Annotated in this window: 49 protein-coding genes; 22 read left to right on the plus strand and 27 right to left on the minus strand. The window is 61.7% G+C overall.

Features of this window, described 5'->3' with window-relative positions:
* Positions 1–107 precede the first annotated feature (107 nt).
* The 4 genes from ACXR0M_RS19985 (at position 108) to ACXR0M_RS20000 (ending at position 9,501) form a co-directional block, all read left to right on the plus strand.
* A complete protein-coding gene (locus ACXR0M_RS19985; RefSeq protein WP_458833494.1) occupies positions 108–2,420 on the plus strand; it encodes a YgiQ family radical SAM protein in 2,313 nt (770 codons plus the stop codon).
* 340 nt (positions 2,421–2,760) lie between these two features.
* Positions 2,761–6,036, plus strand: a complete 3,276-nt coding sequence (locus tag ACXR0M_RS19990; protein ID WP_458833495.1) for a transglutaminase family protein — start codon at positions 2,761–2,763, stop codon at positions 6,034–6,036.
* Positions 6,037–6,124: 88 nt separating this feature from the next.
* Positions 6,125–8,611: a circularly permuted type 2 ATP-grasp protein gene (locus tag ACXR0M_RS19995; RefSeq protein ID WP_458833496.1), complete on the plus strand. Its 2,487-nt coding sequence runs from the start codon at positions 6,125–6,127 to the stop codon at positions 8,609–8,611.
* Positions 8,611–9,501 carry a transglutaminase family protein gene (locus tag ACXR0M_RS20000; RefSeq protein WP_458833497.1) on the plus strand — a complete coding sequence of 297 codons (891 nt, stop codon included), beginning with the start codon at positions 8,611–8,613 and terminating at the stop codon, positions 9,499–9,501. Before ACXR0M_RS19995 ends, ACXR0M_RS20000 begins: the two co-directional genes overlap by 1 nt.
* 205 nt (positions 9,502–9,706) lie before the next feature.
* Here ACXR0M_RS20000 and ACXR0M_RS20005 read toward each other — a convergent pair whose 3' ends face one another.
* The gene (locus ACXR0M_RS20005) at positions 9,707–9,892 is read right to left on the minus strand and encodes a hypothetical protein (protein ID WP_458833498.1); all 186 of its coding nucleotides are present in this window, start codon (positions 9,890–9,892) and stop codon (positions 9,707–9,709) included.
* A 67-nt stretch (positions 9,893–9,959) separates the two neighbouring features.
* A complete protein-coding gene (locus ACXR0M_RS20010) occupies positions 9,960–10,547 on the minus strand; it encodes an LOG family protein (protein ID WP_458833499.1) in 588 nt (195 codons plus the stop codon).
* 340 nt (positions 10,548–10,887) lie between these two features.
* On the opposite strand from ACXR0M_RS20010, the gene azu reads away from it, so the two are divergent.
* On the plus strand, positions 10,888–11,331 hold the full coding sequence (gene azu / locus ACXR0M_RS20015; RefSeq protein WP_008078296.1) for an azurin: 444 nt from the start codon (positions 10,888–10,890) through the stop codon (positions 11,329–11,331).
* 203 nt (positions 11,332–11,534) lie between these two features.
* Here azu and nadE read toward each other — a convergent pair whose 3' ends face one another.
* The 3 genes from nadE to ACXR0M_RS20030 all read right to left on the minus strand — a co-directional run bounded on the left by nadE (position 11,535) and on the right by ACXR0M_RS20030 (position 14,716).
* A complete protein-coding gene (gene nadE / locus ACXR0M_RS20020) occupies positions 11,535–12,362 on the minus strand; it encodes an ammonia-dependent NAD(+) synthetase (protein ID WP_458833500.1) in 828 nt (275 codons plus the stop codon).
* Positions 12,363–12,366: 4 nt separating this feature from the next.
* The gene (gene pncB, locus ACXR0M_RS20025; protein WP_458833501.1) at positions 12,367–13,590 is read right to left on the minus strand and encodes a nicotinate phosphoribosyltransferase; all 1,224 of its coding nucleotides are present in this window, start codon (positions 13,588–13,590) and stop codon (positions 12,367–12,369) included.
* A 229-nt stretch (positions 13,591–13,819) separates the two neighbouring features.
* Positions 13,820–14,716 carry a LysR family transcriptional regulator gene (locus tag ACXR0M_RS20030; protein WP_458833502.1) on the minus strand — a complete coding sequence of 299 codons (897 nt, stop codon included), beginning with the start codon at positions 14,714–14,716 and terminating at the stop codon, positions 13,820–13,822.
* A gap of 163 nt (positions 14,717–14,879) precedes the next feature.
* Between ACXR0M_RS20030 and amaB the strand changes: the two genes are divergently transcribed.
* The 9 genes from amaB (at position 14,880) to ACXR0M_RS20075 (ending at position 26,079) form a co-directional block, all read left to right on the plus strand.
* A complete protein-coding gene (amaB, locus tag ACXR0M_RS20035; protein ID WP_458833503.1) occupies positions 14,880–16,370 on the plus strand; it encodes an L-piperidine-6-carboxylate dehydrogenase in 1,491 nt (496 codons plus the stop codon).
* A 158-nt stretch (positions 16,371–16,528) separates the two neighbouring features.
* Complete coding sequence (gene amaA / locus ACXR0M_RS20040) at positions 16,529–17,812, plus strand: L-pipecolate oxidase (protein WP_458833504.1); 1,284 nt, start codon at positions 16,529–16,531, stop codon at positions 17,810–17,812.
* 367 nt (positions 17,813–18,179) lie between these two features.
* Complete coding sequence (locus tag ACXR0M_RS20045) at positions 18,180–19,313, plus strand: branched-chain amino acid ABC transporter substrate-binding protein (protein WP_458833505.1); 1,134 nt, start codon at positions 18,180–18,182, stop codon at positions 19,311–19,313.
* 238 nt (positions 19,314–19,551) lie between these two features.
* Complete coding sequence (locus ACXR0M_RS20050; RefSeq protein ID WP_458833506.1) at positions 19,552–20,466, plus strand: ABC transporter permease subunit; 915 nt, start codon at positions 19,552–19,554, stop codon at positions 20,464–20,466.
* A 3-nt stretch (positions 20,467–20,469) separates the two neighbouring features.
* A complete protein-coding gene (livM, locus tag ACXR0M_RS20055) occupies positions 20,470–21,771 on the plus strand; it encodes a high-affinity branched-chain amino acid ABC transporter permease LivM (RefSeq protein WP_458833507.1) in 1,302 nt (433 codons plus the stop codon).
* Entirely contained in the window at positions 21,768–22,640 is an 873-nt protein-coding gene (locus tag ACXR0M_RS20060) for an ABC transporter ATP-binding protein (protein ID WP_103485078.1), read from the plus strand. Before livM ends, ACXR0M_RS20060 begins: the two co-directional genes overlap by 4 nt.
* On the plus strand, positions 22,637–23,353 hold the full coding sequence (locus ACXR0M_RS20065) for an ABC transporter ATP-binding protein (protein ID WP_047600666.1): 717 nt from the start codon (positions 22,637–22,639) through the stop codon (positions 23,351–23,353). Before ACXR0M_RS20060 ends, ACXR0M_RS20065 begins: the two co-directional genes overlap by 4 nt.
* 854 nt (positions 23,354–24,207) lie before the next feature.
* Positions 24,208–24,972 (plus strand): SDR family oxidoreductase, encoded by a 765-nt coding sequence (locus tag ACXR0M_RS20070; RefSeq protein WP_458833509.1) that lies wholly within the window; start codon positions 24,208–24,210, stop codon positions 24,970–24,972.
* Positions 24,973–25,173: 201 nt separating this feature from the next.
* Entirely contained in the window at positions 25,174–26,079 is a 906-nt protein-coding gene (locus tag ACXR0M_RS20075; RefSeq protein ID WP_458833510.1) for a cation diffusion facilitator family transporter, read from the plus strand.
* Between the two features lie 123 nt (positions 26,080–26,202).
* Here ACXR0M_RS20075 and ACXR0M_RS20080 read toward each other — a convergent pair whose 3' ends face one another.
* From ACXR0M_RS20080 to ACXR0M_RS20110, 7 genes are all read right to left on the minus strand, one after another.
* Entirely contained in the window at positions 26,203–27,336 is a 1,134-nt protein-coding gene (locus tag ACXR0M_RS20080) for an AGE family epimerase/isomerase (protein ID WP_458833511.1), read from the minus strand.
* Positions 27,337–27,517: 181 nt separating this feature from the next.
* Positions 27,518–28,090 (minus strand): HupE/UreJ family protein, encoded by a 573-nt coding sequence (locus ACXR0M_RS20085; RefSeq protein WP_458833512.1) that lies wholly within the window; start codon positions 28,088–28,090, stop codon positions 27,518–27,520.
* Positions 28,091–28,117: 27 nt separating this feature from the next.
* Positions 28,118–28,732, minus strand: coding sequence for an urease accessory protein UreG (gene ureG / locus ACXR0M_RS20090; RefSeq protein ID WP_458833513.1), 615 nt, complete (start codon positions 28,730–28,732; stop codon positions 28,118–28,120).
* An 11-nt stretch (positions 28,733–28,743) separates the two neighbouring features.
* On the minus strand, positions 28,744–29,418 hold the full coding sequence (locus tag ACXR0M_RS20095) for an urease accessory protein UreF (RefSeq protein ID WP_458833514.1): 675 nt from the start codon (positions 29,416–29,418) through the stop codon (positions 28,744–28,746).
* Entirely contained in the window at positions 29,415–29,915 is a 501-nt protein-coding gene (ureE, locus tag ACXR0M_RS20100; protein ID WP_458833515.1) for an urease accessory protein UreE, read from the minus strand. Before ureE ends, ACXR0M_RS20095 begins: the two co-directional genes overlap by 4 nt.
* A 298-nt stretch (positions 29,916–30,213) precedes the next feature.
* A complete protein-coding gene (locus tag ACXR0M_RS20105) occupies positions 30,214–30,846 on the minus strand; it encodes a TetR family transcriptional regulator (protein WP_458833626.1) in 633 nt (210 codons plus the stop codon).
* 170 nt (positions 30,847–31,016) lie between these two features.
* Entirely contained in the window at positions 31,017–31,523 is a 507-nt protein-coding gene (locus ACXR0M_RS20110) for a hypothetical protein (protein WP_458833516.1), read from the minus strand.
* Between the two features lie 385 nt (positions 31,524–31,908).
* Between ACXR0M_RS20110 and ACXR0M_RS20115 the strand changes: the two genes are divergently transcribed.
* Positions 31,909–33,984 (plus strand): AsmA family protein, encoded by a 2,076-nt coding sequence (locus ACXR0M_RS20115; protein ID WP_458833517.1) that lies wholly within the window; start codon positions 31,909–31,911, stop codon positions 33,982–33,984.
* 94 nt (positions 33,985–34,078) lie between these two features.
* On the opposite strand, the gene ACXR0M_RS20120 is transcribed toward ACXR0M_RS20115, so the two are convergent.
* On the minus strand, positions 34,079–34,612 hold the full coding sequence (locus ACXR0M_RS20120; RefSeq protein WP_458833518.1) for a ferritin-like domain-containing protein: 534 nt from the start codon (positions 34,610–34,612) through the stop codon (positions 34,079–34,081).
* 190 nt (positions 34,613–34,802) lie between these two features.
* Here ACXR0M_RS20120 and ACXR0M_RS20125 point away from each other — a divergent pair, with 190 nt between their 5' ends.
* A complete protein-coding gene (locus ACXR0M_RS20125; protein WP_458833519.1) occupies positions 34,803–35,693 on the plus strand; it encodes an alpha/beta fold hydrolase in 891 nt (296 codons plus the stop codon).
* A gap of 100 nt (positions 35,694–35,793) precedes the next feature.
* Here the strand turns inward: ACXR0M_RS20125 and ACXR0M_RS20130 are convergent, their stop codons facing one another.
* The gene (locus ACXR0M_RS20130) at positions 35,794–36,681 is read right to left on the minus strand and encodes a DMT family transporter (RefSeq protein ID WP_458833520.1); all 888 of its coding nucleotides are present in this window, start codon (positions 36,679–36,681) and stop codon (positions 35,794–35,796) included.
* 97 nt (positions 36,682–36,778) lie between these two features.
* Between ACXR0M_RS20130 and ACXR0M_RS20135 the strand changes: the two genes are divergently transcribed.
* The 3 genes from ACXR0M_RS20135 (at position 36,779) to ACXR0M_RS20145 (ending at position 39,159) form a co-directional block, all read left to right on the plus strand.
* Positions 36,779–37,573, plus strand: a complete 795-nt coding sequence (locus tag ACXR0M_RS20135) for an AraC family transcriptional regulator (protein ID WP_458833521.1) — start codon at positions 36,779–36,781, stop codon at positions 37,571–37,573.
* Positions 37,574–37,636: 63 nt separating this feature from the next.
* Complete coding sequence (locus tag ACXR0M_RS20140; RefSeq protein ID WP_458833522.1) at positions 37,637–37,942, plus strand: PsiF family protein; 306 nt, start codon at positions 37,637–37,639, stop codon at positions 37,940–37,942.
* A 203-nt stretch (positions 37,943–38,145) separates the two neighbouring features.
* Positions 38,146–39,159 carry an AI-2E family transporter gene (locus ACXR0M_RS20145; RefSeq protein ID WP_458833523.1) on the plus strand — a complete coding sequence of 338 codons (1,014 nt, stop codon included), beginning with the start codon at positions 38,146–38,148 and terminating at the stop codon, positions 39,157–39,159.
* Positions 39,160–39,271: 112 nt separating this feature from the next.
* On the opposite strand, the gene ACXR0M_RS20150 is transcribed toward ACXR0M_RS20145, so the two are convergent.
* A complete protein-coding gene (locus tag ACXR0M_RS20150) occupies positions 39,272–40,540 on the minus strand; it encodes an Hsp70 family protein (protein ID WP_458833524.1) in 1,269 nt (422 codons plus the stop codon).
* A gap of 290 nt (positions 40,541–40,830) precedes the next feature.
* Here ACXR0M_RS20150 and ACXR0M_RS20155 point away from each other — a divergent pair, with 290 nt between their 5' ends.
* Positions 40,831–41,781: a DnaJ C-terminal domain-containing protein gene (locus ACXR0M_RS20155; RefSeq protein ID WP_458833525.1), complete on the plus strand. Its 951-nt coding sequence runs from the start codon at positions 40,831–40,833 to the stop codon at positions 41,779–41,781.
* Between the two features lie 23 nt (positions 41,782–41,804).
* Positions 41,805–42,110, plus strand: a complete 306-nt coding sequence (locus ACXR0M_RS20160; RefSeq protein ID WP_458833526.1) for a chaperone modulator CbpM — start codon at positions 41,805–41,807, stop codon at positions 42,108–42,110.
* 115 nt (positions 42,111–42,225) lie between these two features.
* Here ACXR0M_RS20160 and ACXR0M_RS20165 read toward each other — a convergent pair whose 3' ends face one another.
* The 12 genes from ACXR0M_RS20165 to urtA form a co-directional block, all read right to left on the minus strand.
* Positions 42,226–43,362 carry a sensor histidine kinase gene (locus ACXR0M_RS20165; protein WP_458833527.1) on the minus strand — a complete coding sequence of 379 codons (1,137 nt, stop codon included), beginning with the start codon at positions 43,360–43,362 and terminating at the stop codon, positions 42,226–42,228.
* Between the two features lie 157 nt (positions 43,363–43,519).
* Positions 43,520–45,220, minus strand: coding sequence for an urease subunit alpha (gene ureC / locus ACXR0M_RS20170; RefSeq protein ID WP_458833528.1), 1,701 nt, complete (start codon positions 45,218–45,220; stop codon positions 43,520–43,522).
* A 161-nt stretch (positions 45,221–45,381) separates the two neighbouring features.
* Positions 45,382–45,690 (minus strand): urease subunit beta, encoded by a 309-nt coding sequence (locus ACXR0M_RS20175; RefSeq protein ID WP_458833529.1) that lies wholly within the window; start codon positions 45,688–45,690, stop codon positions 45,382–45,384.
* Positions 45,687–46,223 carry a GNAT family N-acetyltransferase gene (locus ACXR0M_RS20180; RefSeq protein WP_458833530.1) on the minus strand — a complete coding sequence of 179 codons (537 nt, stop codon included), beginning with the start codon at positions 46,221–46,223 and terminating at the stop codon, positions 45,687–45,689. The genes ACXR0M_RS20175 and ACXR0M_RS20180 overlap by 4 nt, the downstream gene beginning before the upstream one ends.
* Before the next feature lie 6 nt (positions 46,224–46,229).
* Entirely contained in the window at positions 46,230–46,763 is a 534-nt protein-coding gene (locus ACXR0M_RS20185; RefSeq protein WP_458833531.1) for an N-acetyltransferase family protein, read from the minus strand.
* Between the two features lie 9 nt (positions 46,764–46,772).
* Positions 46,773–47,075, minus strand: coding sequence for an urease subunit gamma (ureA, locus tag ACXR0M_RS20190; RefSeq protein ID WP_458833532.1), 303 nt, complete (start codon positions 47,073–47,075; stop codon positions 46,773–46,775).
* A 154-nt stretch (positions 47,076–47,229) separates the two neighbouring features.
* Positions 47,230–48,069, minus strand: a complete 840-nt coding sequence (locus ACXR0M_RS20195) for an urease accessory protein UreD (protein ID WP_458833533.1) — start codon at positions 48,067–48,069, stop codon at positions 47,230–47,232.
* A 30-nt stretch (positions 48,070–48,099) separates the two neighbouring features.
* Positions 48,100–48,798, minus strand: coding sequence for an urea ABC transporter ATP-binding subunit UrtE (gene urtE, locus ACXR0M_RS20200; protein WP_458833534.1), 699 nt, complete (start codon positions 48,796–48,798; stop codon positions 48,100–48,102).
* Positions 48,799–48,932: 134 nt separating this feature from the next.
* Positions 48,933–49,802, minus strand: a complete 870-nt coding sequence (gene urtD, locus ACXR0M_RS20205; RefSeq protein ID WP_458833535.1) for an urea ABC transporter ATP-binding protein UrtD — start codon at positions 49,800–49,802, stop codon at positions 48,933–48,935.
* Positions 49,799–50,878, minus strand: coding sequence for an urea ABC transporter permease subunit UrtC (gene urtC / locus ACXR0M_RS20210; RefSeq protein ID WP_458833536.1), 1,080 nt, complete (start codon positions 50,876–50,878; stop codon positions 49,799–49,801). The genes urtD and urtC overlap by 4 nt, the downstream gene beginning before the upstream one ends.
* Positions 50,878–52,380, minus strand: a complete 1,503-nt coding sequence (urtB, locus tag ACXR0M_RS20215) for an urea ABC transporter permease subunit UrtB (protein ID WP_458833537.1) — start codon at positions 52,378–52,380, stop codon at positions 50,878–50,880. Before urtB ends, urtC begins: the two co-directional genes overlap by 1 nt.
* Positions 52,381–52,544: 164 nt before the next feature.
* On the minus strand, positions 52,545–53,810 hold the full coding sequence (gene urtA, locus ACXR0M_RS20220) for an urea ABC transporter substrate-binding protein (protein ID WP_458833538.1): 1,266 nt from the start codon (positions 53,808–53,810) through the stop codon (positions 52,545–52,547).
* A 276-nt stretch (positions 53,811–54,086) separates the two neighbouring features.
* On the opposite strand from urtA, the gene ACXR0M_RS20225 reads away from it, so the two are divergent.
* Positions 54,087–57,449: a hypothetical protein gene (locus ACXR0M_RS20225; RefSeq protein ID WP_458833539.1), complete on the plus strand. Its 3,363-nt coding sequence runs from the start codon at positions 54,087–54,089 to the stop codon at positions 57,447–57,449.
* Positions 57,450–57,671: the final 222 nt, after the last annotated feature.

Here is a 57,671-nt window from a genome sequence, read left to right on the forward strand (position 1 = left end):
CCCACAGGGGAATGCGCAATTTCCGACCACAGCCGTCGGAATTGATCAAAATTTGTGCTATATTCCGCGCCCGCGAAATTCAATGAAAGCCAACACCGGTTATCGACATGCAAGCAGCCAAGCCGTTATTTGACTATCCAAAATACTGGGCCGAATGTTTCGGGCCAGCGCCGTTCCTGCCGATGAGCAGGGAGGAGATGGATCAGCTCGGCTGGGATTCCTGCGACATCATCATCGTCACCGGTGATGCGTACGTCGATCACCCGTCGTTCGGCATGGCGATCATCGGCCGGCTGCTGGAGTCGCAAGGCTTCCGCGTCGGGATCATTGCCCAACCGAACTGGCAGTCCAAAGACGACTTCATGAAGCTCGGCGAGCCGAACCTGTTCTTCGGCGTCGCGGCCGGCAACATGGATTCGATGATCAACCGCTACACCGCCGACAAGAAAATCCGCTCCGACGACGCCTACACCCCGGGTGGCATGGCCGGCAAGCGTCCGGATCGCGCAAGCCTGGTCTATAGCCAGCGCTGCAAGGAAGCCTACAAGCACGTGCCGATCGTGCTCGGCGGCATCGAAGCCTCGCTGCGTCGCATCGCCCACTATGACTACTGGCAGGATCGCGTGCGCAATTCGATCCTGATCGACGCCAGCGCCGACATCTTGCTGTACGGCAACGCCGAGCGCGCGATTGTCGAAGTCGCCCAGCGTCTGTCCTACGGGCACAAGATCGAAGACATCACCGATGTGCGCGGCACCGCGTTCATCCGTCGTGACACGCCTGCGGGCTGGTACGAAGTCGACTCAACGCGCATCGACCGTCCGGGCAAGATCGACAAGATCATCAACCCGTACGTCAACACCCAGGACACCCAGGCCTGCGCCATCGAGCAGGAGAAGGGGCCGGTCGAGGATCCGCAGGAAGCCAAGGTCGTGCAGATCCTGGCCAGCCCGAAGATGACCCGCGACAAGACCGTGATCCGCCTGCCGTCGATGGAAAAGGTGCGTAACGACCCGGTTCTGTACGCTCACGCCAACCGCGTGCTGCACCTGGAAACCAATCCGGGCAACGCCCGCGCGCTGGTGCAAAAGCACGGCGAAATCGACGTCTGGTTCAACCCGCCGCCGATTCCGATGACCACTGAAGAAATGGACTACGTGTTCGGCATGCCTTACGCACGGGTTCCGCACCCGGCGTACGGCAAGGAGAAGATCCCGGCCTACGACATGATCCGTTTCTCGGTGAACATCATGCGTGGCTGCTTCGGCGGCTGCACCTTCTGCTCAATCACCGAGCACGAAGGCCGGATCATCCAGAACCGTTCCGAAGAGTCGATCATTCGCGAAATCGAAGAGATCCGCGACAAGGTTCCGGGTTTCACCGGGGTCATTTCCGACCTCGGCGGCCCGACCGCGAACATGTACCGCATCGCCTGCAAGACGCCGGAAATCGAATCGGCGTGCCGCAAGCCTTCGTGCGTGTTCCCCGGCATCTGCCCGAACCTGAACACCGACCACTCGTCGCTGATTCAGCTGTATCGCAGCGCCCGTGCCTTGCCGGGCGTGAAGAAGATCCTGATCGCCTCCGGCCTGCGTTACGACCTCGCGGTCGAGTCGCCGGAGTACGTCAAGGAACTGGTGACCCACCACGTCGGTGGCTACCTGAAGATCGCCCCGGAACACACCGAGGAAGGTCCGCTCAACCAGATGATGAAGCCGGGGATCGGCACCTACGATCGCTTCAAGCGCATGTTCGAAAAGTACACCAAGGAAGCAGGGAAAGAGCAGTACCTGATTCCGTACTTTATCGCCGCGCACCCGGGCACCACCGACGAAGACATGATGAACCTTGCGCTATGGCTCAAAGGCAACGGTTTCCGTGCCGACCAGGTGCAGGCGTTCTACCCGTCGCCGATGGCCACCGCCACCGCGATGTACCACTCGGGCAAGAACCCGCTGCGCAAGGTCACCTACAAGAGCGACGGCGTGACCATCGTCAAGAGCGAGGAGCAGCGCCGTCTGCATAAAGCGTTCCTGCGTTATCACGACCCGAAAGGCTGGCCGATGCTGCGTGAAGCGCTGATCCGCATGGGCCGCGCCGACCTGATCGGGCCGGGCAAGCACCAGTTGATCCCGCAGCACCAGCCGGCCACTGACAGCTACCAGAGCGCCCGTCGCAAGAACTCGACGCCGGCCGGCAGCCACAAGGTCGCGAAAGAGGGCAAGGAGAAAACCACCAAGATCCTCACCCAGCACAACGGCTTGCCGCCGCGCGCCAGTGACGGTGGCAATCCCTGGGACAAGCGTGAGCAAGCCAAGGCCGCGGCGTTCGCCCGCAACCAGCAGGCCGCCAAAGAGCGCAAGGATGCCGCCAAAGGCAAAGGGCCGAAGCCGGCTCGCAAGCCGGTGGTACCGCGCTAAGTTGCTTTTTAGTTGAACAGAACGCCAACCTTCGGGTTGGCGTTTTGCATTTCAGGGTTCAGGAGGTGCGCTGAATCGACTGGCCCCTTCGCGAGCAAGCCCGCTCCCACATTTGGAATGCGGTCTCCTGTGGGAGCGGGCTTGCTCGCGAAATCGCCGGATCAGGCGCCCCCGGAAACAACCGTCCGCCACATTTAGGCGCAACTTGCCTCAGCCATTTCTCCGCATCGCCCGATTTTGGTGCTGTACTGCCCTGAGCATTCCGGGAAAACGCGCAAGCCTGTGCATGGCATAAGTCTTGCGCGCTTTCGAATACGCTTAGGCTCGCAGGAGGCACGCCGTGTCGATTCATGTCGCATTGCATCACGTCACGCATTACCGCTACGACCGCGCGGTCGAACTCGGCCCGCAGATCGTTCGCCTGCGCCCGGCTGCCCACAGCCGCACGCGGATTCTGTCGTATGCGCTGAAAGTCTCGCCGCAGCAGCATTTCATCAACTGGCAGCAGGACCCGCAGGGCAACTATCTGGCGCGGCTGGTGTTCCCGGAGAAAACCGACGAGCTGCGCATCGAAGTCGATCTGCTGGCCGAGATGGCGGTGTTTAATCCGTTCGACTTTTTCCTCGAACCCTACGCCGAGAAAATCCCCTTCACCTATGCCGCCGACGAGCGCAAGGAGCTGGCGCCGTACCTCGAAACCCTGCCGCTGACCCCGGCCTTCAAAGCCTATCTCGATGCCATCGACCGCACGCCGCTGCCTGCGGTGGATTTCCTGGTGATGCTCAATCAGCGCCTCAGTGAAGACATCCGCTACCTGATCCGCATGGAGCCAGGGGTGCAAACCCCGGAACATACCCTTGAACACGCCTCCGGCTCGTGCCGCGATTCGGCGTGGCTGCTGGTGCAGTTGCTGCGCAATCTCGGGTTGGCGGCGCGGTTTGTTTCCGGTTACCTGATTCAACTTACCGCTGATGTGAAAAGCCTCGACGGTCCGTCCGGCACCGATGTCGACTTCACCGATCTGCACGCCTGGTGCGAGGTGTACCTGCCGGGCGCTGGCTGGATCGGTCTGGATGCCACTTCCGGACTGTTCGCCGGTGAAGGGCATATCCCGTTGGCCTGCAGTCCCGATCCGTCCTCGGCGGCACCGATCAGTGGTCTGGTCGAACCTTGCGAGTGCCAGTTCAGCCACGAGATGTCGGTCGAGCGGATCTGGGAAGCGCCGCGGGTCACCAAGCCCTACACCGACGAACAGTGGCTGGCGATTCAGGCGCTGGGCCGGCAGATCGACACCGATCTGCTGGAGGGCGATGTGCGCCTGACCATGGGTGGCGAACCGACCTTCGTGTCCATCGACGACCCGGACGGCGCCGAATGGAACACCGCCGCGCTAGGCCCGGACAAGCGCCGACTGTCCGCCGAACTGTTCCAGCGCATGCGCAAGCACTACGCGCCTAATGGTCTGGTGCATTTTGGGCAGGGCAAGTGGTACCCAGGCGAGCAACTGCCGCGCTGGTCGCTCAACTGTTATTGGCGCCGCGACGGCGTGCCGATCTGGCACAACAACGCGCTGATCGCCGACGAGCAGCAGGACTACGGCGCCGACGGCGAACTGGCCGGGCGCTTTCTGGCGAGTGTCGCCGAGCGTCTGAAACTGCCCGCACGTTTTGTGTTTCCGGCCTACGAAGACAACTTCTACTACCTCTGGCGTGAGGGCGCGCTGCCGAGCAATGTCAGCGCGGAAGACTCGCGGCTGGAAGAGCCACTGGAGCGCGCGCGTCTGCGCAAAGTCTTCAGTCAGGGCCTGGATAAAGTGATCGGCCAGGTGTTGCCGCTGGCGCGCACCGCCAAGGGCGATCAATGGCAGAGCGGGCGCTGGTACCTGCGCGACGAGCATTGCCGGCTGGTCCCGGGGGATTCGCCGCTGGGTTATCGCTTGCCGCTCGGGTCGCAGCCGTGGGTGAAGGCGGCGGAGTATCCGTTCATTCACCCCAACGATCCGAATCAGGATTTCCCGCCGCTACCGGATGCCGCGCAGCTCAACAGCCATGGCCAGCCTGCCGCGGCCGATGAGCGCGCGCCTGCAATTGACGAGTCCGCCGACTGGCTGACCCGCACTGCGTTCTGCGCCGAGGCGCGCGAGGGGCGGTTGTATCTGTTCATGCCGCCGCTGGAGCGGGTCGAGGATTATCTGGAGCTGGTGGCCGCCATCGAAGCCACTGCCGAAGAGCTGCATTGCCCTGTGCTGCTGGAAGGGTATGAGCCGCCGAGTGATCCGCGCCTGAGCAACTTCCGCATCACCCCGGACCCAGGTGTGATCGAGGTCAACGTACAGCCGTCCGCGACTTGGGACGAACTGGTCGAGCGCACCGAGTTTCTCTATGAAGAGGCGCGGCAAACCCGCCTCGCCACGGAAAAATTCATGATCGACGGGCGCCACACCGGCACTGGCGGTGGCAACCACTTTGTCCTCGGCGGCGCGACCCCGGCGGATTCGCCGTTCCTGCGCCGTCCCGATCTGCTGCGCAGTCTGATCAGCTACTGGCACAACCACCCGTCGTTGTCCTACCTGTTTTCCGGCCTGTTCATCGGCCCGACTTCCCAGGCGCCCCGGGTTGACGAGGCGCGCAACGACGCCTTGTACGAGCTGGAAATCGCCTTTGCGCAGATGCCGCAAGTGGGCGAAGAATGTCCGCCGTGGCTGGTGGATCGCTTGCTGCGCAACTTGCTGATCGACGTCACCGGCAACACTCACCGCGCCGAATTCTGCATCGACAAACTGTATTCACCGGACGGCGCCACCGGGCGCCTCGGTCTGCTTGAACTGCGTGCGTTTGAAATGCCACCGCATGCGCGCATGAGTCTGGCCCAGCAGTTGCTGCTGCGCGCACTGGTTGCGCGGTTCTGGCGCGAGCCGTATGCGCCGCCGAAACTGGCGCGCTGGGGCACTGAACTGCACGATCGTTTCATGCTGCCGCACTTTATCGAGCAGGATTTTGCCGACGTCATCGTCGAACTCAACAACGCCGGTTATCCGTTGCGTGCCGAGTGGTTCGCCGCGCATCTGGAGTTTCGTTTCCCCAAGGTCGGCGATTACGCGGTCAATGGCATCGAACTGGAGCTGCGTCAGGCGCTGGAGCCCTGGCATGTATTGGGCGAGGAGGGCACAGCGGGGGGCACGGTGCGCTATGTCGATTCGTCGCTGGAGCGTTTGCAGATCAAACTCAACGGGCTGCCGCCGCAGCGTTACCTGCTGACTTGCAACGGCGTCCCGGTGCCGCTGCAGCCGACCGGACGTGTCGGCGAGTTCGTTGCTGGCGTGCGCTTTCGCGCCTGGCAGCCGGCCAATTGTCTGCAACCGACCATCCCGGTGCACGCGCCGCTGGTATTTGATGTGCTCGACACCTGGATGCAACGCTCGCTGGGCGGCTGTCAGTACCACGTGGCGCATCCGGGCGGGCGCAACTACGAGACGCTGCCGGTCAACGCCAACGAAGCGGAGAGCCGGCGCATGGCGCGGTTTTTCCGCATCGGACACACGCCGGGGAAACTTCCGATACCCGACCTGGCCATCTCCGACGAGTTGCCGATGACTCTCGATTTGCGACGTTTCTAAAGCCTACGCGACACGCGGATTTTTCGTCTATCCGCGCGTCATCTGCCTGCGTTAGTCTGACCGTTCCTTGCTGTCCGCCGAGCTTTCCATGCCTGACCTGCTAGACCGCTACCCGCGCACCGCGGGCACTTATCACGAACTGCTGGATGACAGCGGGGACGTGCGCGCGCACTGGCGGCGGCTGTTCGACCAGTTGCAGCGCAGCAGCCCGGCGCAACTGGTGCAGCGTCAGGCCTTGCTGGCGCGGCAGATTCAGGAAAACGGCGTTACCTATAACGTCTATGCCGACCCCAAGGGCGCCGACCGGCCGTGGGAGCTGGATCTGCTGCCGCACGTGATCGCCGCTGATGAGTGGCAGCACCTGTCAGCCGGGATTGCCCAGCGCGCGCGTCTGCTCAATGCAGTGCTGGCCGATCTGTATGGCCCGCAGCACTTGATCCGCGAAGGATTGTTGCCGGCGGAACTGGTGTTCGGGCACAACAATTTTCTCTGGCCGTGTCAGGGCATTGCGCCGCCGGAACAGGCTTTTCTGCATCTATACGCGGTGGATCTGGCGCGCACGCCGGATGGCCGCTGGTGGGTGACGGCGGATCGTACTCAGGCGCCCTCCGGCGCCGGTTATGCGCTGGAAAACCGCACCATCGTCTCCCGCGCCTTTCCCGAGCTGTACCGGGATCTGAAAGTGCAGCATCTGGCCGGCTTCTTCCGCACCCTGCAGGAAACCCTTGCGCGCCAGGCTCCGTGTGACGACGACGCGCCGCTGGTGGTGTTGCTCACGCCGGGGCGCTTCAACGAAAGCTATTTCGAACACCTGTATCTGGCGCGCCAGCTCGGTTATCCACTGGTGGAGGGCGGCGATCTGACCGTGCGCGACGCCACGGTGTATCTGAAAACCCTCAGTGGCCTGCGCCGGGTGCACGCGATCATGCGTCGGCTCGACGATGACTTCTGCGATCCGCTGGAGCTGCGTACCGACTCGGCACTTGGTGTGCCGGGCCTGCTGGAGGCGGTGCGCCAGGGCCGGGTGCTGGTGGCCAATGCCTTGGGCAGCGGCGTGCTGGAATCGCCCGGGTTGCTCGGGTTTCTGCCGAAGATCAACCAATACCTGTTCGGCGAAGAACTGCTTCTGCCATCCATCGCCACCTGGTGGTGCGGCGAGGCGCCGGTGCTGGCGCAGGCGCTGGAGAAACTTCCGGAGCTGCTGATCAAACCGGCGTTCCCTTCACAGAGTTTTGCCCCGGTGTTTGGCCGGGATCTGAATGAGCAGCAGCGTCAGGCGCTCGCCGAACGCATGCAGGCGCGGCCTTATGCCTACGTGGCGCAGGAACTGGCGCAGCTGTCCCAGGCGCCGATCTGGCAAGCCGAGGACGGCCAGCTGCAACCTCGGGCCATCGGCATGCGCATGTACGCCGTGGCCAGTCGCGAGGGCTATCGGGTGCTCCCCGGCGGCCTGACCCGGGTCGCCGCCGAGGCTGATGCAGAAGTGGTGTCGATGCAGCGTGGCGGGGCGAGCAAGGACACCTGGGTGCTGGGTGAGCGCCCGCCGAGCGGCGAACAGTGGAAAACCCAGCGCAATCTGGGTGTGCACGATCTGGTGCGCCGCGACCCGTACCTGCCGTCGCGGGTGGTGGAGAACCTGTTCTGGTTCGGCCGCTATTGCGAGCGTTGCGATGACAGTGCGCGATTGCTGCGGATCATGCTCGCGCGTTATGTCGACGGTGACGACCCGCAAGCGCTGCAAGCGGCGGTCGAGCTGGGCGAACGGCTGATGCTGCTGCCGGAGGAGGGCGAACTGCCGGAGCGTCTGCTGGCGGCGTTGCTCGGCGAGGACTGGTCGTTCAGTCTGCGCTCCAACCTGCAGCGCTTGCAGTGGGCGGCCTCGCAGGTGCGCGGCAAGCTCTCGCGGGAGAACTGGCAGGCCCTGGTGGAGTTGCAACGCGAAGCTATGGAGCTGGACACCGACGAACCGGACTTCGGCGAACTGCTGGATTTCCTCAACCGTCTGGTGATGTCGCTGGCGGCGCTGTCCGGGTTTGCCCTGGACGACATGACCCGCGACGAAGGCTGGCGTTTCCTGATGATTGGCCGGCGCATCGAGCGTCTGCAGTTTCTCAGCAGCAGTCTCGCGGCGTTCCTGCGTGGTAGCGCCGCGTTCGACCAGGCGGGGCTGGAGTGGCTGCTGGAGCTGGGCAACAGCAGCATCACCTACCGTTCGCGCTATCTGGCGGTGGCGCAGTTGATCCCGGTGCTCGACTTGTTGCTGCTCGACGAGCAGAACCCGCATGCGGTGTTGTTCCAGTTGAAACTGGTGACCCGCACGCTGAAGCGTTTGAACGATGATTTCGCGGTGCCCCGTGAGGCGGCATTGCCACAACTGGTCGAGCGTCTGGCGCACTTTGATCTGGGCTGCCTGGAGAATTCGCTGTTCGGCGAGTCCAGCGTGCGCGCCGCACTCGATGGTCTGGCAGACCTGCTGCAAGAGATCGCCGAGGCCAGCGGGCACGTCTCGGATCGCCTGGCCCTGCGCCACTTTGCCCATGTCGATGATGTCAGCCAGCGCACGGTGTCCGTCTGATGAACGCGCATTACCAGATCTTCCACGACACTTGTTATCACTACGACAGCCCGGTGTCGCTGGCGCAGCAATTGGCGCACCTGTGGCCCCGTGAGTGCTCCTGGCAGCGCTGCACCGAACAGCAATTGCTGATCAGTCCGGAGCCGACCAGTCGGCGTGACGAGCTCGATGTATTCGGCAATCCGCTGACCCGGCTGGCCTTCGAGCGACCGCACGACGAGTTGCAGGTCAACGCCCGGCTCAGCGTTGAAGTACTGGCGCGACCGCTGGCGGACTTCAGTCTGTCGCCGGCGTGGGAGCAGACGCGAAATGCGCTGAGCTACAGCAGCCAGCCGTTGTCGGCCGAGATGCTTGAAGCCTGTCGATATCGCTTCCAGTCACCCTACGTGTACCTGAAGCGCAGCTTCGTCGAGTTCTCCGAAAGCTGCTTCCCGCCGGGACGTCCCTTGATGCTCGGCGTGCAGGCCTTGATGCAGAAGATTTTCAGCGAGTTCACCTTCGATGCCGAAGCCACGCAAGTGGCGACGCCGCTGGTGGAAGTGCTGGAGCGCCGGCGCGGCGTGTGTCAGGACTTCGCGCATTTGATGCTCGCGTGTGTGCGTTCGAGAGGGCTGGCGGCGCGGTACATTAGCGGTTATCTGCTGACCCAGCCGCCACCGGGCCAGCCACGGCTGATCGGCGCCGACGCGTCACACGCCTGGGTCTCGGTGTTCTGTCCGGTGTCGGGCTGGGTGGATTTCGATCCGACCAACAATGTGCAACCGGCGCTGGAGCACATTACTTTGGCGTGGGGGCGGGACTTCTCCGATGTGTCGCCGTTGCGCGGGGTGATCCTCGGCGGCGGCAATCATGACCCGGAAGTGCGCGTCACCGTAATGCCACTGGAGTAACGCACCGGCCATGTGGGAGCGAGCTTGCTCGCGAAAGCATTCTGTCAGTAACAGATTCATCGCTGACACGCCGCTTTCGCGAGCAAGCTCGCTCCCACAAGGGAAATTGGGTATCCGGAAAACGGGAGTTGGAGGGCCGGCAGTAAAACCGCCAGCCCCGTCACAAATCCGCAGGGTCTGATTCGATGATCAAACCCGGTGGGGCTCAGGCGTCGGGCGCCTGATCTTTCGGTGCATCAACATCAACATCGTCGTCAGTCGCCACTTCACCGTCAGGGTTCAGTGCCGCGTCTTCAGCCATCTGTTTCTTGCGCTGAAGCTTTTCCTCTTTCTTCTGCTCCTTTGCCAGGTCTCGTTGACGTTTGGCGAAGGAGTAATTGGGTTTGGCCATGGGCGTTCCTCTTGGTCGAAGGTGAGGTTGAGCGGCGCGTATTCTGCCCTGTATCGGTGCCCGGTGGTTAGCCGGGATTTTGCCCGACCCACTTGGGGGTGACGGTCGGCTGCCACTGATCGAGGGCATCAAGCAGGGTTTGTGGCGATTCGCTTACTTGCAGCATGTCACGGTGTGGCGCGCGAACGAAGCCTTCGCCGACGATATGGTCAAGAAAAGCCGTGAGCTTGCTGTAGAAACCATTCACTTCCAGCAGCCCGAGCGGCTTGCCGTGGTAGCCGAGCTGGCCCCAGGTCCAGACTTCGAACAGCTCTTCCAGCGTGCCGAGGCCGCCGGGCAACGCGATGAACGCATCGCTGAGTTCGGCCATACGCGCCTTGCGTGCGTGCATGCCGTCGACCACTTCGAGGCGGGTCAGGCTTTTGTGGCCGATTTCCTTGTCCATCAGGCTCTGCGGAATGATCCCGATCACTTCACCGCCAGCGGCCAGTGCGGCGTCGGCGACCAGCCCCATCAGCCCCACCGCGCCGCCGCCATACACCAGCGTCAGCTGACGCTCGGCCAGCGCCCGGCCAAGGGCCTGAGCGGCCTCGGTGTAAGCGGGGTTGGTGCCGGCGTTGGCACCGCAAAATACACAAACGGATTTGAGAGACATGCCTTCCTCCTGGGTCAATCGGTCACAGGGTAATGGCTGGCACGCCTCGATCCAAGGGCTAGACTTCGCGTTCCGGCGATTCAAAGGTACCGCTGGCGCCACAGGCGTAGGCGGCGAGCAAACTGCACAACAGACCGTTAAAGAACATGACAGACACTCCGTCTCAGTAGATGCGCCGATCATAGGGCTGGGCGGAGAATCTGGCCGTTAGATTGTTTCGATGAGTGTCATAGCCTGAAAGTTGTATACAATTTTTGACTCAAGTCATAGGAACTTGCGAAGATTTCAGGCAGTCTTCCAACCACTCGTGTTTTTGTTAACCCTGCCTTGGAGATTCACCATGTTTTCCAAAGTTGTTGCGGTATCCCTGCTGGCACTGGCCAGCAGCCAATTGATGGCCGCCGAATGCAAAACCACCGTTGACTCCACCGACCAGATGTCCTTCAACACCAAGGAAATCGTGATCGACAAGAGCTGCAAGACCTTCACCGTCGAACTGACCCACTCCGGCAGCCTGCCGAAGAATGTCATGGGGCATAACCTGGTGATCAGCAAAGAAGCTGACATGCAGCCAATCGCTACCGCTGGCCTGGCCGCCGGTATCGACAAGAACTACCTGCCGGAAGGTGACGCGCGGATCATCGCTCACACCAAGATCATCGGCGCCAAGGAAACTGACTCGCTGACCTTCGACGTGGCAAAGATTGCAGACGGCGGCTACGGCTTCTTCTGCTCGTTCCCGGGCCACATCTCGATGATGAAAGGCACTATTACTGTCAAGTAAGCCGGGCCACCGCGTCATCGTTCTTCGCGGGCAAGCCACGCTCCCACAGGTTTTGTGTCGGTCACCTATTACGTGAACAACCGGGACACTGTGGGAGCGGGCTTGCCCGCGAAGAGGCCCGCAGCATCGGTAAAGTTGCAAGCCAAAGAAAAGCCCGCTGAGGATCACTCCTCAGCGGGCTTTTTCATTCCATCACCGGTCGATCAAGGCGCAAACGGCATGACGCGCTTGTGATGGGTCTTGTTGTAGGTGTTGACGATGATGTCGAACGCTTCCTGGCGCACCGGCTCGCCGTGCAGGAAGGCGTCGATCTCGGCGTAGGTCACACCGTGGGAGGCTTCATCCGGTTTGCCCGGCGACAGGTCTTCCAGATCCGCCGTCGGCACTTTCTCCACCAGCGACTCCGGCGCACCGAAGCTGCGGGCGATTGCCCGAACCTGGTTTTTCACCAGACCGCTGAGCGGGGCGAGGTCGCAGGCGCCATCACCGAACTTGGTGAAGAAACCCATGACCGCTTCCGCCGCGTGGTCGGTGCCGATCACCAGACCGTGAGCGGCGCCGGCGATGGTGTACTGGGCGACCATGCGCATCCGCGCCTTGGTGTTGCCGAGCACGAAATCCACCGACACCGCGTGCTTGCCCTCGAACGCCGCGACTTCACTGGCCAGCGCCTTCACCGCCGGGCCGATGTTGACGGTGTGGCGCTCGTCCGGGGCGATGAAGTCCACCGAGGCCTGGGCGTCGTGTTCATCGAACTGCGTTTCGTACGGCAGGCGCACGGCGATGAACTTGTAGCTGCTGTCGCCGGTGCGCTCGCGCAGTTCGCGCATGGCGCGCTGGGCGAGGAGGCCGGCGGTCAGCGAGTCGACACCGCCGCTGATGCCCAGCACCAGGGTCTTGAGCCCGGAATTGACCAGGCAATCCTGAATAAAGGTAATGCGCCGGGCGACTTCGGCCTGCAGGGCCTCGTAGTTCGCGAACGGCGGCTGCACTTTGAGCTGTTCAGCAATCTCACGCTGTACGGCTTGCATGAATTCACTCCTTGCTAGATAGGCTGGAAACGGCAGGAACCTGGAACACGTGTCGCAAATAGGCGACGAAATTCGGGTCTTTACAGTGCGTCTTGCCTGGCTCGTCGGAGACTTTCGCAACCGGCTGGCCGTTGCAGGCGGTCATTTTAAGCACGATGCTCATCGGTTCGACACCCGGAATGTCACAGGTCAGGTTGGTGCCGATACCAAAGCTCACATTGATCCGACCGTGCAGCGCGCGGAAAATCTCCAGCGATTTGGGCAGGGTCAGGCTGTCGGAGAACACCAGGGTCTTGCTCATCGGGTCGATGCCGAGCTTGTGGTAGTGGGCGATGCATTTTTCGCCCCACTGCACCGGATCCCCGGAATCGTGGCGCAGACCGTCAAAGAGCTTGGCGAAGAACAGGTCGAAGTCGCCGAGGAACGCGTCGGTGGTGATGCAATCGGTCAGCGCGATGCCGAGCAGGCCACGGTATTCGCGCACCCAGCAATCGAGGGCAGCGATCTGGCTGTCGATCAGCCGCGGACCGAGTTGCTGATGGGCCATGATCCATTCGTGAGCCATGGTGCCCAGCGGTTTCATGTCCAGCTCGCGGGACAGGTGCACGTTGCTGGTGCCGACGAAGCGTCCGGGGAAATCGTGCTTGAGCACGTTCACCACTTCTTCTTGCACACGGTAGGAAAAGCGCCGGCGGGTGCCGAAGTCGGCGACCTGCAACTGCGCCAGTTCGTCGGCCGAGGCGTTGGCGGTCAGCCAGTCGAACTTGCGATACAGCTGTTCACGCGCCTGCACCAGTTCGATTTCCCGGTAGCGATAGCGGTTGCGCACTTCGCTGACGATCGCCAGCAGCGGCACTTCGTACAGGATCACATGCAGCCACGGCCCACGCAGACGGATGAACAGCTCGCCGTTCTCGATCCCGGTGTGCAGATAGCGCAGGTTGAAGCGGAACAGGCCGAGAAAACGCAGGAAGTCCGGTTTGAGGAAGCTGATGCGCTCGAGAAAACTCAACTGATCAGCGCTCAGGCTCAGCTCGGCCAGACGTTCGATCTGGTAGCGGATCTCGGCCAGATACGGGCGCAGATCCTCGCTGTTGCGGCAACGGAACTCCCATTCGACTTCGACGTTGGGGTAGTTGTGCAGCACCGCCTGCATCATCGTCAGTTTGTAGAAGTCGGTGTCGAGCAGGTTCTGCACGATGCGATCGGCAAACACACTCTCGCTCATAAACGGGTTCTCCAGGTGCACCGCGCGGGGCGCGGTATCAATCAATGGCGCTAGTGGCGCATATCAGTGGTGGGGATTGCCAGCAATTTCTGAGAACGCATCAGATCCTTGTGGGAGCGGGCTTGCTCGCGAAGGCGTTCTGTCAGTCGATTCAAAAGTCGCTGAAACACCGCTTTCGCGAGCAAGCCCGCTCCCACAGGATTATGGATAACTCTGCATTGGCGTCAGGTCAGGGACTGTCGATCTGTTCCAGCATCCATTTGACGAAATCGCGCACCTTCGGCACTTCCGCCGCATGCTCCGGGTAGGCCAGGTAATAGGCGTCGGAACTGGGCATTGCATGCTGCCAGGGAATGACCAGTTTGCCGTCGGCCAATTCCTCCTCCACCAGAAAACGCGGCAAGAGCGCCACACCACAGCCGACCTGGGCGGCGCGGATGCACATATAAAAGGTTTCGAAACGCGGCCCGTGGTAGCTGTGTTCGGTGTGGTAGCCCTGACTGTCGAACCAGTCGTGCCACGCCTGTGGGCGCGAGGCATTTTGCAGCAGCACCAGATCAGTGAGTTGCGTCGGATCAGTGAACGGCTGGTCCGGCAGACTGCCTGGCGCGCAGACCGGCACCAGTTCCTCGCCGAACAGCTTCAGGCATTCGGTGCCGGGCCGCGAACCCTGGCCGAAATAGAACGCCAGATCGCTGCGCCCTTGCAGCAGATCGTCGGCTTCCTGCTCGTTGCACAGATCGAGGTGGATCGACGGATGGCGCAAGCGCCAGCCTTTCAGGCGCGGCACCAGCCAGCGGGCGCCGAAGGTTGAAGGCGTAGAGACGCGCAAGACTTCGGTCTCGCCGCCGTAGGAACGCAGGTAATGCGTGGACATTTCCACTTGGGTGAGGATTTTTCTGACTTCCACCAGATACAAATCTCCGGCCGGGGTCATCTGCAAACGACGACGCACCCGACGGAACAACAGGTGCTGGAGCAATTCTTCCAGCTGCGCCACTTGTTTGCTGACAGCGCTCTGGGTCAGGTTCAGCTCCTCGGCGGCCCGGGTGAAACTCAGGTGCCGGGTGACGGCCTCGAAGCACTGCAGCGCGGTGATCGATGGCAAGTGGCGTTTATTCAGCATGGGTGGTCCTTTTCTTGTCTTTCTCTGCGCAGCATGAATAAACGGAATGATATCTCGCGTAAAGGTCGTTTGTTGCCTTGCCTGACTGACGCTACAACTAAAGGCCTGCCCGGTCGTGAACATTCGGCCGCACACATTCAGTTTTTCGCTTGAGGAGTGACCCATGGTTGCCGCATTGCTTGATCGTCTTGGTGTGAACCCGGCCCTGTACCAGAACGGCAAAGTGCCGGTGCATTCGCCCATTGATGGCAGCCGCATCGCCGCGGTGAACTGGGAAGGTCCGGCTGAAGTCGAGCAGCACATCAGTCGCGCCGATCATGCGTTCGAAGCCTGGCGCAAGGTTCCGGCCCCGCGTCGCGGTGAGCTGGTGCGCCAGTTCGGCGAAGTGTTGCGCGAGTACAAGGCCGATCTCGGCGAGCTGGTGTCGTGGGAAGCTGGCAAAATCACCCAGGAAGGTCTGGGCGAAGTGCAGGAGATGATCGACATCTGCGACTTCGCGGTCGGCCTGTCGCGTCAGTTGTACGGTTTGACCATCGCCTCGGAGCGCCCGGGTCACCACATGCGCGAAACTTGGCATCCGCTGGGCGTTGTCGGCGTGATCAGTGCGTTCAACTTCCCGGTTGCGGTGTGGGCGTGGAACACTACCCTGGCGCTGGTCTGCGGCAACCCGGTGGTGTGGAAACCGTCGGAAAAGACCCCGCTGACCGCGCTGGCCTGCCAGGCGCTCTTTGAGCGCGTGGTGAAAAACTTCACTGATGCCCCGGCGCACCTGTGCCAGGTGATCATTGGTGGCCGCGATGCCGGCGAAGCGCTGGTGGATGACCCGCGCGTGGCGCTGATCAGCGCCACCGGCAGCACCCGCATGGGCCGCGAAGTGGCGCCGAAAGTCGCCGCGCGCTTTGCCCGTAGCATTCTTGAACTGGGCGGCAATAACGCGATGATCCTTGGTCCGAGCGCCGATCTGGACATGGCCGTGCGCGCCATTCTGTTCAGTGCCGTCGGCACTGCCGGGCAGCGTTGCACCACCTTGCGCCGCTTGATCGCCCATGAGTCGGTGAAGGATGAAATCGTCACCCGCCTCAAGGCCGCATACGCCAAAGTGCGCATTGGCCATCCGCTGGAAGGCAATCTGGTCGGCCCACTGATCGACAAGCACAGCTTCGAAAACATGCAGGATGCGCTGGAGCAGGCGCTGAGCGAAGGTGGCCGGGTGTTTGGCGGCAAGCGTCAGCTTGAGGAGCAGTTCCCCAACGCCTACTACGTGTCGCCGGCGATTGTGGAAATGCCAGAGCAGAGCGATGTGGTCTGCAGCGAAACCTTCGCCCCGATCCTTTATGTGGTCGGTTACAGCGACTTCCAGGAAGCGCTGCGCCTGAACAATGCGGTGCCGCAAGGCCTGTCGTCGTGCATCTTCACCACTGACGTGCGCGAGGCCGAGCAGTTCATGTCGGCGGTCGGCAGCGACTGCGGCATCGCCAACGTCAACATCGGCCCGAGCGGCGCGGAAATCGGCGGCGCGTTTGGTGGCGAGAAAGAAACCGGCGGCGGTCGCGAGTCGGGCTCCGACGCCTGGCGCGCCTACATGCGGCGACAGACCAACACCGTGAACTACTCGCTGGAGTTGCCGCTGGCGCAGGGCATCACCTTCGACTGATCCCTTCGGTCTAGTGGAGATGCCCTTGTGGGAGCGGGCTTGCTCGCGAATGCGTCAGGTCAGTTGATATAGATGTTGGCTGAAACACCGCTTTCGCGAGCAAGCCCGCTCCCACAGGATCAGCATTGTGTTTGGCAGGTTTCTGTTGGAGTCTGGCAATGCCGTTACGCGAAGAATGTCTGTGGGAAAAACTCACGCCGCAGCGCCCGGATAACAGCGCGCTGCGCGGCGAAGTCAAAGTCGATGTCTGCGTGATCGGCGCCGGGTTTACCGGGTTGTCGGCGGCGCTGCATCTGCTGGAACAAGGCAAAAGTGTCTGCGTGCTGGAAGCGCATCGCGCCGGGCACGGTGGGTCGGGGCGCAACGTCGGGCTGGTCAACGCCGGGATGTGGATCCCGCCGGACGAGATCGAGGCCGGCTTCGGTGAGGTCGTCGGCAGTCAGCTCAACCGCATGCTCGGCGCGGCGCCGGCGCTGGTGTTCAGCCTTGTGGATAAATACCAGATCGATTGCCAGTTGCGTCGTGAAGGCACCCTGCACATGGCGCACAACGCCAAGGGCGAGGCGGATCTGCGCAGTCGCGAACAGCAATGGCAACGCCGTGGCGCGCCGATTGAGTTGTTGACTGGCAAGGCGTGCGAGCAAGCTACTGGTACGAAAAAGATTGCCGCCGCATTGCTCGACCGCCGCGCCGGTACGCTCAACCCGATGGCGTATGTCACCGGACTGGCCAAAGCGGTGAAGAGCCTGGGCGGGCAGATGTTCGACCATTCGCCGGTCACTCGCCTCGAACGCATCGGCTCGCAATGGTCGGTGCAGACCGAACAGGGATCAGTGCTCGCCGAACAAGTGGTGATCGCCTCCAACGCCTACACCGAAGGCGACTGGACCGAACTCAAGCGCAACTTCTTCCCCGGTTACTATTATCAGGTCGCCTCGGTGCCGCTGACCGAGGACGCGGCCCAGGAAATCCTCCCCGGCGGGCAGGGCTCGTGGGATACCCGCCAAGTGCTGAGCAGCATCCGCCGCGACAAGGACGGTCGGTTATTGCTCGGCAGCCTCGGCAACGGCAATCAGAAACCCACCTGGTTCCTCAAGGCCTGGGCCGACCGCGTGCAGCAGCATTACTTCCCCCATCTGAAACCGGTGGAGTGGGAATGCACCTGGACCGGGCGCATCGCCTTTACCCCCGATCACCTGATGCGCCTGTTCGAACCGGCACCGGGACTGGTGGCCGTCACCGGTTACAACGGTCGCGGCGTGACCACTGGCACCGTGGTCGGCAAAGCTTTCGCCGACTACCTGTGTCACGGCAATCCGCAAGCGTTGCCGATCCCCTTCGCGCCGATGCAGCCCCTGGCGGGTGTCGGCCTGCGCAGTTGCCTGTACGAGGCCGGATTCTCGCTGTATCACGCGGGCCAGTGCCTGCGCATCGTCATTTGAGTGTTGAAATTTGTTGCTTGCAGCGGCGCTTTTCGAGGCAGCGACTAGCCTGTAATGGTGCGGGTTGTAGCAGTCCCGCACCAGCAGTGTGCAGTTCGGTGACGTGAGCTGTTACAGGCTGGTTGCACGTCGTTTGGTGCCGCGGTTGCAATGATGGCGCAGGAGGGTTGCGCCTCAATTTTTCAAAGGTTTCACCTTCCGCGGTTTAGACGGTTGCACGCCCAATGAAAATGGGAACGAAACAGTCGAAATAACAAGAAAGCAGCGACTTTTTGCAGAATAAAAAACCGATGGCACGGCGCTTGCTCAGAGCATTCAGTGAAGTGAAGTCGCAGTGCCAACTAAAAAAAACCTTGGAGCACCACTCATGTCCCAGACGTTTTACAAGAAAGGCTTTCTGGCCCTCGCAGTCGCTACTGCGCTGGGTGTTTCTGCGTTTGCTCAAGCTGATGTGAAAATCGGTGTAGCGGGTCCGATGACGGGTGCCAACGCGGCATTTGGCGAGCAGTACATGAAGGGTGCACAGGCAGCGGCCGACGCCGTCAACGCGGCGGGCGGCGTCAACGGCGAGAAAATCGTCCTGGTCAAGGGCGATGACGCTTGTGAGCCGAAACAGGCCGTGACCGTCGCCAAAGACCTGGTCAACCAGAAGGTGGCCGGTGTGGTCGGCCACTTCTGCTCGTCCTCCACCATTCCTGCGTCGGAGATCTACGACGAAGCCGGCGTTATCGCGATCACCCCGGGTTCCACCAACCCGCAGGTGACCGAGCGCGGCCTGAGCGCCATGTTCCGCATGTGCGGGCGTGACGACCAGCAAGGCATCGTCGCTGGCGACTACATCGTCGACGTGCTCAAGGGCAAGAAAGTCGCCGTGCTGCACGACAAGGACACCTACGGTCAGGGTCTGGCCGATGCAACCAAGGCTCAGTTGGTAAAACGCGGCGTGACCCCGGTGCTGTACGAAGGCCTGACCCGTGGCGAGAAAGACTTCAGCGCCGTGGTCACCAAGATCCGTGCGGCCGGTGCCGACGTGGTCTACTTCGGCGGCCTGCACCCGGAGGCTGGCCCGCTGGTCAAGCAACTGCGCACCGAAGGCCTGAAAGACGTCAAGTTCATGTCTGACGACGGTATCGTGACCGACGAACTGGTGACCACCGCTGGCGGCCCGCAATACGTCGACGGCGTGCTGATGACCTTCGGCGCCGACCCGCGTCTGCTGCCGGACAGTAAAACCGTGGTGGATGCGTTCCGCAAAGCCGGCACCGAGCCTGAAGGCTACACCCTGTATGCCTACGCTTCGGTGCAGACCCTGGCGGCTGCTTTCAACGGCGCCAAGTCCAACAGCGGCGAGAAAGCCGCCGAGTGGCTCAAAGCCAACCCGGTGAAAACCGTTATGGGCGAAAAAGCCTGGGACAAGAAGGGCGACCTGAAAGTCTCCGACTACGTGGTTTACCAGTGGGACGCGACTGGCAAATACCATCAGCTGGAAAAACAGAAGTAAGGGCTGACGCGATCACTTGAACGCCACAACACCCTGTGGGAGCGGGCTTGCCCGCGATGACGGCCTGACAGTCGACGCCTTTGTTGAATGTTCTGCCGCTTTCGCTGGCAAGCCAGCTCCCACAGGGGGCGGTGGTGGCTTTGCTGGTCGTGTTTGCATTGCTCCGACGTAAATCTGTTTTTTTCCTAGAAGAACCGCCCGCCCCGGTGGGCAGGTTCTCATTGCGTGAGATTGCGTTATGGATGGTATTTTCCTGCAGCAACTGGTCAACGGCCTGACCCTCGGGTCGGTCTATGGCCTGATCGCCATCGGCTACACAATGGTCTATGGCATCATCGGCATGATCAACTTCGCCCACGGCGAGGTTTACATGATTTCCGCTTACCTGGCGGCAATCAGTCTGGCTCTGCTGGCTTACTTCGGTATCGAATCCTTCCCGCTGTTGATGCTTGGCACGCTGGTGTTCACCATCGTCGTCACCGGCGTCTATGGCTGGGTAATCGAACGCGTCGCTTACAAACCTTTGCGCAACTCCACCCGACTGGCACCGCTGATCAGCGCCATCGGTATCTCCCTGATCCTGCAAAACTATGCCCAGATCAGCCAGGGCGCCCGCCAACAGGGTGTTCCGACGCTGCTCACCGGTGCCTGGCGTCTCGATATCGGCACAGGCTTCGTGCAAGTGACCTACACCAAGATCTTCATTCTCGTGGCCGCGTTCGTCGGTATGGGCCTGCTGACCTACGTGATCAAGTACACCAAACTCGGCCGCATGTGCCGCGCGACCCAGCAAGACCGCAAGATGGCTTCGATCCTCGGGATCAACACCGACCGGGTGATTTCCTACGTGTTCATCATCGGTGCGGCCATGGCGGCGCTGGCCGGCGTGCTGATCACCATGAACTACGGCACCTTCGACTTCTACGCAGGCTTCGTCATCGGCATCAAGGCGTTCACCGCAGCGGTACTCGGCGGGATCGGCTCACTGCCCGGTGCGATGCTCGGCGGGATCATTCTCGGGATCTCCGAGTCGCTGTTCTCGGGGCTGGTCAACTCCGACTACAAAGACGTGTTCAGCTTCTCGCTGCTCGTACTTGTTCTGGTCTTCCGGCCGCAGGGCCTGTTGGGCCGTCCTCTTGTGTCGAAGGTGTAAGCGATGTCTTCAACCACTGAAAAAAATCTCGATATCAAAAAAAGCCTGGTTGAGGCGATTCTGGCTGGCCTGATTGCCCTGATCGTGTTCGGCCCGATTGTCGGCGTCGTGCTCGATGGCTACAGCTTCAACCTGCAACCGACCCGCGTGGCGTGGATCATCGGCATTGTCATGCTCGGGCGTTTTGCCCTCAGCCTGTTTCTGCAGACGCCCAAGGGTCTGAAGATTCTCGACGGCTTCGAGAGCACTGGCTCCGGTGTGCATGTACTGCCTGCCGATTACAAATCCCGCCTGCGCTGGATCATCCCGCTGCTGATTGTGCTGGCCATTATCGTGCCGTTTGTCTCCAACTCTTACCTGTTGGGCGTGGTCATCCTCGGGCTGATCTACGTGCTGCTGGGGCTGGGGCTGAACATCGTGGTCGGTCTGGCCGGTCTGCTCGACCTGGGTTATGTGGCGTTCTACGCTATCGGCGCCTACGGTCTGGCCTTGGGGTATCAATACCTCGGGCTGGGTTTCTGGACCGTGTTGCCACTGGCGGCGATCACTGCCGGTCTGGCCGGGTGCATCCTCGGTTTCCCGGTGCTGCGTCTGCACGGTGACTACCTGGCGATCGTGACCCTGGGTTTTGGCGAAATCATCCGTCTGGTGCTCAACAACTGGCTGTCGCTGACCGGCGGCCCGAACGGCATGCCGGCGCCACTGCCGACGTTCTTCGGTCTGGAATTCGGCAAGCGGGCAAAGGATGGCGGGGTGCCGTTCCACGAGTTCTTCGGCATCGCCTACAACCCCGACGTGAAGTATTACTTCATCTACGCGGTGTTGTTCCTGGTGGTCCTGGCCGTGCTGTACATCAAGCATCGGCTGGTGAAAATGCCGGTGGGCCGCGCCTGGGAAGCCTTGCGTGAAGACGAAATCGCCTGCCGCTCGATGGGCTTGAACCACGTGCTGGTCAAACTCTCGGCGTTCACCATCGGTGCATCGACGGCCGGTCTGGCCGGGGTGTTCTTCGCCACCTATCAAGGCTTCGTCAACCCGACCTCGTTCACCTTCTTCGAATCGGCGCTGATCCTCGCCATCGTCGTGCTCGGCGGCATGGGCTCGACCATCGGTGTGGTGATTGCCGCGTTCGTGCTGACGGTCGCTCCGGAATTGCTGCGTGGCTTCGCCGAATACCGCGTGCTGTTGTTCGGCATCCTGATGGTGTTGATGATGATCTGGCGACCACGCGGGCTGATCCGCATCAGCCGCACCGGGGTCACTCCACGCAAAGGTGCCATTCATTATGAGAGGGCTGCGCCATGAGTGAAGTCGTTCTCTCTGTGGAAAAACTGATGATGCACTTCGGTGGCATCAAGGCTTTGAGCGATGTCAGCCTCAAGGTCAAACGCAACTCGATCTTCGCCCTGATCGGCCCCAACGGCGCGGGCAAGACCACCGTGTTCAACTGCCTGACCGGGTTCTACAAGGCCTCCGGCGGCAAGATCGAACTCAACGTGCGCGGTAAACAGACCAACGTCATCCAGCTGCTCGGCGAGTCGTTCAAGCCGACCGATTTCGTTTCGCCGAAGTCGTTCCTCAGCCGTCTGTATTACAAGATGTTCGGCGGTACGCATCTGGTGAACCGTGCCGGCCTGGCCCGGACCTTCCAGAACATTCGCCTGTTCAAGGAAATGTCGGTGCTGGAAAACCTGCTGGTGGCCCAGCACATGTGGGTCAACCGCAACATGCTCGCCGGCATCCTCAACACCAAGGGCTATCGCAAGGCTGAGAGCGACGCGCTGGATTGCGCGTTCTACTGGCTGGAAGTGGTCGATCTGGTGGACTGCGCCAACCGTCTCGCGGGTGAACTCTCGTACGGCCAACAGCGCCGTCTGGAGATCGCCCGGGCCATGTGCACGCGGCCGCAGATCATCTGCCTCGACGAACCGGCCGCCGGCCTCAACCCTCAGGAAACCGAAGCGCTGAGCGCGATGATCCGGCTGCTGCGCGACGAGCACGATCTGACCGTGGTGCTGATCGAACACGACATGGGCATGGTCATGAGCATTTCCGACCACATCGTGGTACTGGATCACGGCGTGGTCATCGCCGAGGGTGGCCCCGACGCTATCCGTCACGATCCGAAAGTGATTGCCGCCTATCTGGGCGCGGATGAAGAGGAACTGGTATGAGCAAACCGATCCTCGAACTCAAAGACCTCGACGTGTTCTACGGGCCGATCCAGGCTCTGAAAGGCGTGTCGCTGCAGATCAACGAAGGTGAAACCGTCAGCCTGATTGGCTCCAACGGTGCGGGCAAATCCACGCTGCTGATGTCGATCTTCGGCCAGCCGCGCGCGGCAGGCGGGCAGATTCTTTATCAAGGCGTCGACATTACCCACAAGTCCTCGCACTACATCGCGTCTAACGGCATTGCGCAGTCGCCGGAAGGGCGGCGGGTGTTCCCCGACATGACCGTCGAGGAAAACCTGCTGATGGGCACCATCCCGATTGGCGACAAGTACGCCAAGGAAGACATGCAGCGGATGTTCGAGCTGTTCCCGCGGCTCGAAGAGCGCCGCACTCAGCGGGCGATGACCATGTCCGGGGGCGAACAGCAAATGCTCGCCATCGCCCGTGCCTTGATGAGTCGGCCGAAACTGTTGCTGCTCGACGAGCCGAGCCTGGGGCTGGCGCCGATCGTGGTGAAGCAGATCTTCGCCACCCTGCGCGAACTGGCGAAAACCGGCATGACTATTTTTCTGGTCGAGCAGAACGCCAACCATGCGCTGAAGCTGTCGGACCGCGCGTATGTGATGGTCAACGGCGAGATTCGCCTGACCGGTACCGGTAAAGAGCTGCTGGTGAACGAAGAGGTGCGTAACGCCTATCTGGGCGGGCACTGATCGGGTTTCCCACAGATAGACCAAGCCCCGGCGACGCGAGTCTCGGGGCTTTTTCATATCTCAACTCACCACAACTCCCCTGTAGGAGCTGCCGAAGGCTGCGATCTTTTGATCTTCAAAAACAAGATCAAAAGATCGCAGCCTGCGGCAGCTCCTACAAGGAAACCATCTTCAATATCAAGTCGATTCTGGAATTGTGGAAAACAAATTCCCATAGCTGCCAAAGCGCGACATATAGACGCTGCAAATGGCTGTTTTTCCACGGTTTTGACTTGTCCCCGTTTGCTGTGGAACTGGCTGTGAATAACGTGGGAGTAGCTGGCTGCAGGCCTTGTATTCCGTGGCTTGCAGGGTGGTGAGTGTTTTTTGATCAGGCTTTCTGACTGGCGCTGAAGCGTTCGTTGTCAACCTTTTTATGCCGCTCGGAACACAGGTGATTTCATGTGCAAAAGCCTGTGGATAAGTCTGTGACTAAACTCTGGAAAGACCGCGCTGAGGGCCGTAATTGCTGGCCCCGCGCAATCACTCTGCAGACCGTTCGCTCGTGCAAAATACCTTGTCCGGCACAACCGCCGCTTCAGGGTCAAGCAAAAAACTTTCTATTTTCGGCGCAAAGCCTTGTATGGCGCGGCTTTGCGCGTATTCACTTGCCCCCGGAAACTGTGGAAGGGGTTGTGGATAACGTGCGTGCACATGGCTACAGACCACGCCGCCTGTGGCGTAGCGGCGATTGATCAAATTTTGATCGAAAGATCTCCCGGTTCGGGTGTTGCTCGGGCATGCCGGGCCGGGCATGCTGGCTGCTGTTTTTTTATCCCCATGGCTGCGCTGGCGGCCGACGCAAGGAGAACACGATGTCCAACACCCTGTTTATCACCGGCGCGACCTCCGGTTTTGGTGAAGCCTGTGCCCGTCGTTTCGCCGAGGCTGGCTGGAAACTGGTGTTGACCGGTCGTCGTGCAGAGCGTCTGAATGCGCTGTGCGCCGAACTGTCGAAGCAGACCGAGGTGCACGGTCTGGTCCTCGACGTGCGTGATCGCAAGGCGATGGAAGAGGCGATCGCCAACCTGCCGCCGTCGTTTGCCAAGCTGCGTGGCCTGATCAACAACGCCGGTCTGGCGCTGGGCGTCGATCCGGCACCGAAATGCGACCTCGACGATTGGGACACCATGGTCGACACCAACGTCAAAGGTCTGATGTACGCCACCCGTTTGCTGCTGCCGCGTCTGATCGCCCATGGCCGTGGCGCGGGCATCATCAACCTCGGTTCGATCGCCGGTAATTACCCGTACCCGGGCAGCCATGTGTATGGCGCAACCAAAGCGTTCGTTAAACAGTTCTCGCTGAACCTGCGTTGCGACCTGCAGGGTACTGGCGTGCGCGTCAGCAACATCGAACCGGGGCTGTGCGAAAGCGAGTTCTCGCTGGTGCGTTTTGCCGGGGACCAGGAGCGCTACAACGCCACCTATGCCGGGGCCGAGCCGATCCAGCCGCAGGACATCGCCGACACCATCTTCTGGGTGCTCAACACCCCGGCGCACATCAACATCAACAGCCTGGAACTGATGCCGGTGAGCCAGACCTGGGCCGGGTTCGCCATCGAGCGTAACAAGGCGTAAGACCGGGTTGAGGCCATTCGCGAGCAAGCCCGCTCCCACAAGTACCGAGTCGTTCACAAGATTGATGTACGCCGATGTACCTGTGGGAGCTGGCTTGCCAGCGATGGGGCCAGGACAGGCAATAAATTCCAATAAGGTAAACTCCCCTCGCAACAACCCAACCGCACCCCCGCGGTTTTCAAGGTTTTTCGAGGAGTCAGCGTGAGTAACCGAGGTGAGCAGTCACTGCTCAAACAATCGACCATCCTGATGTTCGCGGTGTCGATCGCCGGGATCGTCACCGGTTTTATTTCTGGTTCGCAATCCATCCTTTTCGATGGTTTTTTCTCGCTGATCGCCACATTCATCAAAGTGCTGATGCTGATCACCGCACGACTGATCGCCAAAGAGAGCAATCAGCGCTTTCAGTTCGGGTTCTGGCATCTGGAGCCGATGGTGCTGCTGATCGAAGGCAGCTTCCTGCTGTTGATCGCCATCTATGCATTTCTCAACGGTGTTTTCGGGATCATCAATGGTGGTCGCGAAATCGAGTTGGGGCTGGTGATCATTTATGCGGCGGTGTTCACCGTTGTCGAATTTGCCTATTTCTTCTACGTGCGTCGACGCAACCGCAAACTCAAATCCAGCCTGATCCAGTTCGACAACATCAGTTGGCTGGTGGATGCCATGTTGTCCGTGGGCCTGTTGATCAGTTTCCTTGCGGCGCTGCTGCTCAAGTCGCAGGGTTACGACGAATGGGCGGCCTACGTCGACCCGCTGATCCTGATCGTGCTGGCGCTGACCATGTTGCCGCCGGCGTTCAAGATCCTTCGCCCGGCGCTACGCGATGTGCTGGGGATCGCGCCGGATATGCTGGATGATCAGGTGCGGCAGGTGATGGATGCGGCGAAGGTCGAGCATGGTTTCGATGATTACGTGTCGTATGTGCAGAAGCACGGCCGGGCACGGTTTATCGAGATTCATGTGGTGTTGCCGGCGGACTATGCGCTGAGCCATGTCGGGCAACTGGATGCATTGCGCGAAGAGATTTCGGAGAAGCTGGGCAAGCCGGATGCGGCGCGCTGGTTGACCATCAGCTTTACTGGCGACAGGAAGTGGATTGCCTAGAGATCGAGAAATGGCTATTCGCGAGCAAGCCCGCTCCCACATTGGAATTGCGCCGGACACAAAAATTGTGAACAACACAGATCAACTGTGGGAGCGGGCTTGCTCGCGAAAGCTTCCTGTCAGTCAGCGCAAGTATTCAGTCAATCCGCTGTAACAAGTCGCCAAGTGATACGGCGTAGTCGAAGGCATGTCCTTGCGACTGACCTCACCCAATTCATCCCGGCATTCATGCCAGCCACCGGCATGCAGAAACCGCTGCTGCAGTGCCTGCAACTGGCGCAGCACCGCCGCTTCACTGTCCGCACGCAATGTCAGGGCGCGCAAGTATTCCGCCTGGGCCCAGATCCGCTGGGTCGAATCCCGTGGGCGTCCGTCCATTTCCAGATCGAGCATCGCGCGCACGGCGCCAGACGGCTGTACCACGCCATATTGTTCGGTGAAAGCGAAAGCACGATCCAGCGCCCGATGCAATTTCGAACCGCGCAACAGCGCCGAGGATTCGAGCAGGAAATACCATTCGAATTGATGCCCCGGCTCGTACCAGTTATCCACAGCGCCCAGCGGTTTCTCCATCAGCACACCGTGCTGCGGATCGACGAAGTGTTTGTGCATGGCTGTGCATAACTCGACCAGCGCCTGCTGGGTCTGCTGGTCTGCGCGCACGGCGAGGGTCGCGAGGAAAGCTTCGGCCAAGTGCATCAGCGGGTTTTGCAGCGGACCGCTTTGCAGGGTGATCCAGTCGCGATTCAGGCAGGCCTCGTACAGGCCGTCACCGGTGGCGAAGCGTCGGCCAATGATTTCCAGGGCTGCATTGAGTGTCGACTCGACCAGTGGATCGCCGGACTTGCCCCAGTAATGAGCGCAGGCGAACAGGATGAAGGCGTGGGTGTAGAGGTCTTTGCGCTGATCCAGTGGCTGACCCTGGGCGTCGATGCTGTAAAACCAGCCACCGTGCTCGGCGTCGTGGAAGTGCCGTTGTAGCGAGCGGAACAGCGCTGCGGCGCGGGCTTCGGCGTTATCCACCATCCCGATCAGGCTGGAAAACAGGTATAGCTGGCGGGCGCAGGCCATGGCCCGATAGCGTTGTGGCGGCAGGGGCTGGTGAGCGGCGTCGAGGGCTTCGTAGGGCAGCGCCATCTCGGCGTTCCAGCCCGGGCCTTGCCAAAGCGGCACGATCACGTTCAGAAAGTGCTGCTGCACATCGCTGAACAGGGCGGTCAATTCGGGCAGGGAGGTGCGGCGGGAAGCATGAGGCATTGGCGGACGTCGTCACGGCTGGGGCGATTGCGTGACATGGTAGCAGAGGAGCGTCTGTTAGAGACGCGGTGTCTGTCAGTCCGCCTTCGCGAGCAAGCCCGCTCCCACAGTGGATTTGCAGCGTACACAAAACCTGTGGGAGCAGGCTTGCTCGCGAAGAGGCCGGTTCAGGCGATACAGATCAACCCGCCAGCAACCACGCACCCGTCACCGCCGAAGCAGCACCCGCCACCCGCACCAGCGGCGCAGCCGCCTGCGGCAGGAAACGCACCACGGCATAACCCGCCGCATGCAAAGCAGCCGTCGCGGTCACGAAACCGGCGGCATAGGCCCACGGGCTGCTCATCTCCGGCAGCTCCAGACCATGCGCCACGCCATGGAACAGCGCGAACAGCGCCGTCGCCGCCACTGCCATCAGCAGCGGCGGGCGCACGGCCAGCGCGACTGCCAGGCCCAGCGCCAGCACCGAGGCGGCAATCCCGCTTTCCAGCGCCGGCAGCTGCAGCCCTTCGAAGCCAAGCAGACCGCCGATCAGCATGGTGCCGACGAACGTGCACGGCAGCGCCCAGCGTGCGGCGCCTTGTTGTTGCGCGGCCCACAGGCCGACCGCAACCATCGCCAGCAAGTGGTCGAGGCCGCCGATCGGGTGGCTGATCCCGGCGACCAGACCGCTGTCGCCGTGGCCCGGGTGGGCGAAGGCCAGGGCCGGGGTCAGCAGCAGCGCCACGGCGCCGAAAATGCGTTTGAGTGTCATGGATGAGCTTCCTTGTTGGTCAATGAATCAGGCCGCGTTCAGCAGGCCCTGGCGTTCGATGAAGGCGATGATGTCTTGCAGGCCCTGGCCGGTCTTCTGGTTGCTGAAGACGAATGGCTTGCCGTTGCGCATGCGCTTTGTGTCGCTATCCATCATTTCCAGCGAAGCGCCGACCAGCGGCGCCAGGTCGATTTTGTTGATCACCAGCAGGTCGGACTTGCAGATCCCCGGCCCACCCTTGCGCGGCAGCTTGTCGCCGGCCGAGACGTCGATCACGTAGATGGTCAGGTCCGACAGTTCAGGGCTGAAGGTCGCCGACAGGTTGTCGCCACCGGACTCCACCAGAATCAGGTCGAGGCCGGGAAAGCGCCGGTTCAGTTGATCGACCGCTTCAAGATTGATCGAGGCGTCTTCGCGGATCGCCGTGTGCGGGCAGCCCCCGGTTTCCACGCCGATGATGCGTTCCGGGGCCAGCGCTTCGTTACGCACCAGAAAGTCGGCGTCTTCGCGGGTGTAGATGTCATTGGTGACCACGGCCAGGTTGTAGCGTTCGCGCAACGCCAGGCACAGGGCCAGGGTCAATGCGGTCTTGCCGGAACCGACCGGGCCACCGATGCCGACGCGCAGAGGTTGGGTGTTCATTGTTGATTCTCCTACGAGCGAAAGAGCCGGCTGTACTGGCGCTCATGCGCCATGCATGCCAGAGACAGGCCGAACGCGGCGCTGCCGATGTGTTCGGGATTGATGTGGGTGGCGTCGTGCTGCGCCTGTTGCAGCAGCGGCAGCAGTTCGCTGGTCAGGCGCTGGGCGGCTTGCTGGCCCAGCGGCAGGGTTTTCATCAGCACCGCGAGCTGATTTTCCAGCCAGCTCCACAGCCACGCGGCGAGGGCGTCCTGCGGGTTGATGCCCCACGCGCGCGCTGCCAACGCCCAGCACAAGGCCAGATGCGGTTCAGTGCATTGCTCGAGAAAGCCACGGGCGGGCGCATCGAGCTCCGGCAAACCGCTGAGCAACTGCTGCAACGAGTAACCCATCTGCCGGCTCTCCAAATGCAACTCGCGGGTTTCGCGGCTGGCGCGGTGGGTTTCGCCAATGTGCGCCAGATCATCCCAGCGCTCGTCGGCGGCCGCCTGGCAGTGGGCGAGCAACAGCGGCGCCTCGAAGCGTGCGAGATTGAGCAGCAATTGATCGCTGATCCAGCGGCGTGCGCTGTCCGGGTTGTGCACCCGGCCGTTATCCACCGCCATTTCCAGGCCTTGCGAATAGCTGTAGCCGCCAATCGGCAATTGCGGACTGGCCAGGCGCAGCAGCGCCCAGGCCGGATTCACAGGCGTACGCCGAACTGATGGAGTTTGGGCGCGTAGTTGAAGTCTTCATCGCCGTGCCGCGAATGGTGATGGCCGCCGCCGTAGGCACCGTGTTCCGGCTGGAACGGCGCTTCAATCGCTTCGACTTGCGCACCAAGCTGCTCGAGCATGGTCTTGAGCACATAGTCGTCGAGCAGGCGCAGCCAGCCATCGCCGACTTGCAGGGCGACGTGGCGGTTGCCGAGGTGATAGGCGGCGCGGGTCAGTTCGAAAGCATTGGCGCAGGTGACGTGAAGCAGTTGCTCGGGACGGGCGCAGACGCGAACGATCCGGCCGTCCTCGGCCTGCAGGCATTCGCCGTCATATAACGGCGCCTGACCTCGCTCCAGAAACAGGCCGACATCTTCGCCGTCGGCACTGAAACAGCGCAGACGGCTTTTGCTCCGCGCTTCGAAGGTCAGGTGCAACTCGGCGGACCAGACAGGTTGAGGGTCGATTCTGCGGTGAATCACCAGCATCGGAAAGCTTCCAGCAATGGACGTGTAGGAGGGCTAGAGCAAGTGGCTTGCCAACCGGCCGAGATGTAGGAAATCCCTGTCGGAGCGTAGTGGATGTTTCAGAATGTTGCGGGATTTTGGCTGGTTTTGGTGCGTGAAGATTTTTACATGCACCAAAAACGGGCCGCAGCACATGGCCAATGTGGGAGCGAGCTTGCTCGCGAAAGCGCTCTCCCAGTCAATGCATGGCTGACTGATCTGACGCCTTCGCGAGCAAGCTCGCTCCCACAGGGTTTTGTGATGACTTGGGCGAAGAGGATTACTCGGTACTGCCCAGCCCTTGCCAGTGCTTGAGGCCGATAAAGATGAAGCGCAGTTGCTGGGTGATCTTTGCCTGCGGCGTCAGATGTTCGGGCAGGCCTTCGGCGGGCGGATCGATGATGTCCGGCAGGGTGGCGAACACCGATTTGACGATCAGGTCAGCGATCACGCTCAGGCCGGCAGCATCCAGATGCTGCAGCTTGGGCATCAGCGTCAGGTCGGCGGCAAGGTCGGCGCTGATGGCTTCGCGCAGGCGACCGATCGCCTGACGCACCGGCAGCGAGCCGCCGTACTGCTCACGGGCGAGAAACAGAAATTGCGAGCGATTGGCGCTGACCACATCGAGGAAGATCCGCACCGAGGCATCGATGATGCCGCCCATGACGAATTCGTTGTGGCGCACCAGGCGAATGGTTTCGCGGAAGGTCTGGCCGACTTCGCTGACCAGCACCAGGCCCAGTTCGTCCATGTCGGCGAAATGCCGATAGAACCCGGTCGGCACGATGCCGGCGGTCTTGGTCACTTCGCGCAGACTCAGGCTGCCGAATCCCCGGCCGCTTTCCATCAAGTGGCGGGCAGCGTCCATCAGGGCGTGGCGGGTCTGTTGTTTCTGTTCGGCGCGGGGCAGCATCGCAAAGGCATTTCTTGAGCGGGACAAGCGCCGCACTCTAGCAAATCGACTTTGCTGGCGTCGAACGGCAGGGAAGAATCAGCGAGGGAAATTCAGTCTTGCGCTTGCCAGAGGCTGAAAAGGCAAAAGCCCGATCGGCTGATCGGGCTTTTTTAAAGGCCGCCATGGGCTTAGCTCAAAGCGCTGTTGCGTTCGATCACACGGTCACCACCACCTTCGGCGAGAGTTTGACCTTGTGGAGTACGATCGCTGCCACCTTCGGCGAGGGTCTGACCTTGTGGGGTACGGTCGCTACCGCCTTCGGCAAGGGTTTGACCTTGTGGGGTACGGTCGCTACCGCCTTCGGCAAGAGTCTGACCTTGTGGAGTCTTGTCATAGCCGTCTTGCACCAGACCTTTTTCTTCCAGGCGATCACGGCCGCCTTCAGCTACGGCTTGGCCAAGTGGAGTCTTGTCATAGCCATCTTGTACCAGACCTTTTTCTTCCAGACGGTTACGGCCGTTTTCTGCCAAGGTCTGGCCTTGTGGAGTACGGTCGCTGCCATCAGCCGCTACAGTCTGGCTGAATACCGAGTGGCCGGCTTTCACTTGTGGGGTGGCCTGTTCTGCAGCTGGCAGGGCGAAAGCAGTGCTGGCAAGCATCGACAGGGTAAGGCTGAGCAGTAATTGGCGTTTCATGATGGGTTGCTCCTTGGGAGGGCGATAAAGTGGGTACGAAGCCAATGCTACTCTCGATAAGTCGATATAAAAGTTCATAAACGCAATGGTAATAATCAACGGAATTGATTGTTCCGCGCGGGCGCTCTAGCTCGGGCGTTTGCGGGCGACGGTTTTGCACTGAAGTGGGTATTTTCGACTCACTCGCGACTCGCAAATGTGCGGGTGGCGGTAACGCTGTTCGACCAATCGGTCAGCATTCGGGCGATTTTTTGCCCAGGAATCTATATTCCGATTAAACCTGCGCACTGTTTGCCAGTCGTAGGATCCATGAGGGCCGCTTTGGCCCGTCGTTTCAGCTGTGCGTCGCCAAGTCGGCGTGCGGTCGTCATCAGGAGTCTTGTGCATGACGCGCACCGGGAAAATCTTCAGCTGGACCTTCGCCATTCTCGTATTGTTGCTGGCGGTGCTGGTTCTGATCATCGTGTTCTTCGACTGGAACCGGATCAAGCCGCCGCTCAACGCCAAAGTCTCGGAAGAACTGCATCGACCGTTTGCCATCAATGGCAACCTTGCGGTGATCTGGCAGCGCGAGCCGGATGAGGGCGGCTGGCGGGCCTGGGTGCCGTGGCCGCACGTGGTCGCTGAAGACCTGACGCTGGGCAATCCGGACTGGTCGAAGCAGCCGCAGATGGTCACCCTCAAACGGGTGGAGCTGCGCATCTCGCCGCTGGCCCTGCTGGCGCAACGGGTGACGATTCCGCGCATCGACCTGACCGAACCCAATGCGCAACTGCAGCGCCTGGTCGATGGCCGCGCCAACTGGACCTTCAAGTTCGATCCAAAGTACCCGAACGCCGAACCGTCGAATTGGGTGGTGGACATCGGCGCGATCGGCTTCGACAAGGGCCACGTTACCCTCGACGATCAGACGCTGAAGACCAATCTCGATGTGCTGATCGATCCGCTGGGCAAACCGATTCCGTTCAGCGAGATCGTCGGTGACAAGGCCGCGAAGACCGCGCAGGACAAGGGGGCCGCGCCGCAGGACTACGCGTTCGCGCTGAAGGTCAAAGGCCAATACCACGGCCAGAATCTCTCCGGCCAGGGCAAAATTGGCGGGCTGCTGGCGTTGCAGGACGCGAACAAACCGTTCCCGCTGCAGGCTCAGGCAAAGATCGGCGACACCAGCATCGAACTGGCCGGCACCCTGACCGATCCGCTCAACCTCGGCGCCCTCGATCTGCGCCTGAAACTGGCCGGCGCCAGCCTCGGCAACCTGTATCCGCTGACCGGTGTCACCCTGCCGGACACGCCGCCCTATGCCACCGACGGGCACCTTATTGCCAAACTGCATGACGCGGGCGGGGCGAAATTCACCTATGAACAGTTCAACGGCAAGATCGGCAGCAGTGACATTCACGGCGATCTGACCTATGTCGCCAGCCAGCCTCGGCCGAAACTGAGTGGCGCGCTGCTGTCCAATCAGTTGCTGTTCGCCGACCTCGCGCCGCTGATTGGTGCTGACGCCAATGACAAGCAGAAGGCCCGCGGCGGCGAGAGCAAGCAGCCAGCCGACAAAGTGCTGCCGGTCGAGGAGTTCAAGACCGACCGCTGGCGTGCGATGGACGCCGACGTCGAGTTCACCGGCATGCGCATTGTGCACAGCGAGAAGTTGCCGTTCACCGACCTCTATACCCACCTCAAACTCAACGACGGCGAACTCAGTCTCGAGCCGCTGCGTTTCGGCGTGGCTGGCGGCAATCTGGATGCGCAGATTCGTCTCAACGGTCGCACCGAGCCGCTTGAGGGCCGGGCCAGGTTGACCGCGCGCAAATTCAAGTTGAAGGAACTGTTCCCGACCTTCGAACCGATGAAAACCAGTTTCGGTGAGCTCAATGGCGACGCCGACATCAGCGGTCGCGGCAACTCGGTGGCCAAGCTGCTTGGCGGCGCCAACGGCAACCTGAAGATGCTGATCAACGACGGCGCAATCAGCCGCGAGCTGATGGAGCTGGCGGGGCTTAACGTCGGCAACTACGTGGTCGGCAAGATCTTTGGTGACAAGGAAGTGAAGATCAACTGCGCGGCGGCGGACTTCGACATCAAGACTGGTCTGGCGACCACGCGACTGTTTGTCTTCGATACCGAGAACGCAATCATCTACATCGACGGCACGGCGAACATGGCCACCGAACAACTGGACCTGACCGTGACCCCGGAATCCAAGGGCTGGCGTCTGATCTCGCTGCGTTCGCCGCTGTATGTGCGCGGCAAGTTCATCAAACCGGACGCGGGCGTCAAAGCGGTGCCGTTGATGTTGCGTGGAGCGGGGATGGTCGCGTTGGGTGTGATTGCAGCACCGGCGGCAGGATTGCTGGCGCTGGTGGCGCCGAGTGGCGGTGAGCCGAATCAGTGTGCGCCGTTGCTGCAACAGATGAAGGCGGGCAAGGCGCCCGTGACTGTCAAGCCAAGCAGGTAAGGCAAGAGCACAAGATCGCAGCCTGCGGCAGCTCCTACAGAGGAATTGTCGCGAGCGGCGATCTTTTTGCTTTTGTGCCGTTGGTAGAGGGGACTTACAGGTCGTTCAGAATGTCAGCCATGTCATCCGCATGCTCTTCTTCCTGCGCGAGGATGTCTTCGAAGATGCGGCGGGTGGTCGGATCCTTGTCGCCGATGTACTGAATGATCTCGCGGTAGCTGTCGATGGCGATCCGCTCCGCCACCAGGTCTTCGTAGACCATTTCTTTCAGGGTGTTCCCGGCCACGTATTGCGCGTGGGACATTTTCGATAGCAGGTCCGGGTTGAACTCCGGCTCGCCGCCCAGTTGCACGATGCGCTCGGCCAGACGGTCGGCGTGTTCCGCTTCCTGAGTGGCGTGTTCGAGGAATTCCTCAGCAGCCACATGCGCTTTCAGGCCGTTGGCCATGAAGTAGTGACGCTTGTAGCGCAGCACGCAGACCAGCTCGGTGGCCAGCGATTCATTGAGCAAGCGCAGCACTTCCTCACGGTTGGCGCTGTAGCTTTCGGTGACTGCGCCATTTTCGACGTGTTGCCGCGCGCGTTCGCGCAGGGTTTGTACATCCGACAAATGCAGGTCATTGCTCATTTCGATCTCCAGGAGGCTAATCCAAGGGGCGCCACGCTCTCCGGGCGTGATCGCTTACCCTGGTTGTGAGTCCCGCGCGACGGTAAAAGTTTTATGCGAGTTGGTCGTGCAGGTGTCATCGTCGAGGCGGATGCTTGGCGGGCGTTTTGCACGTCCGGCCTATAAACAGCGATCACAAGGATGTTTGCCCATGTCACAAGGTACTGCGACACGTTATCCACTGGTGCTGGTGCCGGGTATGCTCGGGTTTATCCGGCTGCTGCTGTACCCGTACTGGTACGGGATCATCAAGGCGTTGCGTCGCGGTGGTGCGACGGTGATTGCGGTGCAGGTGTCGCCGCTCCATTCCACCGAGGTGCGCGGCGAGCAGTTGCTGGCGCGGATCGACGAGATTCTGCGCGAGACCGGCGCGGCCAAGGTCAATCTGTTCGGCCATAGTCAGGGCTCGCTGACGGCGCGCTACGCGGCGGCGAAACGGCCGGATCTGGTGGCTTCAGTGACGTCGGTGGCTGGGACGAATCACGGTTCGGAGCTGGCCGACTATCTGCAGCAGCACTACCCGGCGGACAGTGCCAAGGGCCGCTTGCTGGAGGCGCTGTTGCGCCTGATCGGCTGGCTGATGGCGTTGCTGGAAACCGGTTACCACGGGCCGAAACTGCCGGTGGATATTCACGCCTCGCACCAATCGCTGACCAGCGCAGGCGTGGCGCTGTTCAATCAGCGTTATCCACAGGGCCTGCCGGAAACCTGGGGCGGGCACGGGCCGGAAGCGGTCAACGGCGTGCGTTATTACTCGTGGTCGGGGACGTTGCAACCGGGCAAGACTGATCGCGGCGGCAATCTGTTCGACGGCACCCATCGCAGTTGCCGGCTGTTCGCGAAAACCTTTGTGCGTGAGCGGGGGCAGTGTGACGGGATGGTCGGGCGCTACAGCTCGCACCTGGGCACGGTGATTGGTGACGACTATCCGCTGGATCACTTCGACATCGTCAACCAGTCGCTGGGGCTGGTGGGCAAAGGCGCGGATCCGGTGCGGTTGTTTGTCGAGCATGCGGCGCGGCTCAAGGCTGCCGGCGTGTGAGGGTCAGTTACACCGCGTTATCGTTCTTCGCGAGCAAGCCCGCTCCCACAGTTGGAACTCGGTCGAATGTGGGAGCGGGCTTGCTCGCGAAGAGGCCAGATCAGGCAACGCTGATTCGGCGGCCTAACACCGTGGTCCAACGCTCGGAAAGAATCACCCCGCCCAACGTCAACACCCCACCCACCAGGTGATACAGCGCCAATTCTTCTTTCAATACCACCGCGGCAATCAGCGCAGTAATCAGCGGCAGCAAGTTGAAAAACAAGGTCGTGCGGCTCGGCCCCAAACGCTGCACCGCCTGCATCCACGCCAGCGGCGCGAGCATCGATGCCAGCAGGCACGCATACAGCACCAACGGAATGTTCTGCACGGTCAGGCCGGTTTTCGGCGATGCGGCGTACAGTGGAAACAGCACCACAATCGCCACCAGCACTTGCAGGTACAACAACACCAGCGGCGGCAGGCGCAGCTGCCATTTTTTCAGCAGGGTGCTGTAGATCGCGTAGGCGAGGGTGGCGATCAGCATCATCGCGTCACCCAGGTTGACCCCGTGTTGCAGCAAGGCGCCGAGGCTGCCGGACGACACCACCACCAGCACGCCGGCGAAGGAAAACACTGCGCCGAACAGCGCACCGGCAGTCAGGCGCTGGCCGAGGCTGATGATCGCCATGGCCAGCGACATCAGTGGCATCAGCGACAGAATGATGCCCATGTTGGTCGCGGTGGTCAGGGTCGCGGCGAAGTACGCCAGGCTTTGATAGACCGCCATGCCCAGCACGCCGAGGATGAAGATCTTGCCCAGGTTCGGGCGGATCTGCGCCCAGTGCGCGAGCACCGCTTTGAGCATGAACGGGGTGAACAGCAGGCCGGCGAGCAGCCAGCGGTAGAAACCGATCTCGGCGGGGAAGATCGCCCCGACCGCCAGTTTGTTGATCACGGTATTGCCGGCCCAGATAAAAATCGCCAGCAGGGGAAACGCGTATTGCATGAAGTCAGAACCAGTACGTTGATGAACGCTGATTATCCCCTGTCTGGATCCAGCCCTATACTGCGAACCGGACAATCTGCCTTTGCAACCGGACAGCATGAACAGCAAGCACATCGATCTGCTGGATTTCAGCGAATTGCCGTCAGCGGTGTACTTCCGCTACGCCGACTTCAACGCCCACGAATACGCCGCGCCGCACCGTCATCCGTGGGGCACGCTGGAATACGCGGCCCACGGCGTGCTGCACATGGACGTTGACGGCAGCCGCTTCATGTCGCCGCCGCAGTACGCGGTGTGGGTGCCGCCGCAGGTCGAGCACAGTTTCTACAGTCACCAGCCGGTCAACTATCGCGCGGTGTGCCTCGACCCCAAGGTCTGCGCCGATCTGCCGCCGCGCGCGTGCACGCTGGCGATCAGCGACATTCTCAAGGCGATCCTCAAAGACTTCGCCGCCCGTGATGTGAAGATTCCCGAGCTGGACGCCGATCAGCGTCTGGCGCAGGTGCTGGTCGATCAACTGCAGCAGGCACCGGTGCATGAGTGCTATCTGCCATACGCAACCCATCCGGGGTTGCTGGCGATTCTCGAGGCGTTACAGGCCGATCCGGGCAACAACCAGCCGCTGCTGCACTGGGCAGCGCAGGTGCATGTCAGCGAGCGCACGCTGGCGCGGCTGTTCGTGCGCGAACTGGGGATGAGTTTCGGTGAGTGGCGTCAGCGTTTGCGCTATCTGGCGGCGATCGAGGCGTTGGAAAGCACAAAGAGCGTGCAGGAAATCGCTTTCGATCTGGGTTACAGCAGCGGCTCGGCGTTCATCGCCATGTTCGCCCGGCAGGCCGGGTGTACGCCGGAACAGTATCGCCGTAGCCATCTGGAAGGCAGGAAGGTGTAACAAGATTTGGCTACACTTCAGCACAGGTCGCATCCATCGGTGCGGCGACAAGGAGAAAACTCCATGAAGATGTTGCGTGCCCCTTTGTTGATGATTGGTCTGCTCCTGTGTTCCCAGGGTTTCGCCGCCACGGCGCAACAGAACAAAATGACCACCTGCAATGCCGACGCTACCGCCAAGAGCCTCAAGGGCGATGAGCGCAAGACTTTCATGAGCACCTGCCTCAAGGCAGCGCCGGCGGCCAACGACGCCAAGACCCTGACCCCGCAGCAGGAAAAAATGAAAACCTGCAATGCCGACGCGAAAACCAAGGCCCTGACCGGCGATGCGCGCAAGACGTTCATGAGTGATTGCCTGAAGAAAAAATAATCAGCTGAATCTTGTGGTGAGCGGGCCGGCCCCTTCGCGAGCAAGCCCGCTCCCACATTGAAATGCGTTCTCCTGTGGGAGCGGGCTTGCTCGCGAAGAGGGCGGTCATGTCAGCGACAATCTCGCGCCCTGCATATATCTAGTGCTCTCCCCGGATCGCTGGCAGACTGCCAATCCTTTTACGCCGTTCGTTTTGAGGCTGTATGCCAACGTTTTCTGAGCGTCATGTTGTGTTCTGGGTCAGTTGCATCATCATTTGTGGCGGTCTGCTGCTGGCATTGCCGCTGCGCCTGTTGCCGAGCCTGCTGGCCGGTCTGCTGGTGTTCGAGCTGGTCAACATGCTCACCCCGCAGCTGCAGCGGTTGATCGAAGGCCGGCGCGCGCGCTGGCTGGCGGTGGCGCTGCTGGGCACGCTGGTGGTCAGTGTGCTGGCGCTGATTTTTGCCGGCGCCATCAGTTTCCTTCTGCACGAAGCGGAAAACCCCGGCGCCTCGCTCGACAAGTTCATGGGCGTGGTCGACCGCGCGCGCGGGCAACTGCCGCCGTTTCTCGATGCCTATCTGCCGGCCAGTGCCGCCGAGTTCCGCGTGGCGATTGGCGAGTGGGGCAGCAAGCACTTGTCCGAGCTGCAACTGGTGGGCAAGGACGCGGCGCACATGTTCGTCACCTTGCTGATCGGCATGGTGCTGGGCGCGATCATCGCCCTGCAACGGATTCCCGACCTGACCAAGCGCAAGCCGCTGGCCGCGGCCCTGTTCGACCGTCTGCACCTGCTGGTGCAAGCGTTTCGCAACATCGTCTTCGCGCAGATCAAGATCTCGCTGCTCAACACCTTCTTCACCGCGATCTTCCTCGCGGTGATCTTGCCGCTGTTCGGCATCAAGCTGCCGCTGACCAAAACCCTGATCGTCCTGACCTTCCTGCTCGGCCTGTTGCCGGTGATCGGCAACCTGATGTCGAACACCCTGATCACCATCGTCGGTCTGTCGCTGTCGATTTGGGTAGCGGTGGCGGCGCTGGGTTATCTGATTTTTATCCACAAGCTCGAATACTTCCTCAACGCGCGCATCGTCGGCGGGCAGATCAGTGCCAAGTCGTGGGAGTTGCTGCTGGCGATGCTGGTGTTCGAAGCCGCGTTCGGCCTGCCGGGGGTGGTGGCGGGGCCGATTTATTATGCGTATCTGAAGAGTGAGTTGAAGCTCGGAGGAATGGTTTAACAGCAGCTTCGAGTTGCAAGCTGCAAGCTACAAGTAAAAGCAGAAGCAAGGCCGCGGCGGCTCTTGCTTTTGCTCTTACTTGCCGCTTGCAGCTTAAAGCTTGCAGCTGCCGTTACACGCCATAACGCTTCATCGCCTCAATCGCCAACCCGCTGCCAATACTGCCAAAGATATTCCCTTCAACATGGCGCGCATTCGGCAGCATCGCCGAAACGCTGTTGCGCAGTGCCGGGATGCCGCTGGAGCCGCCGGTGAAGAACACCGTATCGACCTGACCCACCGCGACGTTGGCATCGCTCAACAGCTGGGTGACGCTGCCGCGCACGCGCTCGAGCAGGGCGTCGATGGAGGCTTCGAACAGGGCGCGGGTCAGTTCCACGCTCAGGCCCGGTTCGATCCGGTCCAGCGGCACGAGGCGGCTGTCGGTGTGGGTCAGCTGGATCTTGGTTTCTTCCACTTCCATCGCCAGCCAGTGGCCGGCGCGCTGTTCGATCAGCTTGAACAGCCGGTCGATGCCGCCGGTGTCCTCGATGTCGTAGCGCATGCTGCCCAGCGCCAGCGTCGACTTCTGCGAATACACCGAGTTGATGGTGTGCCAGGTCGCCAGGTTCATGTGGTGACTGGTCGGCATGTAGGCGCCGCTCTTCATGCGGCTGCCGTAGCCGAACAACGGCATCAGGCCTTGCAGGCTCAGCTGTTTGTCGAAGTCGGTACCGCCGATGTGCACGCCGCCGGTGGCGAGGATGTCGTCGTGCCGTTGGTCCATGCCGCGACGCTCCGGCGACAGGCGTACCAGCGAGAAGTCCGAGGTACCACCGCCGATGTCGACGATCAGCACCAGCTCTTCTTTTTCGATGGTCGACTCGTAGTCGAACGCGGCGGCAATCGGTTCGAACTGGAACGACACGTCCTTGAAGCCGAGCTTGCGCGCCACTTCCACCAGGGTGTCTTCGGCTTCCTGGTCGGCCAGCGGATCGTCATCGACGAAAAACACCGGACGGCCGAGGACAACCTGCTCGAACTCGCGACCGGCGGCGGTTTCGGCGCGGCTCTTCAATTGGCCGATGAACAGCCCGAGCAGGTCCTTGAACGGCATCGCGGTGCCGAGGACGCTGGTGTCGTGCTTGATCAATTTGGAACCCAGCAGGCTCTTGAGCGAGCGCATCAGCCGGCCTTCGTAGCCTTCCAGGTACTCGTGCAGGGCCAGACGCCCGTATACCGGGCGGCGCTCCTCGATGTTGAAGAACACCACTGACGGCAGAGTGATCTTGTCGTCTTCCAGCGCAATCATCGTTTCCATGCCGGGGCGCAGCCAGCCGACGGTGGAGTTGGAGGTGCCGAAGTCGATACCACAGGCACGGGCTGGAGAGGCGTTGTTCATGTCTTTCGGGTTCCGGTCAAAAAACGGCCGCGCAGTGTATGTCAGTGCGCGGCAGATTCGAAGGCCGGTCATCCGCTATTTCGTGCCTGATTGTCTTGAAAGTCGCCGCATCGCCCCAAACTTGCTGGCATGGGCCGGCAGACATACCGGCGGTCGCAAGAACCGTCGTCCACTGCCGATAAACTTCTGCTGCGCCACCCGGTCACAACTTTGAGATCGGTCAACCTGGCAGGCGCGAATAAGCGCATGCTGGTCTCGGCGCGAAATCGATAACGGATGGTGATCCTTCGATGGACTTCAAAGACTATTACAAGATACTCGGCGTGGAGCCGACAGCAGACGACAAGGCGATCAAGGCGGCCTATCGCAAGCTGGCGCGCAAATACCACCCCGATGTCAGCAAGGAAAAAGACGCCGAGGCCAAGTTCAAGGACGCCTCGGAAGCCTATGAAGCGCTGAAAAGCGCCGACAAACGCGCCGAATACGACGACCTGCGCCGCTACGGCCAGCACGGTCAGCCGTTCCAGGGCCCACCGGGCTGGCAGAGCCGTGGCGGCTTCGGCGGGGGCGGTGCCGACACCGGCGACTTCTCGGACTTCTTCAGTTCGATCTTTGGCAATCGCGGCCCCGGTTTCGGTGGCGGCGAAGGCCGGCAATCACGCAGTGCAGGGCGCCGGGGACAAGACGTGGAAATGGAACTGCCGGTTTTCCTTGAGGAAACCCTGTCGAACGAGTCGAAGAAAGTCAGCTTCCAGGTGCCGCAATACAACGCCAACGGCCAGCACGTCAGCAATACCAGCAAGAGCCTGAACGTGAAGATCCCGGCCGGCGTGACCGACGGCGAGCGCATCCGCCTCAAGGGCCAGGGCGCACCGGGTATCGGTGGCGGGGCCAATGGCGACCTGTACCTGACCATTCGCTTCGCGCCGCATCCGAAATTCGATGTCGAAGGCGAAAACCTGATCATCACCCTGCCGCTGGCACCGTGGGAGCTGGCGCTGGGCACCGAAGTGGCCGTGCCGACCCTTACCGGCAAGATCAACCTCAAGGTCCCGGCCGGCAGCCAGAACGGCCAGCGCATGCGCGCCAAGGGCCATGGTCTGAAAAACAAGGCCGGTGAACGCGGTTACCTGTTCGTGCAGCTCAAGGCCGTGATGCCGAAAGCCTCGGACGACGAGGTCAAGGCGCTGTGGCAGGAACTGGCGAAGAAAGCCGCCTTCAATCCGCGAGAGAACTTCTGAACCCGACGACGGAGTAGCCCATCATGAGCAACCCCCTGATCGTTCAACTGGACATGGCAGAATTCTGTGAGGCGGCCGACCTGTCGGACGTCTACGTGATCGAAATCGTCGAACACGGCATTCTCGAACCTCAGGGCACGCAGCCCCGGGAATGGCGCTTCACCGACTACGAGCTGAGCCTGGCCAAGCGCGCCGCGAAATTGCGGCGCGAGCTGGAGCTGGAGTGGGAAGGGGTTGCGCTGGCGCTGAATCTGCTGGAGGAAGTGCAGCAATTGCGGGCGGAAAACCGCATGCTGCGCCAGCGATTGGGGCGGTTGGTGGTCGAGTAGTCTGGCTGATGTTATTTGGTTGTTCGATCGGGCCTCTTCGCGAGCAAGCCCGCTCCCACAGGTTGACCGCGGTCTCCTGTGGGAGCGGGCTTGCTCGCGAAGAACGATAACGCAGTCATTTTGACTGGCTCCTCTTGGGCAACACCACGCTGAACTGCGTGCCGTCAGTCTCGCTCGAGCTGACCTCAATCGTGCCGCCATGCGCGGTCACCACTTCCTTGACGATAAACAGGCCGAGCCCGAGGCTGGTGGACGGCTGTCCGAGTTCTTCGTCGGCGCTGCGTACCAGCGGATCGAAAAGGGTGGCGAGCGCCTCTTCGGGGATCGGCGTGCCGAAGTTATGCACCGTCAGATAAACGCTGTCGCCGTCGCCACTGAGGTTGACGTTGACCTCGCGCTGGTTCGAACCGTGCTGCAAGGCGTTGCCGATCAGGTTTTGCAGCAGTTGATCGATCCTTCCGGCATCCCAGGTTCCGCGGGTATCCCCGCTGACCGTGAAATTCGGCGCGTATTGCGGATTACCGGCGCTGGCCTCGGCGAGCGCTGCCCGCGTCGCGCTGGCCAGGTCCATCGGCCCCGGCTCGATCGGCAGACTGCGGCCCAGACGGCTGCGCACCAGTTCCAGCAGGTCGCTGACCATCGACGCCATGTGCCGCGCGCCCAGCTTGATGTGCTGGACGCAGGCCAGCGCATCGGCCTCGAGGCTGAATTTGCGCAGCAGCAGTTCGGTGGACATGCTCACCGCCTGCAGCGGGGCGCGCAGGTCGTGGCCGAGGATGGCGAGGAAAATGTCCCGCGAGCGATTGACCTGTTCGGCGTAAGCGGCGGTCGATTCGGCCAGCGCTTCGTCGATGGCTTCGTTGAAGCGGATCATGTCGTGAAAGCAGGCGAGGTCCGGGACAGTGAGGCTGTCGCTCCAACGGCGGATCACGCAGGCGCGCAGATGGCGGAACTCGCTGGTCATCTGCACCAGATCGAAACCCACGGTGTGGCGCAGTTCGCCATGACTGGCGCCGGCCTCATCCAGGCTCGGGGTCTTTTCCGGACCTTCGCCCTTGGCTTTGGCAACCTGTTCGGCAGGGCTCTGCGGCTTGTCCATGTCACGGGCGGCGGCCCGCAGGATAGCCGCGGCGTGATCGCGCAGGGCCACGGAATCCAGATGGTCGGCGGCCGGGGTGATGGTCGCGGCGAACTGTTCCCACTCATCGACGATTGGCTCGACATTGGCCAGGATGAACTCGGATAGACGCATGGGCAGTTCCTGAAAAGGGGTAAAGCGAACCGAATAGTAGTCCCTTTGGCGAGAAATACACGAAGGTTTACGCAGCGGTTTTCCGGCGTCATGAAAAAGGCCCCGAGACGGTGCGCAAGGCACGGTCGCGGGGCCTGTTTATCGAGTGTCGGCGGCGTCAGAACAGGAAGTAGCGCTGGGCCATCGGCAGGCTTTCCGCCGGCTCACACCACAACAGCACGCCGTCGGCCTTGACCTGATAGGTCTGCGGGTCGACATCGATGTTCGGCAGGTAGTCGTTGTGGATCAAGTCGGTCTTCTGCACCTCGCGGCAGCCTTTGACCACGCCGATTTTCTTTTTCAGCCCCAGTGCTTCAGGCAGCCCGGCCTCCAGCGCCGCCTGACTGATGAAGGTCAGGCTGGTGGCGTGCAGCGAGCCGCCGTAGCTGGCGAACATCGGCCGGTAGTGCACCGGTTGCGGGGTCGGAATCGACGCGTTGGCATCGCCCATCAGGCTGGCGGCAATCGCGCCGCCCTTGAGGATCAGCGTCGGTTTCACGCCGAAAAACGCCGGACGCCAGAGCACCAGATCGGCCCATTTGCCCACTTCCACCGAGCCCACTTCATGGCTGATGCCGTGGGTGATCGCCGGGTTGATCGTGTATTTGGCGATATAGCGTTTGGCGCGAAAGTTGTCGTTGCCTGCGCCGTCCTGCGGCAGCGGGCCGCGCTGTTTTTTCATCTTGTCGGCGGTCTGCCAGGTACGCGTGATGACTTCGCCGACGCGGCCCATGGCCTGGCTGTCGGAGCTGATCATCGAGAACGCGCCGAGGTCGTGGAGGATGTCTTCGGCGGCAATCGTCTCGCGGCGGATGCGGCTTTCGGCGAACGCCACGTCTTCGGCGATGCTCGGGTCGAGGTGGTGGCAGACCATCAGCATGTCGAGGTGTTCGTCGATGGTGTTGCGGGTGAACGGCCGGGTCGGGTTGGTCGAACTCGGCAGCACGTTGGGGAAGCCGCAGGCCTTGATGATGTCCGGCGCATGGCCGCCACCGGCACCCTCGGTGTGGTAGGTGTGGATGGTGCGGCCCTTGAACGCGCCGAGGGTGGTTTCGACGAAACCGGATTCGTTCAGGGTGTCGGTGTGGATCGCCACCTGCACGTCGTACTGGTCGGCGACGCTCAGGCAGTTGTCGATGCTCGCCGGGGTGGTGCCCCAGTCCTCGTGCAGCTTGAGGCCGATGGCGCCGGCCTTGACCTGCTCGATCAGCGGCTCCGGCAGGCTGGCGTTGCCCTTGCCGGTGAGGCCGATGTTCATCGGAAACGCATCGGCGGCCTGGAGCATGCGCGCCAGGTGCCACGGCCCGGAGGTGCAGGTGGTGGCGTTGGTGCCAGTGGCAGGTCCGGTGCCGCCGCCGATCATGGTGGTGACGCCGCTCATCAACGCTTCTTCGATCTGCTGCGGGCAGATGAAGTGGATGTGCGTGTCGATGCCGCCGGCAGTAAGGATCATGCCTTCGCCGGCGATCACTTCGGTGCTGGCGCCGATGGCGATGGTCACGTTCGGTTGTACGTCCGGGTTGCCGGCCTTGCCGATTGCGGCGATGCGCCCGTCCTTGAGGCCGACGTCGGCCTTGACGATGCCCCAGTGGTCGATGATCAGTGCGTTGGTGATCAGCGTGTCGACCACTTCAGCGGCGAGCAACTGGCTCTGGCCCTGGCCGTCACGGATCACTTTGCCGCCGCCGAACTTCACTTCTTCACCGTAGGTGGTGAAGTCCTGCTCGACTTCGATCCACAACTCGGTGTCCGCCAGGCGCACCTTGTCGCCGACGGTGGGGCCGAACATGTCGGCGTAGGCTTGACGGGAAATCTTCATCTCAATTCCTTGCAAATTATTGTGGCGAGGGGATTTATCCCCGATCGGGTGCGTAGCACCCGCCATTCAGCAAAAGTGAGTTTTCTGATGGAACCGGTGGCGTTTGGCGACCGCTGCGCGGTCGATCGGGGATAAATCCCCTCACCACAGGAAAATGCTCGTCAATCGAGATCGCCCATCACCCGCCCGGCAAACCCGAACACCCGCCGAAGCCCGGCGTATTCCACCAGTTCCACCTCGCGGCTCTGCCCCGGCTCGAAGCGCACCGCGGTGCCGGCCGGGATGTTCAGGCGCATGCCGCGGCTGGCGGCGCGGTCGAAGGTCAGCGCGTCATTGGTTTCGAAAAAATGATAGTGCGAGCCGACCTGGATCGGCCGGTCGCCGCTGTTGGCGACTTTCAGGCTGAGGGTGCGGCGGCCGACATTCAGTTCGATGTCGCCGGGCTGGATCTGGTACTCGCCAGGAATCATCGCTGGGCTCCTTGCAGAATCTTGAAGTAGAGGGCGGTCGGTCGATAAGTACCGTGCGGGTCGCAGGCGTAATCGGGGATTTCGCCGGCGCGGGTGTAACCGAGGGCCTGGTAGAAATCCTCGGCCGGGGAGCCGGCTTCGGTGTCGAGGTAGAGCATGCCGCGCTTGAGCTGGCGCGCTTCGAGTTCCAGCGCCGTCATCAATTGCTGACCGAGGCCGCGGCGTCGCGCGTGTTCGCGCACCAGCAGTTTTTGCACTTCGGCGCGATTGAGACCATTGGCCTTCTGGCACAGGCTCAACTGCACGCTGGCCTGCACTTGTTCGTCCTTGACCACCACCCAGAGCAACACGCTGCCCTTGTTCAGCTGTTGCTGCACCTCATCGAAATAGGCGCGGGCCTGCGTGGCATCGAGGTCGGCCATGAAGCCGACGCTGGCGCCGTAACCCACGGCGTCGAGCAGCAGATCAATCAGGCCCTGACGATAGTGCGCAAAACTTTCCGCATTGACGCGTCGCAGTTGGGCGGGGTTCATCGCGTGTCACTCCTGGTGGGCGTCGGGCGGTAGCGCGCCGGGGTTGAGGATCAGTTGCATGAACGTCAGGTCGAGCCAGCGGCCGAACTTGGTGCCGACCTGCGGCATTTGCCCGGTGATGCTGAAACCGGCGCGCTGGTGCAGACGAATGGACGCGGCGTTGCCACTCTCGATGGCGGCGACCATCACATGCTTGCCGCAGGCTTTCGCCCGCTCGATCAGCGCGCTCATCAATTGCGGGCCGAGGCCATTGCCGCGTTGGTCGTTGCGCACGTAGACCGAGTGCTCGACGGTGTGGCGAAAGCCGTCGAACGGCCGCCAGTCACCGAACGAAGCGTAGCCGAGCACGCTGTTGTCGGCGTCGGCGATCACCAGAATCGGGTAGGCCTGGGCCTGGCGCGCACTGAACCACGCTTGGCGGTTGCCAAGGTCGACTGCCGACTCGTTCCAGATCGCCGTGGTGTTGAGCACTGCGTCGTTGTAGATGTCACGGATCGCCGGCAGGTCGGCGTGCAGCGCATCGCGAATGCTGTAAGTCATGGCGCGGCCTCAGACGATCGGCTGGTGGACGGTGACCAGTTTGGTGCCGTCGGGGAACGTCGCTTCGACCTGGATCTCCGGGATCATTTCCGGGATGCCTTCCATCACTTGCTGGCGGCTCAGCAGGGTGGTGCCGAAGTGCATCAGCTCGGCCACGGTCTGGCCATCGCGGGCACCTTCCAGCAGCGCGGCGGAGATGTAGGCCATGGCTTCCGGGTAGTTGAGTTTCACACCGCGCGCCAGGCGCCGCTCGGCAACGAGGCCGGCGGTGAAGATCAGCAGCTTGTCTTTTTCGCGTAGGGTCAGGTCCATCGTTTGAAATCCATAATCGGCAGTTGGAAATTATTGGTTCGTACGCTCACTGTAGGAGCTGCCGAAGGCTGCGATCTTTTGACTTTGATTTTTTAAAGACAAGATCAAAAGATCGCAGCCTGCGGCAGCTCCTACAGGGAAAGGGGAATGCATTTCAGGTGTTCCAGATGCGTGGGGGCTGGGCCTCGCGGCCGAGCAAAGCCGGGCGCAGCAGGCGCCACAGGTCGATCAGCCAGGCGCGGGCCAGCAGCGCCTCGCTTGCCAGGCAACGGGCAACCAGCAACCCCGGCAACTGGGTCAGATCGCCACGCACGTCGTGGCCCAAGGTGCGACAGCGCTCCAGCAGGTCGGCATCGATTTCACCGGTGACCAGTAACGTCGCAAACACCGGGTTGCCATCCAGGCCGATCGGCGAATCGAGCAAGCCGTCATTGCCGCCGATGCGCTGGCGCTCATGCCAGAGCAAGCGCCCGTCGCGGCGAATATCCAGATGCGCCTGGAAATGCCCGTGGTCGAAACGCTCGCCACTGGCCGGGCGCCCCAGCGCCACCACGTCCCAGTACAACAGCCGCGCATCGCCCTCAAGCTCGATCGATGTGCTGAGTTCGGCCTGGGCGGCGCTGTAGACGATGGTTTCCTGCGGCAGCCATTCCAGCGTCGCGCCGGCCGCGACTTTCAAATCCAGGTGCTGATAGGCCGGCCCTGCTGCGCGATACCACTTGGCGGCGCCGGGGCTGGTGATCTGCGCCCAGGCCTGCGCTTCGACGCGGGCGCTGATGTTCAACCGGTCACCGCCGGCGATCCCGCCCGGTGGGTGGACGATGATGTGCTGGCAGACCTCGGGACCTTCGGCGTACAGGTGCTTCTGCACCCGCAGCGGGCCGAGATGACGCCGCCGAACCGGGCGCGTGCAGTCGCCGAAGCGGGCGTAGGCCAGCTCCAGCTCGGCGTGCCAGCTCGGGGTAAACAGGGCAGTGGGAAGCGCTAGATTCATGGTTTGTCGTTATCGTTAGGAAGCTACAGATTAAATCGTTACCAGACCACGTACACCCTCGGCCTCCATATTTTCACCGCGACCCTGCTGCACGATTTCGCCCCGGGACATCACCAGGTACTGATCGGCCAGCTCCGCTGCGAAATCGTAGAACTGCTCCACCAGCAAAATAGCCATGTCGCCACGGGCCGCGAGGGTCTTGATCACTGCGCCGATCTCCTTGATCACCGACGGCTGAATGCCTTCGGTGGGTTCGTCGAGGATCAGCAAGCGCGGACGGCTGGCCAGGGCGCGACCGATCGCCAGTTGCTGTTGCTGACCGCCGGAGAGATCGCCACCGCGGCGCTGCTTCATTTGTAGCAGCACCGGGAACAGTTCGTAGATGAAACCTGGGACTTCTTTCGCTTCGCTGCCGGGAAAGCGCGACAGACCCATCAGCAGATTCTCTTCCACGGTCAGCCGGCCGAAGATTTCCCGGCCCTGCGGCACATAAGCAATGCCGGCATGGACGCGCTGGTGCGGCTTGAGCGTGGTGATCGCCTGGCCTTCCCAGTTCACCGCGCCTTCCTTGGCCGGCAACAAGCCCATCAGGCATTTGAGCAGGGTGGTCTTGCCCACGCCGTTGCGCCCGAGCAGGCAGGTGACTTCGCCGACCTTCACGTCAAAGCTCAGCCCCCGCAGGATGTGGCTTCCGCCGTAGTACTGGTGCAGCTTGTCGACTTGCAGCATGTTCAGAATCTCCTCAAATCCACCTGTGGGAGCGGGCTTGCTCGCGAATGCGGTGGATCAGTCGCCATCAACTTTGAATGACACGCCGCATTCGCGAGCAAGCCCGCTCCCACATTGGAAAGGTGTTTGCAGCTTCAGCGGCCGAGGTAGACCTCAATGACCCGCTCGTTTTCCTGCACCTGTTCCAGCGAGCCTTCAGCCAGAACACTGCCCTGGTGCAACACCGTCACGTGGTCGGCAATCGAGCCGACAAAACCCATGTCGTGCTCCACCACCATCAGCGAATGCTTGCCGGCCAGCGACTTGAACAGCTCGGCGGTGAAGTCGGTTTCGGCGTCGGTCATGCCTGCCACCGGCTCATCGAGCAGCAACAGTTGCGGGTCTTGCATCAGCAACATGCCGATCTCCAGGAACTGCTTCTGGCCGTGGGACAGCAAGCCTGCCGGGCGATTGACCGATGAGGTCAGGCGAATGGTTTCCAGCACCTCACTGATCCGGTCGCGCTGCTCGCCGCTCAGCCGCGCGCGCAGGCTGGCCCACACCGACTTGTCGGTTTTCTGTGCCAGCTCCAGGTTTTCGAACACGCTGAGCGCTTCGAACACCGTCGGCTTCTGGAACTTGCGGCCGATCCCGGCCTGGGCGATCTGCACTTCGCTCATTTGCGTCAGATCCAGGGTTTCGCCGAACCAGGCCTTGCCGTGGCTGGGGCGGGTCTTGCCGGTGATCACGTCCATCAGCGTGGTCTTGCCCGCGCCATTCGGGCCGATGATGCAGCGCAACTCGCCGACGCCGATGTACAGGTTCAGATCGTTGAGGGCGCGGAAGCCGTCGAAGCTGACGCTGATGTCTTCCAGCGTGAGGATCGTGCCGTGGCGGGTGTCGAGGCCCGGACCGACCCGTTGGCCGAGGCCGATCGAGTCGCGGCTGGTGCCTTCGTCCTTGTTCGGTTCGACCGGAAAGAACGCCGGCTCCAGCATGAATTCAGCCGTTGCTGTGACTCTCATTGCTCACCTCGTTTCTTCAGCAGACCGATCACACCTTTGGGCAGGTACAGCGTCACGACGATGAACAGCGCGCCGAGGAAGAACAGCCAGTATTCGGGGAAGGCCACGGTGAACCAGCTCTTCATGCCGTTGACCACGCCGGCGCCGAGCAGCGGGCCGATCAGTGTTCCGCGTCCGCCGAGGGCGACCCATACCGCTGCTTCGATGGAGTTGGTCGGCGACATTTCGCTGGGGTTGATGATGCCTACTTGCGGCACATACAAGGCTCCCGCCAGACCGCACAGCACCGCGCTCAACACCCAGACAAACAGCTTGAAACCACGCGGGTCGTAACCGCAGAACATCAGGCGGTTTTCCGCATCGCGCAGTGCGGTCAGCACCCGGCCGAACTTGCTCTGCGCCAGACGCCAGCCGATGAACAGGCTGGCGACCAGCAGCAACACCGTGGCCAGAAACAGCACGGCGCGGGTGCCCGGCTCGGTAATGCCGAAGCCGAGAATCGTGCGGAAATTGGTGAAGCCGTTGTTGCCGCCGAAGCCGGTCTCGTTGCGGAAAAACAGGAGCATGCCGGCGAAGGTCAGGGCCTGAGTCATGATCGAGAAGTACACGCCCTTGATCCGCGAACGGAAGGCGAAGAAGCCGAACACCAGCGCCAGCAGACCCGGCGCCAGCACTACCAGGCACATTGACCAGATAAAACTGCTGGTGCCGCGCCAGTACCACGGCAATTCGCTCCACGACAGAAAGGTCATGAACGCCGGCAGGCCATCACCGGCGGCCTGGCGCATCAGGTACATGCCCATCGCATAACCGCCGAGGGTGAAGAACAACCCGTGGCCCAGCGACAGCAGCCCGGCGTAACCCCAGACCAGGTCCAGCGCCAGCGCGACGATCGCATAACAGAGGATTTTGCCGACCAGCGTCAGGGTGTACGCCGAGACGTGCAGCGCGTTGTCGGGCGCCAGCAGCGAGAGCAGCGGCAGGGCGATCAGCAAGGCGAGGATCACCGCGCCGACGGCCAGCGTGAGTTTCGGTCCGGCCTTTTGTGTGGCGGTGACAAGTAGAGGCTGGTTCATCAGTCGATCACCCGTCCTTTCAGTGCGAAGAGGCCTTGCGGACGTTTCTGGATGAACAGAATGATCAACGCGAGGATCAGGATCTTGCCCAGCACCGCACCGATCTGCGGTTCGAGAATCTTGTTGGCGATGCCCAGGCCGAACGCCGCGAGCACGCTGCCGGCGAGTTGCCCGACACCGCCGAGCACCACCACCAGGAACGAATCGATGATGTAGCTCTGGCCGAGGTCTGGGCCGACGTTGCCGATCTGACTCAGCGCCACGCCACCGAGGCCGGCGATGCCCGAGCCGAGGCCGAAGGCGAGCATGTCGACGCGCCCGGTGGGCACGCCACAGCAGGCGGCCATGTTGCGGTTCTGCGTGACCGCGCGCACGTTGAGGCCCAGACGGGTTTTGTTCAGCAGCAGCCAGGTCAGTACCACCACGAACAAGGCGAAGGCGATGATCACGATGCGGTTGTACGGCAGCACCAGATTCGGCAGCACTTGAATGCCGCCGGACAGCCACGCCGGGTTCGCCACTTCAACGTTCTGTGCGCCGAACAGCAGACGCACCAACTGGATCAGCATCAGGCTGATGCCCCAGGTGGCGAGCAGGGTTTCCAGTGGCCGGCCGTAGAGGTGGCGAATCACCGTGCGCTCCAGCGCCATGCCGATCGCCGCCGTGACAAAAAACGCCACCGGCAGCGCGATCAGCGGGTAGAACTCGATGGCTTGCGGGGCGTAGCGCTGGAACATCAACTGCACCACGTAGGTCGAGTAGGCGCCGAGCATCAGCATCTCGCCATGGGCCATGTTGATCACCCCGAGCAGGCCGAAGGTGATCGCCAGACCGAGTGCCGCGAGCAGCAGAATCGAGCCGAGGGACATGCCGCTGAACGCCTGACCGAGCACTTCGCCGATCAGCAGTTTGCGTTTGACCTGGGCGAGGCTGGTTTCGGCGGCAGTGCGCACACCGGCATCGGTTTCGACGCCGGGTTCGAGCAAGCCTTCGAGGCGGGTGCGCGCCAGTGGATCGCCGGTTTCACCGAGCAGGCGCACCGCAGCCAGACGCACCGCCGGGTCGGCATCCACCAGTTGCAGATTGGCCAGGGCCAGGCTCAGAGCGGCGTGGACGCTTGGGTCTTGTTCACCAGCCAGTTGCTGGTCGAGGAATTTCAGCTGCGCGGGTTTCGCGCTTTTCTGCAATTGCTGCGCGGCAGTCAGACGGATTTTGGCGTCGGCGGCGAGCAATTGGTGGCTGGCCAGTGCGGTGTCGATCAGACCCCGCAGGCGGTTGTTCAGGCGCAGGGGTTTCGGCTGGCCGTCGATGCTCAGTTCGCCTTGTTGCAGGGCGTTGAGCAATTCGACACGCGCCGGATCGGGCTGCGCGGCCCAGGCTTCCAGCAGTCTGGCTTGCTGCATGGGGTTGGCGGCGACAAAGTCTTCGGCGTCGCTGGCGAAGGCAGTCATCGGCAACAGCAGAGCGATGACGAGAATGAAGCGGTAAAAGGCAGTCGGCATAAAGAGTCGCCTTGCGCGGACTAATGGTGGGAGCGGGCTTGCTCGCGAAAGCAATGTGTCAGTCGACTGGCATGTTGAATGTGAGTCCGCTTTCGCGAGCAAGCCCGCTCCCACAGGGGGATTGTGTCGGCCTCACGCCAAGCGCAAGACTGACATCCGGTAACTCAGTTGCTCTTCACCGCATAATCCGGCTTCTTGTCGTTGCCCTCGATAAACGGGCTCCATGGCTGGGCGCGGATCGGGCCTTCGGTCTGCCATACCACGTTGAACTGACCGTCGCTCTGGATCTCGCCGATCATCACCGGTTTGTGCAGGTGGTGGTTGGTCTTGTCCATGGTCAGGGTGTAGCCCGACGGCGCGGCGAAGGTCTGTCCGGCCAGTGCTTCGCGGACCTTGTCGACGTCGGTGGATTTGGCTTTTTCAGCGGCCTGCGCCCACATGTGGATGCCGACGTAGGTGGCTTCCATCGGGTCGTTGGTCACGGCTTTGTCGGCGCCCGGCAGGTTGTGTTTCTTCGCGTAGGCTTTCCAGTCAGCGACGAACTTCTTGTTCACCGGGTTCTCGACCGACTCGAAGTAGTTCCACGCCGCGAGGTTGCCCACCAGTGGTTTGGTGTCGATGCCGCGCAGTTCTTCTTCGCCCACCGAGAACGCCACCACCGGAACGTCGGTGGCTTTCAGGCCCTGGTTGGCCAGCTCTTTGTAGAACGGCACGTTGGAGTCGCCATTGACGGTGGAGATGACCGCCGTCTTGCCGCCCGCCGAAAACTTTTTGATGTTGGCGACGATGGTCTGGTAATCGCTGTGACCGAACGGGGTGTAGACCTCTTCGATGTCCTTGTCGGCCACGCCTTTGGAGTGCAGGAACGAGCGCAGGATCTTGTTGGTGGTGCGCGGGTAGACGTAGTCGGTGCCGAGCAGGAAGAAACGCTTGGCGCTGCCGCCTTCTTCGCTCATCAGGTATTCCACCGCCGGGATCGCTTGCTGGTTTGGTGCGGCGCCGGTGTAGAACACGTTCGGCGACATTTCTTCGCCTTCGTATTGCACCGGGTAGAACAGCAGACCATTGAGTTCTTCGAACACCGGCAGCACCGATTTGCGTGAAACCGAAGTCCAGCAGCCGAACACCACCGCCACCTTGTCCTGGGTCAGCAACTGCCGGCCCTTTTCGGCGAACAGCGGCCAGTTCGACGCCGGGTCGACCACGACCGGTTCGAGCATCTTGCCGTTGACGCCGCCCTTGGCGTTGATCTCGTCGATGGTCATCAACGCCATGTCTTTGAGCGACGTTTCGGAGATCGCCATGGTCCCGGACAACGAATGCAGAATCCCGACCTTGATGGTCTCGGCCGCCTGGACAGTCCAGGTCATGCCCATCGCGGCGATGCTTGCCGAGAGAGTGAAAGCCTTGATCAAACTGCGACGCTTCATTGTGCGATCTCCATGAACGTTTAATTTTTCTTGGTTGGCAGATACGGACGACTGAAGGGGCTTTAGCAAGGGCTGTGCCGAACGCGGGCAAGGCTTGGTTCCGCTGCTTTCCCGGGCTGGGTGAGTGGCGGCGCGCACCATCGATGGGCGCTCGGCGACGGAGCGGGCACGGCTGTGCGCTCAAGTGGTGCCTGCACTATCTATCTACCACCGGCCGACCGCGCTCGCGGGATAGCTTTGACACTCCGCACAAAACCCAATGGATCCGGAGTGCTCATGGAAGAACAAACAACACCTCACCGCACCGCGCCACTGATGAGTCGCGAATTTCTAAGTGCCGATGATGCGGCCCGCTACGCCCATGAACGGGTTGGCGAGCGCCGTGACCGGCAATTTCTTGCGATGATTTTTCAGCGCGAGCAGCGCTATGTTGTCACCGAGCCGGTCGAGGCCGGTGGCGACCTGCTGGATCAACAGCTGTTTGCAGTGGACGCGGCCGGGCGCGCGATGTACCCGGACAAGCACGTCCTGCACAGCCTGTTCTACTCGCATCAGGCGTTGTCGACGCTGGATGCGGCACGGATCGAGCGTCTGAAGTGGACGCGCACGGATGCGATCATCAGCTTGCAGATGTTCAGCATTCACGAGTTGTTTCACATCGTCGCGCAAGGGGTGCCGGCCTACTTGTCGGGGGCCGAAGACAGTCTGCTGTGGTTTGAATCGGACCCGGTCAGTTGGCCTGCGCTGTTGCAGCGCCTGGGTACGCTGGCGCATCCGGGGCCGCTGGCGCAGGGCCTGGAGCAGGGCAGTGTGCTGCCCATCGCCTTCGTGCAGCAGGTGGCGAGTGCCGGTACGTTACGCATCGTCATCGACAACGCGTTGTGGGGGCACCGGCAAACCCTCACCGAGCATTGGGGCGCCTACCCGGAAATGGGCGAGCGGCCAGTGCCCAAACCGGTGTCGTTCGGTGCCGTATTCGCTTCGGCTGATGCCGCCGCGCAAGACCGTTTCGCTCGTGGTGTGCAGTACCGTGATCAGGAGCGGACATGGTTCGGCTTCATCCTCAAGCGCGAAGGCCTGGAGGAATACATCGCCTCGGAACTGGTGGCGGTCAACGGCGTGCGTGACAAGCTGTTTTCCCGGCACAGTCTGTTTCCTGAATCGCCCCACGCCACGCAGTCGGCCATGCCCCAGGGCTTTCGGCGTTACGCGTATTTTTATTCCCGGCAACGGGTGACCCGCTTTCGCCCGAACCGCGGCTGGCTGGCCGAGCACTTCATCGTACCCAGGGATCTGTTCGTCGCCGTGTATGACTCGCGGCGCCCGCCGGTGGTGGAGGGCAGGGGGTCGATCCCGACCTACATCGCGACCCAGGATGGCGCCTTGCTCAAGTACCTCATGCGCCCCAACAGCAAGCTGTTCGATAACAACACGCCGCACCTGACGCTGGATGACATCCAGTCCAATCTGGTTGCCGGCACGTTGTCGTCAACCGGCTTCGTCCGGGTGGTGGCCAACAGTGGTGAACTCAGCGTGCTGCACCCCAACACCTGTTGGGATCGGCCCGGCCGGATCGACAGCGAATGGTTGCCGGCACGGCACATCGAGCGCCGCCTGTTGAGCGCGGCTTTCCCGACCGCCGATGACGCTGCGCTGGCGGCGCGCGCCGAGGTGCCCGCGACGGCCGACAGGATCTTCGGCGGGCTGGTGCTGCGCCGCGCCGATGGATTGTTCGTCGCCACGCTGCCGGTCATCACGCCTGAGGAAAACTTCTCCGTGGACTGGATCTTCCCCGATGAAAGCGTCAGCGCCGGGCTGTTCCCCGCCGGATGCTCGATCGTCGCACGCTACCGCTCGCGGTCGGCGCGGGAAGTGCCTGTGGTGCTCGATAGCACGCAAAAGCAGCTGTATCTGAACATGCTCTCGGTGGACGTGGTGTACAGCGCGTTTCAGCGTGAGGGCCGGATGCAGGATGAATACCTGTTCGGCCCGGACGGCTCGGTGATCCGCTATCAATGTGGCGTGTGGAACCAGTTCCGGGCCAACCTGGCCAGCGCACTGACCGACTTTGCCAGCCTGCCCCACGACCTGGATGCCGCGTGGATTCGCAAGCGCATTCACGAAGGGCAACTGACCCCGTACAAGTGGGTCGATTCCCTGGCCCGCAATGGCTATCTGCGCGTAGTGTCAGGCAGTCCGACCTGGGGCGCGCCACGCGCTGTCAGCGAGTTCAGTGCAGCGTCGCTCAAGCACCCTTCGCCGCCGCGCCTTTACACGCCTGCCATCAGCGAGCCGCGCTACAGCCCGGCCTTTGCCCAGGAAGCCGCGGCGGCTCGTTATGCCCACGAGCGGGCCGGCGAGCGTGGCGTGGCCAGCTTCGGTTTCATTCTGTACAACGAGCGCCACAAACAGTTCGTCAGCACCTTGCCCATTGCACTGCAGAATTCGGCGCTGGCCTACGACAGGGTCTTCCCCGAAGGCAAGCCACTGTCGGGGTATAAGATCAATGCGGTTTACCTGTGCGCCGCACGCACTGGCGACCGTGCAGAAGACGGCGACCGCGCGCACTTTTTCTCCCCGCTCGCGGTGCACCTGCTGCTCGCCCGAGCCAAATTGGGACAGGCGTATAAACCGGTCTATCTGTCGTGCAGCGACGGCGCCTTGCTGCGGTTCGAAATGGACCCCTTCGAGCCAGGCAAGACGCTGGATGAGTTCGGTCAGTCAGCGCTGTTTTCCAACAAGTTCGGACTGATCGATCAGGCCAATGCTGACGAGCGTGATATACGCGAGCAGCGCTTTTCCTTGCAGAGCTATATTCGGCGCATGGCACGTGCCGGGACCCTGGAAGTGCTGGTGCCGAGCGCGTTCTGGGGCAAGGGTTACGTCCGGGGTGAGTGGCAACCGCGTCAGTCGGGCATGAGCGAGCAGGAGTTGTGGAGCTGGAAGCCCGAGCTGGCCATGGGGCCGGTGTTTCATCATCCGGACGACGCCGCCCGCTATATTCAACAGCGTGCGGTCAACTCCCCCGGGCGCTTTACCACCTACGAAAGTGCAATTCTGACGCGCCCCAATACCAACACCTACTGCGGGCTGGAGCCGTTGTCACGTCGGGACCAGACCAATGGACCGATGGAGCGGATCTTTCGCACGGCGAGTGACCCGGACACCAATCCGCGCAACAAGGCGCCACGCTTTGCCGCCGGTTTCGAGGTGCTGGCCAGCCATCAACTGTATTTCTCGGGCACGACCTTGCCGGCCGCCGATGAGGAAAAGGTGTATGCCAACTTTCCTTCGCCGTGGTTCATGTATGTGCACACCCATGCCTTGAAAGCCAAGGGCTTTGCGCTGCAGATGTATTACTACTCGACGCCTCATGGGGCATTGATCAAGTACGTGCCGACCTGGTGGGAAGATGAGAAAAAATTGCTGCTGACCAAGGAAAAGGAATGGGTCGCAGGGCAATGGCGCATCAAGTTATCGACCGCAGAGTTCATCTCGAAACTGGCCGAGATGGGTGAACTGCGGGTCTTGAAGGCCGCGTTCTACTGGAACCGCACGGGGCGTCTGGGCAATCAATGGAAGGTCAGCCGCCAGCAGTTCCCGGTGGCCCCGGTGAAGTTTCAGCGCGACGAGTTGTAAGTGTCAGACGAGGTACTGTCGGTAATGGCCGCACCGCCAGAGGCTTGTTCCCCCGCGAAACCAGTGCGGGAGCGAGCTTGCCCGCGAAAAGGTTGATGCGATCTGAAACAGAGGGTCCGCCCGGCTCGCCGTTTCTCAACGGCGAGCCGGGCGGACGGTTTTAGCACTGAACAAGCCGGCCGCTAGCCTGATACTGTTCACTTAACCTGTGGCTAAATCCCC

This window comes from Pseudomonas sp. Eth.TT006 (assembly GCF_054456575.1).

Bases quoted from the DNA above. Each gene is read 5' to 3' on its own strand.
- ACXR0M_RS19985 (WP_458833494.1), top strand. From the start codon at position 108: ATGCAAGCAGCCAAGCCGTTATTTGACTATCCAAAATACTGGGCCGAA.
- ACXR0M_RS19995 (WP_458833496.1), top strand. From the start codon at position 6,125: ATGCCTGACCTGCTAGACCGCTACCCGCGCACCGCGGGCACTTATCAC.
- ACXR0M_RS20000 (WP_458833497.1), top strand. From the start codon at position 8,611: ATGAACGCGCATTACCAGATCTTCCACGACACTTGTTATCACTACGAC.
- ACXR0M_RS20005 (WP_458833498.1), bottom strand. From the start codon at position 9,892: ATGGCCAAACCCAATTACTCCTTCGCCAAACGTCAACGAGACCTGGCA.
- ACXR0M_RS20010 (WP_458833499.1), bottom strand. From the start codon at position 10,547: ATGTCTCTCAAATCCGTTTGTGTATTTTGCGGTGCCAACGCCGGCACC.
- azu (WP_008078296.1), top strand. From the start codon at position 10,888: ATGTTTTCCAAAGTTGTTGCGGTATCCCTGCTGGCACTGGCCAGCAGC.
- nadE (WP_458833500.1), bottom strand. From the start codon at position 12,362: ATGCAAGCCGTACAGCGTGAGATTGCTGAACAGCTCAAAGTGCAGCCG.
- pncB (WP_458833501.1), bottom strand. From the start codon at position 13,590: ATGAGCGAGAGTGTGTTTGCCGATCGCATCGTGCAGAACCTGCTCGAC.
- ACXR0M_RS20030 (WP_458833502.1), bottom strand. From the start codon at position 14,716: ATGCTGAATAAACGCCACTTGCCATCGATCACCGCGCTGCAGTGCTTC.
- amaB (WP_458833503.1), top strand. From the start codon at position 14,880: ATGGTTGCCGCATTGCTTGATCGTCTTGGTGTGAACCCGGCCCTGTAC.
- amaA (WP_458833504.1), top strand. From the start codon at position 16,529: ATGCCGTTACGCGAAGAATGTCTGTGGGAAAAACTCACGCCGCAGCGC.
- ACXR0M_RS20045 (WP_458833505.1), top strand. From the start codon at position 18,180: ATGTCCCAGACGTTTTACAAGAAAGGCTTTCTGGCCCTCGCAGTCGCT.
- ACXR0M_RS20050 (WP_458833506.1), top strand. From the start codon at position 19,552: ATGGATGGTATTTTCCTGCAGCAACTGGTCAACGGCCTGACCCTCGGG.
- livM (WP_458833507.1), top strand. From the start codon at position 20,470: ATGTCTTCAACCACTGAAAAAAATCTCGATATCAAAAAAAGCCTGGTT.
- ACXR0M_RS20060 (WP_103485078.1), top strand. From the start codon at position 21,768: ATGAGTGAAGTCGTTCTCTCTGTGGAAAAACTGATGATGCACTTCGGT.
- ACXR0M_RS20065 (WP_047600666.1), top strand. From the start codon at position 22,637: ATGAGCAAACCGATCCTCGAACTCAAAGACCTCGACGTGTTCTACGGG.
- ACXR0M_RS20070 (WP_458833509.1), top strand. From the start codon at position 24,208: ATGTCCAACACCCTGTTTATCACCGGCGCGACCTCCGGTTTTGGTGAA.
- ACXR0M_RS20080 (WP_458833511.1), bottom strand. From the start codon at position 27,336: ATGCCTCATGCTTCCCGCCGCACCTCCCTGCCCGAATTGACCGCCCTG.
- ACXR0M_RS20085 (WP_458833512.1), bottom strand. From the start codon at position 28,090: ATGACACTCAAACGCATTTTCGGCGCCGTGGCGCTGCTGCTGACCCCG.
- ureG (WP_458833513.1), bottom strand. From the start codon at position 28,732: ATGAACACCCAACCTCTGCGCGTCGGCATCGGTGGCCCGGTCGGTTCC.
- ureE (WP_458833515.1), bottom strand. From the start codon at position 29,915: ATGCTGGTGATTCACCGCAGAATCGACCCTCAACCTGTCTGGTCCGCC.
- ACXR0M_RS20105 (WP_458833626.1), bottom strand. From the start codon at position 30,846: ATGCTGCCCCGCGCCGAACAGAAACAACAGACCCGCCACGCCCTGATG.
- ACXR0M_RS20110 (WP_458833516.1), bottom strand. From the start codon at position 31,523: ATGAAACGCCAATTACTGCTCAGCCTTACCCTGTCGATGCTTGCCAGC.
- ACXR0M_RS20115 (WP_458833517.1), top strand. From the start codon at position 31,909: ATGACGCGCACCGGGAAAATCTTCAGCTGGACCTTCGCCATTCTCGTA.
- ACXR0M_RS20120 (WP_458833518.1), bottom strand. From the start codon at position 34,612: ATGAGCAATGACCTGCATTTGTCGGATGTACAAACCCTGCGCGAACGC.
- ACXR0M_RS20125 (WP_458833519.1), top strand. From the start codon at position 34,803: ATGTCACAAGGTACTGCGACACGTTATCCACTGGTGCTGGTGCCGGGT.
- ACXR0M_RS20130 (WP_458833520.1), bottom strand. From the start codon at position 36,681: ATGCAATACGCGTTTCCCCTGCTGGCGATTTTTATCTGGGCCGGCAAT.
- ACXR0M_RS20135 (WP_458833521.1), top strand. From the start codon at position 36,779: ATGAACAGCAAGCACATCGATCTGCTGGATTTCAGCGAATTGCCGTCA.
- ACXR0M_RS20140 (WP_458833522.1), top strand. From the start codon at position 37,637: ATGAAGATGTTGCGTGCCCCTTTGTTGATGATTGGTCTGCTCCTGTGT.
- ACXR0M_RS20145 (WP_458833523.1), top strand. From the start codon at position 38,146: ATGCCAACGTTTTCTGAGCGTCATGTTGTGTTCTGGGTCAGTTGCATC.
- ACXR0M_RS20150 (WP_458833524.1), bottom strand. From the start codon at position 40,540: ATGAACAACGCCTCTCCAGCCCGTGCCTGTGGTATCGACTTCGGCACC.
- ACXR0M_RS20155 (WP_458833525.1), top strand. From the start codon at position 40,831: ATGGACTTCAAAGACTATTACAAGATACTCGGCGTGGAGCCGACAGCA.
- ACXR0M_RS20160 (WP_458833526.1), top strand. From the start codon at position 41,805: ATGAGCAACCCCCTGATCGTTCAACTGGACATGGCAGAATTCTGTGAG.
- ACXR0M_RS20165 (WP_458833527.1), bottom strand. From the start codon at position 43,362: ATGCGTCTATCCGAGTTCATCCTGGCCAATGTCGAGCCAATCGTCGAT.
- ureC (WP_458833528.1), bottom strand. From the start codon at position 45,220: ATGAAGATTTCCCGTCAAGCCTACGCCGACATGTTCGGCCCCACCGTC.
- ACXR0M_RS20175 (WP_458833529.1), bottom strand. From the start codon at position 45,690: ATGATTCCTGGCGAGTACCAGATCCAGCCCGGCGACATCGAACTGAAT.
- ACXR0M_RS20180 (WP_458833530.1), bottom strand. From the start codon at position 46,223: ATGAACCCCGCCCAACTGCGACGCGTCAATGCGGAAAGTTTTGCGCAC.
- ACXR0M_RS20185 (WP_458833531.1), bottom strand. From the start codon at position 46,763: ATGACTTACAGCATTCGCGATGCGCTGCACGCCGACCTGCCGGCGATC.
- ureA (WP_458833532.1), bottom strand. From the start codon at position 47,075: ATGGACCTGACCCTACGCGAAAAAGACAAGCTGCTGATCTTCACCGCC.
- ACXR0M_RS20195 (WP_458833533.1), bottom strand. From the start codon at position 48,069: ATGAATCTAGCGCTTCCCACTGCCCTGTTTACCCCGAGCTGGCACGCC.
- urtE (WP_458833534.1), bottom strand. From the start codon at position 48,798: ATGCTGCAAGTCGACAAGCTGCACCAGTACTACGGCGGAAGCCACATC.
- urtD (WP_458833535.1), bottom strand. From the start codon at position 49,802: ATGAGAGTCACAGCAACGGCTGAATTCATGCTGGAGCCGGCGTTCTTT.
- urtC (WP_458833536.1), bottom strand. From the start codon at position 50,878: ATGAACCAGCCTCTACTTGTCACCGCCACACAAAAGGCCGGACCGAAA.
- urtB (WP_458833537.1), bottom strand. From the start codon at position 52,380: ATGCCGACTGCCTTTTACCGCTTCATTCTCGTCATCGCTCTGCTGTTG.
- urtA (WP_458833538.1), bottom strand. From the start codon at position 53,810: ATGAAGCGTCGCAGTTTGATCAAGGCTTTCACTCTCTCGGCAAGCATC.
- ACXR0M_RS20225 (WP_458833539.1), top strand. From the start codon at position 54,087: ATGGAAGAACAAACAACACCTCACCGCACCGCGCCACTGATGAGTCGC.